Raw genomic sequence first — 57,671 nt, 5'->3', positions numbered from 1 at the left:
TGATCAGGGCATTGCAGTCAGAGAGCTTTTTGAGCGTTATGGTTTTTCAGAGATTAAAACAGTCCGGGATTATGGTGGAAATGAACGGGTCACTCTGGGGCAACATGTATAAGCCTGGATAGCTATGAAATGAACATGGCATAAAAGTGGATGATTAAAAGCGTGTAGGCCTGGTACAACCGGATAATCACAACAGTATAATTTTGTCCTGCGCCGGCTGAATTTCCCGGAATTTGCGATACAGCAGCATTTTACTGACTCAAAATTAATCATAGCGTTCCATTGTGGTGCGGTTTGGTCCCAGTAAAAGTCATCACAATCACCCAGCCCATGGATGGGATCTTTCCATCATATGACACCAGGCGATGCGATCAAGACTGAATATTGTCATGGACTGACTACAAGTAAATACTGCCTGATTCACCCTGACACAGGATAAGAAAAAACAAACTGGCATGGTTAATGCTTTATTGAATTCAAACTTGTATACAAGATGGAATTCATGACATGCAGTACCCAAACACAATAGGATGGACCATCAGCGACTGGCAAAAGGCCTATTCAGCACAAAAAATACAATTGCAACATCTGCACGAGCTGGTCCGCAGTTTTGATCCGGCAGACCCTGCATGGATTTCCATTGCAACCAAAGATATTCTGAATCAGCAGATTGAAGACTTAAAAACCCGCAGTGCCAATGCAGAAGACCTTTACCGACAATTTCCGTTATACGGTATCCCGTTTGCAGTAAAAGACAATATTGATGTGATGGGTTTTGCAACCACTGCGGCCTGTAAAGTCTTCATAGATATTGCCCAGTCTGATGCAACCGTGATTCAGTTGTTGAAACAGGCCGGGGCAGTGGTGGTTGCCAAGACCAATCTGGACCAGTTTGCCACAGGTTTAGTGGGAACACGCTCACCATTTGGTGCGGTAAGTAACAGTTTTAACCCTGAATATGTCAGTGGTGGTTCCAGTTCCGGTTCTGCCAGTGTGGTTGCCCGCGGATTGGTGCCATTTTCGCTGGGTACAGATACCGCCGGTTCCGGTCGGGTACCCGCAGCATTTAATAATATTGTCGGCTTAAAACCAACCCGGGGACGTTTTTCAATACAGGGGCTATTGCCTGCCTGCAAAAGCATTGACTGTATTTCAGTTTTTGCACTGACGGTTGCAGATGCTGAACAGGCTGCCAATCTCATGGAAAGCTATGACCTCAATGACGGATATTCCCGTAAAAACCCGCAGACAGCACCAGCACGGTTTTCCAGCGGATTAAATTTTGCCATTCCTGCCCGGCTGGAGTTCTTTGGAGATCGCCAGTCAGAACAGGCCTTTGCTCATACGCTGAAGATTCTGGCTTCCATGAATGCCACGGTGACCGAAATTGATTTCTCGGTATTTGAGCAGCTGGCAGCGCAGCTCTATCAGGGTCCATGGGTTGCAGAGCGTACCGTGGCAGTGGAGGAACTGCTGAATAGCCAGCCTGAGGCATTTGATCCAACCGTACTGGAAATTATCAGCAAAGGTAAAAACTATTCAGCGATGGATGCCTATAAGGCTGAATATATGAAACAGGCATTGGCAAGACAGATTCAGACCATACTGGCCGGCTTTGATGCATTAATTGTGCCTACGTCTCCCACCATACATACACTGGCAGAAATGGCGCAGTCCCCGATTGAATATAACTCTCAGTTTGGGACTTATACCAATTTTACCAATCTGGCTGATCTGAGTGCGCTTGCGATACCGGCCGCATTCAGGGAAGACGGTCTGCCATTTGGCATTTCACTGATTGCACCGGCCTGGCATGATACTGCACTGACACACTTTGGCAAGATCTGGCAAAGCTATCTGGGACTGCGGATCGGGGCGACAGATCGGCAATTACTGGTCGGCCCCTCTGCGGCCACTGTTTCAAAACACCATGTCCGTGTCGCAGTGGTCGGCGCGCATCTGACCGGCATGCCACTGAATTTTCAGTTGACGACCCGGGATGCCGTTCATATTGAAACCCTGAAAACTTCTGAAAATTATTCACTTTTTGCCCTGAATGGTACTGTTCCACCCAAACCGGGTCTGGCGCGAAATAGCCAGTCAGGTCAGCAGATCATTGTTGAATTGTGGGATGTTCCTACAGCCCGTTTCGGCGAATTTGTTGCTGAAATTCCGGCGCCGCTGGGCATGGGTAATGTCGAGCTGGAGGACGGCCGCTGGGTGAAAGGTTTTATCTGTGAACCCTATGGTCTGGCAGATGCTGAGGACATCAGTCATTTTGGTGGATGGCGCGCCTTTATTCAGCACCGCAATAGTCAAGCCACTCAAAATACTTAAAAATTCAGGGAAAAAGACTCATGTTCAAGACTGTATTAATAGCAAACCGTGGTGAAATTGCGGTCCGTGCAATCAAAAGCCTGAAAAAACTGGGCATTACCAGTGTGGCGGTATATTCAGACAGCGACCGTTATGCTCAGCATGTCCAGCACGCAGATCTGGCTGTTGCATTGCAGGGCGTGAAGCCTGCAGAGACTTATCTGAGCATCGACAAATTGATTCAGGCAGCAAAACAGACCGGTGCAGAAGCGATCTTTCCCGGTTATGGTTTTTTATCGGAAAGTGCAGAGTTTGCCCGGGCCTGCGAGGACAATAATATTGCCTTTATGGGACCGACAGCAGAACAGATTCTCGAATTTGGCCTGAAACACCGGGCCCGGGAACTGGCGGCCGCGGCAAATGTTCCCATGACACCAGGCACAGGCCTACTGAACAGTCTGGATGAAGCACTGGCCGCGGCAGAACGGATTGGTTATCCAATTATGCTCAAAAGTACCGCAGGTGGCGGTGGTATTGGTCTCACCCGGTGTGATTCTGCACAGGCTCTGCAGGATGCCTATGAAAGTGTCAAACGAATGGGGGAGCAGTTTTTTAAGGATTCCGGTGTATTCCTGGAACGCTTTATAGATAAAGCCCGCCATGTGGAAGTGCAGATTTTTGGGGATGGTCAGGGCCAGGTGATCGCACTCGGTGAACGTGACTGTTCCTTACAGCGCCGCAACCAGAAAGTGGTGGAAGAAACACCGGCAGCCAATCTGCCTGAAACCACCCGTCAGAAACTGCATCAGGCGGCGGTTGAACTGGGGCAATCGGTCAGATACCGCAGTGCCGGTACGATTGAGTTTATTTACGATGCAGCACGGGATGAGTTTTATTTTCTGGAGGTGAATACCCGCTTACAGGTTGAACATCCGGTCACTGAAATGGTCACCGGCCTGGACCTGATCGAATGCATGCTGAAAGTTGCTGCAGGTGATCCACTGGACTGGGCCGGTCTGAAAAACATTAAACCGCAGGGTGCTGCAATAGAAGTACGGATTTATGCAGAAGACCCGGTAAAAAACTTTCAGCCAAGTCCCGGTATCTTAACTGAAGTCTATTTCCCCGAAAATATCCGGGTAGACAGCTGGGTGGACACAGGAACAGAAATTTCCCCGTATTTTGATCCCATGATTGCCAAAATCATTGTACATGCAGAAAACCGTAACGCAGCCATTGCAAAACTACAGCAGGCATTGTCTGAAACACGACTGAATGGCATCAGCACTAACCTGGATTATGCACGGGCCGTCATTTCTGATCATCGTTTTAAAGCCATGCAAATATGGACCCGGATGCTGGATGATTTCCAGTATATTCCCGAAGTGATTGAAGTGATCCAGCCAGGGACGCTCAGCTCCATTCAGGACTACCCTGGTCGCATCGGTTACTGGGATATTGGCGTGCCTCCTTCGGGTCCAATGGATGATTATGCCTTTCAGCTGGCCAACCGGATTGTTGGTAACCCAAAGCAGGCGGCCGGTTTTGAGTTCACGCTACAGGGGCCGACTTTAAAATTTCATGCAGATACCGTCATTGCACTGACAGGCGCTCCCAGCCCGGCAACGCTGGATGATCAGCCGGTCAGTTTCTGGCAACCTGTACAGGTCCGTGCGGGTCAGGTGCTGAAACTGAGCCAGGTTCAATCCGGCTGCCGCAGCTATCTGGCGATACGACATGGACTGGACGTGCCTTTATATCTGGGCAGCCGTGCAACATTCGCACTCGGAAATTTTGGTGGACATGCCGGCAGAACCCTGCGTGCCGGAGATATGATCAAAATGGTCAATCCGTCGCTGGCAGTGGCTGATTTACCGGTTGCCACAGATGAACCACAGACAATGTCTGAGACACTGATTCCTGAATATGGCCAGGAATGGAAAATTGGGGTGTTATACGGACCGCATGGCGCCCCGGATTTTTTTCAGCCGGCTTATATTGAAGAATTCTTTAACGCCAGCTGGACTGTACACTTCAACTCAAACCGGCTGGGCGTACGGTTATCCGGCCCGACACCGAGCTGGGCGCGGGAAAATGGTGGAGAGGCCGGCTTACATCCGTCCAATGTACATGATTGTGAATATGCCATTGGTGCCATCAATTTTACCGGAGATTTCCCGGTCATTCTCGCCAAGGATGGTCCAAGCCTGGGCGGATTTGTCTGTCCGGTCACCATTGCCAAAGCCGAACTGTGGAAAGTGGGGCAACTGAAGGCCGATGACCGCATCAGCTTTTATCCATTGACCGTGGAACAGGCCAATGCACTGGAACAGCAACAGATTGAACAGTTGCAGAATTTTACCAGTACGGGCTCTGATTACATGCTGCCTGAAACGGAAAGGCTGGGACAGACCATACTGGCATCCAGTGAAGCCACGGCACTTGCGCCTAAAACCGTATACCGGCAGGCAGGGGACAATTATATTCTGCTTGAATATGGTGAAAATGTCCTGGACCTGGCGCTGCGGTTACGGGTGCATCGCCTGATGCAGATGATCCGGGAGGAAAATATTGCCGGGATACTCGAACTGTCACCCGGTGTGCGGTCACTACAGATCAAATACGATGGCCTGACCATTGCCCAGGCTGAACTGATCCGGCAGCTGCTGATGCTGGAACAGCAAATGGGCGACTTAAGCGAACTGAAAATTCCTTCACGGATTATTCATTTACCCATGGCTTTTGAAGACAGTGCCACACTGGGTGCTGTGGAGCGCTATCAGCAAAGTGTCTGCGCCAGAGCACCGTGGTTGCCCAATAATGTTGATTTCATACAACGCATCAACGGCCTGCAAAGCCGGGAACAGGTCAGGGAGATTATTTTCAGTGCCAGCTATCTGATTCTGGGACTGGGTGACGTTTACTTAACTGCTCCCTGTGCCGTACCTATAGATCCCCGGCATCGTCTGCTCAGCTCAAAATACAATCCGGCACGGACCTTTACTGCCGAAGGCACCGTCGGTATTGGCGGTATGTACATGTGCATTTACGGTATGGATTCACCGGGTGGTTATCAACTGATTGGACGAACCTTGCCAATATGGAATAAATTTAAGAAAAACAGTCAGTTTGGAGACAAACAATGGTTTCTCAGATTTTTTGATCAGATTCAGTATTTTCCTGTCTCTGAAGCCGAACTGGATCAGTGGCGGGCAGACTTTGAATATGGACAGGCTGAAATTAAAATCGAGGAAACCACATTTGATTATGCGGCCTATCGGCAGTTCCTGGACACTGAAAAAGACAGTATTGCAGCATTTAAGCAAACGCAGCAGGCTGCATTTACCGAAGAAGTCAGTCGCTGGAAAGAAGAGGCTGACATGCCGGTTGAGCTTCCTGTCGAAACGGAAGACCACACCGATTACAGCCATTTATCGGCATTGAATGCCTCGATGACCGGAAATATCTGGAAAATCCTTGTTGAACCGGGTCAGCGGGTCAAACAGGGCGAGACCGTGGCTATTATTGAAGCCATGAAAATGGAATTACCTGTACATGCCACAGAGGAGGGCGTAATCAAAGCTGTAGTCTGTCGTGCCGGACAAACCGTTCACAGCGGTGATGCATTGGTCTATATGGAATAAGCCCATGAATCGTGTTAAATCATTCACTCATAAAAGCTCAGACAACTTGTCTGAGCTGGTTTATCAGAAAATCAAAAATGATATTTTTGATTTTAAACTGATTCCAGGCGAGCGTTTTACCGAATCTGAAATTGCCCTGGCCTATGCAGTCAGCAGAACACCAATCCGGCAGGCATTATATCGCTTACAGCAGGAGGGTTATGTTGAAGTTTCCTTTCGCAGTGGATGGCAGGTCCGTCCACTGAATTTTCAGTATTATGAGGAACTGTATGATGTCCGTATTGTGATTGAACAATATGCTGTACAGCAATTGTGCCTAAAAGAAGCCTGGCTGATTCCAGAACTGATTCAATTAAAAAATATATGGTGTATTGAACCCGATCATTATCTGCGGGATTTAAAAACCCTGTCACAGCAGGATGAAGATTTTCATTGCACGCTGGTCAATGCACTGGGCAATAGGGAAATGAGTAAGATTCATCAGGAAATAAGCGAAAAAATTCGGATTATCCGCCGACTTGATTTCTCCAGGGATGACCGGGTGGATGCCACCTACACCGAACATCAGCAGATTCTGGAATTTATTTTTGCTCAGCATAGCCATGCCGCCTTGCAGGCCATTGAAACCCATATCCGCCACAGTCGTGATGAAGTCAAAAAGATCACCCTGCAGATGCTGCATCTGAATGCAGGTTTATAAGCTGGACGTGTTGCTCAGGTCAATCTGAAATGTAATATTTCAGTACATCAATCAGGTTCCAGATCAGCCCGTCTGTCTGAAAAGACAGCGTATAAAAGCCAGTCTGAAAAAGAGAAATTGATAAAATACTGATTAAAATAAATACACTGGTTTGAATGTGACTGTTTGTAACAAAATGTCTGTAAAGAATTATTACCATTAAAATTAAAATGTTGATGGATAAACCGGCAACTCTGTTTCTATAATGCAGACAATGCATTGAATAACAATTAATTTCTGCTAATGAATTTCATATTACAACACATCCACGCCAAAATGGACCGGCTCGGGCTGAGTGCCCGCAACCGCAGCCTGCACATCCAGTTCTCAGACCCGGGCCTGAACCTACAGCTGACCGCAGTCCACATCCAGCGCTGGCTGGCGGACGGCACCGTAAAGAAAGGCGTGACCAATGCCAGTGGGGAAACTGAAAAAATAAAAACATCAGGTCCGCAAAAAGCCAATGTACTGATGGATGATGAAGATCATCAGGGTTACCGGGTTTCAAAGATGAATGACAATGAATAACAAGGGTGGCTTATGAAAACCCCATATCAATTCCAGCTGTTTGCCGGTCAGTCCAGTAAAACCCCTCTGTCCGGTGTTGCATACAGCGTGTTGGCCAGGGGGCAGATACTGGTGCAGGGGAAAACAACGGCACAGGGTAAAACTGCAGTCTTTGAAGTGGATGTTTCCACTATGGTCAGGCTGCTGATCTTCAATCCGAAAATGAACAATGGCAAGGGCGGCTACCTGGTGCCATCCGTGCATGAATATGCTGATGCAGGTGCCATTTTACTGAATAATCCAACGGTGGATCAGCTCAGCCGTGTGGGCAGTACACCGCTGAACTTTGAATATGGGCTTCCCGGCAGTGCAGGTCAGCGGACGCAACAGAGCACGCCACTTGTTTTAAAATCTGCAGGAAACCGTCCGTCTGCATCATCTCAGCCGGTGACGCCGATGCTCAGTAAACCGCCACCGGTGAAGGTGGTCGCACTGCGGCTGAAATCTCATATTATGGTCGAGCTGAAAGACCATTTAAAACACAGCTATAAAACCCGGCTGAACTATGATGTACTGGACCGCAATGGAGTCATCCTCAGGGAAAATAACCGGGAGCTGAAACAACTCAGAACGCGGACAGCCGGGCTGACCGGGCAGCACTACAGTGAACAGCCGCTGAAATTCAGATTTTATGGCGGTGATCTGGGCAAGGTCCGGGTGGTGACCGAAGCGGTGCAGCCATTTTTTGAACATCAGGCGCTTTTTGTCAACCAGTATGTCAAAACAGTGCAGGCAATGACGGCACCGGATGAAAAAAATACCGTCTTACTGGCCGGTAAAAAGAATATACCGGTGATTGTTGATCCGGTCAGCAATGAAATCTACGTACTGAGTCCTGACGATTTCAGATCATTCAATGAGATTTCAACCAGCCTGTCGACGGTATTCAACCATCTGCACCAGAGCCGTGAAAGGCTGAATACCCTGATGGCGCTGGAGTCCAGAACCCCGGAGCAGATCAGGGAAGCTGAGAAAAACATGGGCATTGCCCAGGATGAAGCCATTCAGATGCTGAATCAGAAATTTAAAAACAAGGCTGATCTGAAGGAAGTACTGGCATTTGAGCTGTTTACGACTGCAGATGGGCAGCAGAAGCTGAATGCAGTGCGTAAATATACCAGTCAGAGTCAGCATCTGCAGAATAAAAATAACCGTCAGAATAAATTTGAATACCAGCTGAAATATCAGGTGCCCTGGAAAAACTCGCCGGATACCCCGAAGGCCGGCATCAGGGAAGGCACGGCCATGACCATTGACAGTGATCAGTTCAAAGAAAAATTCATGGAGACCATCCAGGATATTCACGTCGAAATTTATAAAACCAAGGGGGGGAAGTCGGCCACCTGGGTGCCTGACCCGAAAATATTCGGCATTACCTCTACAGAACTGGCGGAAAGCTATAAAACCAGTGAATCCTCCACGGTGGATGTGCAGGCGCAGTGGCTGCGTCTGGTTGCCGGCACCGGCTATGATGGTACGGTGAAATGGGGAACCAAAGGCTTTCAGGCGTCCGGTTCGGCCTATGCCCAGGCCAAAATGGTGCTGCTGGAAGGTAAGAAAAAGTGGTTATGGGCCTATCCGAGTCTGAACGGCTGGATTATGGAAGTGGATGACACCCCACTGGGGGCAATCCGTTTTATCTGCGGTGCGGAAATTTATGGTTTTGCCGGTGCAGTTTTTGCAGCCTCTGCGGCCTTTGCAGTGACTGCCGGCAATGAAGGCACCAGCCAGATGCTCTCCAGTGTGGCCCGGGACCCGAAGGCCACCATTGCAGACAGTGTCAGGAACGGACGGTCTGTTTTAAAACTGAAAAAAGGCCAGATGGACGACAAAATTTCCCCGGATAATCACTTCAATGCCGGTATTGACGCCTTTGCCGGCATGCAGGCCAGTATTACCCCCTTTGGCGGGCTGCAGTGGCTGGACCCGGAAAACCCGAAAGACTTTACCGACCTGGCCAGAATCTCCCCGACGCTGGGCTTAAGTGCCGGGATTGGCGGCAGTGCCGATTTTAAACTGTATTACAATGATGGAGCATTCCGTTTCCGGGCCAGTATTGCTGCCTGTTATGGGGTTGGAGGGAAGGGTTCACTGGAGTTTATGGTGGACTTTAAGAATATCAGCATGCTGATCCGGTTTATTGCCTACCAGCTGACCTATGCCTCCTTTAAGAAACTGGTGTATATGACTCATGAAACATTTATGGTACTGCATCAAGTCAGTATGATGCTGCCATTTGAAAATGAAAATATTTTCTCACAAGGTATTGCAGTAATTAACCGGCAATTTGATATTTTTACTTCAAGGATGCAGGTTGCAGAACAGCGGATCAGGATTGTCAGGAAAATAAACAGCGACGTATCACAATGGCTTAAATACCTGAGTCCGGAAAGTCGTGGCTGTTATTTATATCATATCACCCGGCATGGTCTGATCAGCCGCATGCTGGACCCTGCGGAAAGTGAGGGCTGGTGGCTGATGGCAAACCTGAAGGAACATGAACTGCCTGAACATAAACAGGCAGTAATTAACCTGTTTAAAAGTGTGACTGTGGTCAGTCACTGGACCAATACCCTGCAGCATATGAGTACAGAGGGTGAGAAATCCAGCAAAAGCATCGCCGAAAATGAGAAGGAGTTGCTGCAATTTTTAAACCTGGGACGCAACGGGGTATTGCCATTGGCCAACCTGCAGGAGATTATTGCCCTGATTAACCAGGACCATGCCTTTCCGGCCAATTATCGCTCGGGCAATACATATATCGATGAATATCTGAAAATGCGCGGCCAGCGGATTCTGGCTTATCCAAAAGATTATAAAATTGCCAGCTTTAATACCCAGGAGTTCCGCCAGGTGCAGATTGCCCAGCACTTACAAAAACCGGGAATGTTCCTGGCACAGGCACCAAAACCCATCGAAGCACTGAATGTTGCAGATTACAGACCGACCGATGACGACACCAGCTGGATGGCCTGAAGCTACTCCGCTGTTCTGAAGCTATGCTTTATGAGTCTGTAAAAGGCTGGGACGCATTGGAGGCACAGCGGGCTGAAAGAAAATCATTGGGATTAGCATATTCAGTATCTTCTTTATTAATTTGTGGACTGGGTTGCACTCCTTTTCTATAGATGGTGGTGACACTGCCGCCAATCTGTAAATCCAGTGCACCAGCGACCTGAAAGCTGCTGCGGACTGATTTCAGTTCACCTGTGGCCGGCCCCTGCGGATTATGTTCGGGTGAAGTTTTATAATAGGTGGGGTCAAACCAGTCAGACATCCATTCATAATTGTCAGTGGCCATATCATAAAAACCCAGTGGGGTTGGTGGGAAACGACCCAGGATAGAGACTTTCATACTTGTACCCAGCGGCCGGTTCACTTCACGGCGCTGTTCATCACTCCAGACATTACGGCCCAGCTCATATTCACCATTGTCGGTGGGGTAAATCACATACTGACCACGGTTCCTTGCGGCATATTCCCACTGGGCTTCGGTGGGCAGAGTCATGGGGATGCCGACCTGCTGGCCCAGCCACTGGCAGTAGTCCTGAGCCTGCTGCCAGCTGATTCCGGCGGGTGCGTTAGGTACACGGAGTTTTTTAGAAACTTTCTGCATACCGACTTTGGGCAGTCCGATGGCTTCGCTGTAAATATCAAAGTCCTCAAAGGTGGTCTTATAGGCATTCAGGCTGAAACTGTCGAGGCTGACCTTATGTACCGGCATGGCTGCATACAGACCGGTAATCGGCAGTTTGTCCTTACGGGTGATGGGTCCGAAATCGCCCATCATGAAGGAGCCGCCTTCGACAAAAATCATATTTTTTTTAGTTTTTTGTACCAGTTGCTGAATTTTCTGCTGCAGTTCGGAGGACGGTGTTTTCTGTGCGGTATCCGCAGTTCTGGCGCAGGCGGCCAGGGCGATGCCGGCTATCAGGATCAGGGCGATATTCTGTTTGATCATGTGAAAGTCTGATGCTCCTGTGCAGGGAATGCCGTTGTGATGACATATTTTTTTGATGTAAAAAGTCAGTTTAATTCAGCCATTCTAAACAACTGTGGCGGAGAGATAAAGCAGGATCTCCAGTCCATGCCGTATGTGAAGGGTGACTATATCATATTACCCGGCATGGCCTGCTCAGCCGCATGCTTGATCCTACAGAGAGTGAGGGCTGGTGGCTGATGGCAAACCTGAAGGAACATGAACTGCCTGAACATAAACAGGCGGTGATTAATCTATTTAAGAGTGTGACTGTGGTCAGTCACTGGACCAATACCCTGCAGCACATGAGCCCAGAGGGTGAGAAATCCAGCAAAAGCATCGCCGAAAATGAGAAGGAGTTGCTGCAATTTTTAAACCTGGGAAGCAACGGAGTATTGCCATTGGCCAACCTGCAGGAAATTATTGCCCTGATTAACCAGGACCATGCCTTTCCGGCCAATTATCGCTCGGGCAATAAATATATCGATGAATATCTGAAAATGCGTGGCCAGCGGATTCTGGCTTATCCAAAAGATTATAAAATTGCCAGCTTTAATACCCAGGAGTTCCGCCAGGTGCAGATTGCCCAGCACTTACAAAAACCGGAGCTGTTTATGGCACAGGCACCACGACCAATTGAGGAGCTGGATATGGAGAGTTATACATCTGCGTCTAAAGAGCAAACATGGATGGCATAATGCCATCCACAGATTTTATCTATTTGTTTAAAAAGGGCTGAGCTGCATTGGAAGCGCAACGCACGGAAGTTGAAAAATTCGGATTTATACTCCTAATAGCACTTTTATCTTCTGGGTCAAACTGTGGATTGGGTTGCATCCCCTTCCTGTAAATGGTGGTGACACTGCCGCCGATCTGTAAATCCAGTGCACCAGCGACCTGATAGCTGCTGCGGACTGATTTCAGTTCGCCACTGGCCGGGCCCTGTGGATTCTGTTCCGGGGAGGTTTTATAATAGATGGGGTCAAACCAGTCTGACATCCATTCATAGCTATCGGTGGCCATATCATAAAAACCCAGTGGGGTTGGCGGGAATTTACCCAGAACTGGGATTTTCATTCCATCAGCCTCTGGCACAGATTTACTGAATTCACGTCTCTGTTCATCACTCCAGACATTACGGCCCAGTTCATATTCACCATTGTCAGTGGGGTAAATCACATACTGACCACGGTTCCTTGCCGCATATTCCCACTGGGCTTCGGTGGGCAGATTCATGGGGATGCCGACCTGCTGGCCCAGCCACTGGCAGTAGTCATGGGCCTGCTGCCAGCTGATTCCAGCCGGGGCATTAGGTACACGTAATTTTATGGATGTTGTCTGCATACCGACTTTGGGCAGTCCGATGGCTTCGCTGTAAATATCAAAGTCCTCAAAGGTGGTTTTATAGGCATTCAGGCTGAAACTGTCCAGCCTGACTTTATGTACCGGCATGGCTGCATATAAACCGGTAATCGGCAGTTTGTCCTTGCGGGTGATGGGGCCGAAATCGCCCATCATGAAGGAGCCGCCTTCGACAAAAATCATATTTTTTTTAGTTTTTTGTACCAGTTGCTGAATTTTCTGCTGCAGTTCGGGGGACGGTGTTTTTTGTGCGGTATCCGCAGTTCTGGCGCAGGCGGCCAGGGCGACGCCGGCCAGCAGGATCAGGGCGATATGCTGTTTGATCATGTGAAAGTCTGATGCTCCTGTGCTGGGAATATCGTTGTGATGACATATTTTTTTTGATGTAAAAATTCAGTTGAATTAAGCCATTCTAAACGACTGTGCCGGAGAGATAAAGCGGGGGTCTCCAGTACATGCCGTATGTGAAGGGCGACTATACATATATTGACGCCTATTTGCAGATGCGCGGCCAGCGGATACTGGCCTACCCTAAGGATTATAAAATTGCCAGCTTTAATACCCAGGAGTTCCGCCAGGTGCAGATTGCCCAGCACTTACAAAAACCGGAGCTGTTTATGGCACAGGCTCCACAGCCGATTGAAGAACTTGATATAACAAGATATACCGAAACTGATACTAAAACATGGATCACCTAATGGCCATCCATGTTAAGTGAGGGCGATTTATTTTTGTTCGATAAATGGTTGAGAATGGTTTGAAGCACAACGTGCTGAAGTTGAGCCATTTATATTGATATATTGTGGATTCTCTTGATCATCTTTATCAAATTGTGGATTAGGTTCTTTACCACCTCGGTAGATTGTGGTGACACTTCCACCGATTTGCAGACTTTGGGCAGCACCAACTTGGAAGGTACTGCGAATAGATTTTAATGTGCTTGTTGCAGGGCCCTGTGGATTCTTTTCAAGTGAGTCTTTATAATAGTTTGGATCAAACCAGTCCGACATCCATTCATAGCTATCGGTGGCCATATCATAAAAACCCAGTGGGGTTGGCGGGAATTTACCCAGAACTGGGATTTTCATTCCATCAGCCTCTGGAACAGATTTACTAAATTCACGTCTTTGCTCATCACTCCAGACATTACGGCCCAGTTCGTACTCTCCATTATCAGTTGGGTAAATAATGTATTCACCACGATTCCGTGCTGCATATTCCCACTGGGCTTCGGTCGGAAGGTTCATCGGAATCTCCACTTGTTCACCTAACCATTGACAATAATCATGGGCCTGTTGCCAACTGATCCCAGCCGGTGCATTAGGAACACGTTTAATTTTAGAGATTTCTTGCATCCCGACTTTGGGTTGTCCTGTTGCTTCAGTATAAATATCAAAGTCTTCAAAGGTGGTTTTATAGGCATTCAGGCTGAAACTGTCCAGCGTAACTTTATGTACCGGCATGGCAGCATACAGACCGGTAATCGGCAGTTTATCCTTGCGGGTGATGGGCCCGAAATCGCCCATCATGAAGGAGCCGCCTTCGACAAAAATCATATTTTTTTTAGTTTTTTGCACCAGTTGCTGAATTTTTTGCTGCAGTTCGGGGGACGGTGTTTTTTGTGCGGTATCTGCCGTTCTGGCGCAGGCGGCCAGGGCGACGCCGGCCAGCAGAATCAGGGTAATATGTTGTTTGACCATGTTAAAGTCCAATGCTCCTGTGCTGGGAATATCGTTGTGATGACATATTTTTTTGATGTAAAAAGTCATTTTAATTAAGCCATTCTAAACGACTGTGGCGGGGAGATAAAGCGGGGTTTGGGATAGTCGCTATAACAAAAGTAAGTCATGTCTGCGTAAAGTCATTTGAAAGTGCAAAGGAGCATCCTTCACGAAAAAAACCACAGGACGCCTGAGCACCCTGTGGTTGATATTCTGTAACTCATATTCGTCGCTTAGAATTTATACTCATATCTGAGTCTTACGCCATTTTCATTATATTTTTCAGAGAATTGTCCTTCATAATTGACTGAAAAATCATGTGTGTTTGCAATTCCAACATGGAAACCAATATTGGTGATTGCGGCGTTTTTACTGTCCGGCACATCAACAGATCCTACTGCACCAGAGATCAAATCATTGTTTGATACAAAAGTCAGTCTGGAGCCATCACCTGTATGTTTAAGTGTGTTCTGCCATGCCAGTCCACCATTTAAACTTAATGTGGTGTTTTCACCGGCAACCCATTTTTTAGATACATCAAGTCCAACGATGGAAGAAAGACGGTCGAAATGTTTTTCTTCACCATCCAGTGAGTAAAAGCCATTACTTTGTGAAAAATCGTTGTTTTTCACATAATCATAACTAAGACCAAGCACGGGTTCGAAAGACAGGCTGCCATACTGAATAACGTAACCGATTTCTGCATTGGCCTGCCAGGTACGGCCATTATATTTTGCAGTAAACTGACCATCGTCTGCGTCATTAAATTTGGATTTAATCTCATTACGTCCCATCACGCCGCTTAAACGTAAGTTGATCTGGTCAATACTGACGCCTGTGTATAAGCCCAGTTGATAGTTATCAACTTTGGCAGAGGCCTCATTTTTATTATCGATATCCTTATAGTTCACTGAGCCCATGAGTCCCAGGGTCCAGTGATCTACTGTTGTATCGGCCCCGAAAGCAAAGCCGTGGGTCTGGACATCGTAGTTATGGACCAGAATATTGCTGAAAGCACCTGATTCATTTGAGCGGGATTTACCGTCTGAGTCGGTAAAGTCAATCCAGACGTTATTATTGTTCTCATTACGTTGAGCATGACGCAAACGTTGATTGATCAATCGTCGACTGCGATCCATGTCATGTAATTCTTCACTCAGAATATCACCATGAATTGAAGCGATTCGGGCTGCTTTTTCGGCTTTTGCCTGTTGCAGCAACATTGCTCTTTCTTCAGCAGCTTTTTGTTCTGCTGCAGCTGTCTCAATCGCAATTTTTTCTTCAGCAGTAGCTTTATCTTCGGCAGCTTTGTCTGCAGCGGCTTTATCCGCGGCAGCTTTATCGGCGGCGACTTTATCAGCAGCGGCTTTATCGGCGGCAGCTTTATCAGCAGCAGCCTTATCCGCGGCGGCTTTTTCTTCAGCAGCTTTGTCTGCGGCAACTTTATCAGCGGCAGCCTTATCAGCAGCAGCTTTATCGGCAGCGGCTTTTTCTTCAGCAGCTTTATCGGCGGCAACCTTATCAGCAGCGGCTTTTTCTTCAGCAACTTTATCAGCAGCAGCCTTATCCGCGGCAACTTTATCGGCAGCGGCTTTATCTGCGGCAGCTTTATCGGCAGCGGCTTTATCTGCGGCAGCTTTATCTGCGGCGACTTTATCAGCAGCAGCTTTGTCAGCAGCGGCTTTATCGACGGCGGCTTTATCTGCGGCAGCTTTATCGGCAGCGGCCTTATCCGCGGCAGCTTTTTCTTCAGCAACCTTATCAGCAGCGGCTTTGTCAGCGGCAGCCTTATCCGCGGCAACTTTATCAGCAGCAGCTTTATCCGCGGCAGCCTTATCGGCGGCAACTTTATCTGCAGCAGCTTTATCAGCAGCGGCTTTATCAGCAGCAGCTTTGTCAGCGGCGGCTTTGTCAGCGGCGGCTTTATCGGCGGCAGCCTTATCAGCAGCAGCTTTGTCAGCGGCAGCCTGGTCTGCAGCAGCTTTATCGGCGGCAGCCTTATCAGCAGCAGCTTTGTCAGCGGCGGCTTTTTCTTCGGCTAAGTCCTTAAATTGTAGTTTAAGTTTTTTGTCTTCTTCAGATTTCGCCAATTCAGGCTGTACATCTGCAGTGGCGATGGAGTTCAGGTAATTGCTGTTAAATATGCCATTAATTTTCTGCGCATCAATCAGGGTGTATTCATGCCCCTGGTAACGGCTGACATCATTTTTTTCCAGTAGTTTATCCGGTGTTTGTTCGTAGGTCTGGAAGTTGGCATCGTTGAGGAAAGCATTACCACGAACAACCAGTTTATCCACTTGTTCATTTTCATTTTTAATTTTGACAGAGTAGGTCGCATCCGGGCTGAATTTAATGTCACCATTAATAGTAAAGGTACTGAAACCGTTTTGATTATAGCGGGACGGGGTAAATTTCCCTCCGTTGATTTCAATATTGCCAGATTGGCCCTGACCGGAAAGTGTCCCGGCATTATTCACAATAATGTCAGAGGACACGGAACCTGTGATATCAATACCGCCTTCATTCAGTTGCGTATTGCCTTTGAAAGAATTGTTACCTGACAACTGCAGGGTACCATCACCTTGTTTAATCAGGCCACCACTACCTGAAATATCGTTTGACCAGGTGTCAAATGTACATTCTTTTGCATCGCAGCTTCGTTCCCGCGAGGTGCCTGTGTCATATTTTACACCTTCACCCATGTTGACATGGAAATCACCATTGCCAAATGTATCGGCCAGTTTATCCAGGTCATCCCCCAGATTTGTTTTAACATCATCGGTAAGCATGCTTTTTACATCTTCAGCTGAAGCGAACATTGCCGGACCTTTGATGCCATTTTCCAGGCTGATTTTGCCCCATCCAAAGTATTTATCAATTTTTTTAGGGCTTCCATCCGTCACCACGCCATTTTCATCCATGTCAACAGCTGTGGTTTTTAAGACAGATGTGACCTGGTCGGACGTCATATAGGGGAAGCGTTCCATCAGTACCGCCAGCGCACCTGTCGCATGCGGAGCCGCCATGGAAGTACCGGTCATATATTCGTAATTATCGGCCAGTTTGCCATCTTCAACTTTAAATGTAGAACTGTAAATTCCGGTTCCCGGGGCAGCTACACACCACAAAGCGGTATAACCACATTGTGATGAACCTGTAAACAGGGTTTCTTTTGTAGCCCCGTCATTGACCAGAATCTGAGTTGATCTCATCTGTGTACCGGACCTTTCCCATAGATAGTCTTCCTGTCCAGGGGCGAGGTTGGTCTGACGTAAGTATTTTTTCCCCTGGAAGTCGACCTCCATAAACTCAATGCCACTTGCTGTTTTGATAATTTTAGTGCCATCTGGAATTTTCAGTTCTTCACTGCGGACCAGGGTCAGATTGCTCACTGTCAGGTAGTTAGGCAGCAGTTCCGGATAGACTATAGGCAAGCCCTGAAAAGTCCCGGGTTCATTGTAATAATTGAAATTACCTGCCGAAAAGACATTGACCACACCCTGTTTCGCTGCATCCTTAATGGCCCTGATCTGATTGATCCCACCATTTTTATTGGATTTGTCCGAGCCGACATTATAGCGGATACCATTACGGACAACGATGCCATCCACTGCATCAACAGCTTCCTTAACAGTAATCTTTGATGTGGGGGACAGCAGTGAATTCAGAGTTTCGGTCGGTGTATTTTTATTGGTGAGATTTTTAAAATCAGGTCTGGAGCTGACGCTGGTTCCATCTATACCCACCAGGTCTTTGTACACAGGATTTTCCGGGTCAATGCCGTAGTCTCTTTCACCCTCCCGGCCCCAGCTGTTATTGATGACCCGGACCGGAGTGCTGTCCAGAAACGAGTAAATATTGTTATTTTTGTTTTGTGCATAAATGTCGGCATTATAGGCAACGCCATGCATTCCCTGATCGTCTTTTTTCGCCGCAATGATCCCGCTGACGTGAGCACCATGATTATAATTTTCAGCGTTGAATCCTGCTGAGACACTGTTACCAATGCTCAGGTTCTGAGTATGTTCTGTTCCACCGGCAGTGGGGGTGACATATGTGACTTTATCAACCAGCTCGTGAATGCCATCGGGAAAATCACCGTCGTTGACGCCAACAGCAACACCTTTACCTGTATAACCTTTGTCATAGGCAGCTTGTGCACCAATGATGCTTAGTCCCCAATTGGCTTTAAACTCGTCACTTTCCCCTGGCGGCTCTGCAGCAAAAGCATGCGGGGTAATAAAAACCGGAGAGCCCAGTAGAATACTGCGCATTAAAATACTTAAGGTTTTTTCTTTAAACGACCGTCTCATTTAAACTCCTTAGTTTTAATTAATTAAATATTTGTCCATGTAGATCGCATTGAGGCGAAAAAAGGTGTTCGGGTAAACACTCTATTGATAAAATTAACAGATTAAAATATATCAGCTTTAATACTATTTCTGTTGGTGTACCCGGGGCGATAGTATACGTGTATTTATCTGAAAAATGGTAGATGTCCATTCCCCGTAAATGTGAATATCAGTGTCCGGATGAACAGATCTGCTGTAATTGAATGTCGGGGGGCCTGGTCACCGACTGCTGTTTTTTTATATGAAGAGGTCCGGTATTTCCCTGGCACTATTATTGAAAAGTAATGTATTTTTGAAAAATCAGTACTGAGAATCCATATGGGAAGTCTCAGCTGACTTTGCACTGGTAAGACTATGATGACGTTATATTTGTCAGGATATGACCCTGGAAAAAAAATTTAACATTTTGTTTCAGACGATAAAAAACCGGATTAATCCGCTCACTTTGCCATAAAAGGGCGTTGTCCACCCGAAAGGGCAGACCGACTTCAGTCGTGAAAGAGTGGTACAACCGGCTACCGGGCTGGATGCAAGGTCTCTGAGTGTTTTATACAGGACCGCTGTTGCAGCTATTTATATTTTGTATCAGTATTCTTCATAAAATCTTAACATTTAGGCGCAAAACTCAGTGTTTTAGGCTATGATTTCGTTTCACAATTAAAAGGAACAGTTTAAGATGCTTATTACAACATTAAAACATCAGATGAGAACCGGTTTAGTCGCATTGGCTGCCTGTATGACTTTAAGTACTGCTTCAACACTGAGTATTGCACAAACACAATCGGGTTATGTCATGAGTAATGCAAAACCATTAATTGTAGCGCATCGCGGCGGAACAGCCGATGCACCTGAAAATACGCTTTATGCCATTGATCAGGCCCTGAAAAATAAAGCAGATATTATCTGGGTCACTGTCCAGCTCAGCAGCGACAATATACCTGTACTGTATCGTCCGACTAACTTAAATGCACTGACTGATGGACAGGGTGCAGTCTCACAATATAGCGTGGCGCAGTTAAAAAGACTGGATGCCGGATGGAATATTGCAAGAACATCCAGTTCCGGTCAGACCACTTATCCGTGGCGGGGACAGGGTATTGGCATTCCAACATTAAAGGAAACCCTGCAACGTTATCCACGCACAACATTTTATCTGGACATCAAGTCTCCGGATGCCAGTCCGACAGGTATTGCAAATGCCATTAAATCCGTACTGACAGATACCGGTAGTCTGGGGCGTGTCAAAGTGTATTCCACAGAGCGTAAATATACCGATGCCATACAGCAGACACAGCGGATTCCATACTTTGTGGCCAGGGATGACACCCGTGATATTCTCAGCCGGGTTGCATTGGGGCATGACTGTCAGGCCTCTTCTGAACCTGTTGGCTGGCATGGACTGGAATTGCGCCGCCAGGTTGAAGTGGTCGAAAGCTATACTTTGGGTGAAGGTCGGTCCAAAGCTTCTTTTGTCTGGGACAAGGAAATTATGCGCTGTTTCAGGTCCGAAGGTAAAAATCATGTAGTTCTATTTGGGGTAAATTCCGTGGAAGACTATCGTCTGGCCAGTCAGCTGGGTGCAGAAGCGGTCATGGTGGACTCACCGGCATTATTTCGTAATATAAAATAAGTCATGTATTTTTAAATGCCCCACATCAGGTTGGGGCATTTTTTATGTTTGATCAATTTTCAATGCCTGGCTTGACCTTGCCATGACTGGAATCTTTATGCTGAATATATAGAGTTGCCATGTAACAGATCAGAGGTGTTGAAATGGACATGCAGATGCAGAATCCGAAAACTTACAGCCATTCATTGTCCATAGAAGGCATGAGCTGTGCATCCTGTGTCGGCCGGGTTGAAAAAGCACTGCAAAAAGTGCCGGGTGTTGCATCTGTCAGTGTTAATCTGGCGACAGAAAAAGCGTTTGTTGAATCAAATATTTCAGTATCACGTGCTGATTTGGTTCAGGCTGTGGAAAAAGCAGGTTATCAGGTAATACAGCCACCGATTGAACTCAGTATTGAAGGCATGAGTTGTGCGTCCTGTGTGGGACGGGTGGAAAAAGCACTGAACAATGTTCCAGGGGTTCAATCTGCCCATGTCAATCTGGCCACGGAAAAAGCCGTGATTCAGGCGACTGCTGAGGTCGGTACGGAATTGCTGATTCAGGCTGTGGCCCGGGCAGGATATGCGGCCACACCAGTCCAGTTCAGCCAGACTTTATTACAGCAGGACAGAAAAGAGACAGAACTGACTGCATTAAAACGTGATCTGCTGATTGCAGCAGCAATGGCCATTCCGGTGTTTATGCTGGAAATGGGGTCACATCTCATTCCTGCCTTTCATCATTTTATTGCCACACAGATGGGCACCCTGAACAGCTGGTACGTCCAATGGGTACTGACCACCCTGATTCTGATTTTCCCTGGACGTCGTTTTTACCAGATCGGTATTCCTGCCTTATTCAGACTGGCCCCTGATATGAACTCACTGGTGGCGGTGGGCACATTTGCAGCCTATGTCTATTCTGTGGTGGCAACCTTCATGCCTCAGCTGTTACCGCCGGGAACCGTGAATGTGTATTTTGAAGCAGCAGCGGTAATTGTTGTACTGATTTTACTGGGCCGTTTTTTTGAAGCCAGGGCCAAAGGCCATACCTCTCAGGCCATTCAGCAACTGGTGCGTATGCAGCCTAAAACTGCGCGGGTAATCAGGGAGGGTCAGATCACTGAAATTGCAATTTCAGATGTACAGTCCGGCATGCAGGTGGAGGTCCGTCCGGGTGAGCGGATTGCTGTGGATGGTGAAGTACTTTCCGGTCAGAGCTTTGTGGATGAGTCCATGATGAGCGGAGAAGCTATACCGGTGGAAAAAACGCCGGGCGCAGCCGTGGTGGGTGGTACAGTCAATCAGACCGGTAATATTCAAATCAGGGTGACCACCGTGGGCAGTGCATCAGTACTGGCGCAGATCATTGGAATGGTGGAACAGGCACAGGGCGCTAAATTGCCGATTCAGGCCGTGGTGGATAAGCTGACCATGTGGTTTGTACCTGTGGTGATGTTACTGGCCATGCTGACATTTGCGGTGTGGCTGATTTATGGACCGGAACCTGCGCTGAGTTTTGGGTTGGTGAATGCCGTTGCTGTGCTGATTATTGCCTGTCCATGTGCGATGGGACTGGCCACACCGGCGGCCATTATGGTGGGTACCGGGCGTGCTGCAGAAATGGGCATCCTGTTCCGTAAGGGCGAGGCCTTACAAAACCTGAGCGAAGCACGGGTAATTGCACTGGATAAAACCGGTACCTTAACCGAAGGCCGACCACAAGTGACTGATTTTGAAGTGGTGGATGGCTTTGCTGAAGATGATGTACTGGCAAAAGTTGCTGCTGTGGAAAGCAAATCCGAGCATCCCATCGCACAGGCAATAGTCAGCTCAGCACAAAAACGTGGATTAAAACTGGAACAGCCGACAGGCTTTCATTCGGTGACCGGTTATGGAATTGAAGCAGGGCTTGCCGGACAGGAGATTCATATCGGAGCTGATCGCTTTATGCAACAGCTGGGGCTGGAGGTTGCAATATTCAGCCAGATGGCCACACGTCTGGGCAAAGAGGGCAAAACACCGCTGTATGTTGCCATTGATCATCAGCTTGCCGGGATCATGGCTGTAGCCGATCCAGTCAAACAGACAACATTTGCCGCCATTCGTGCACTGCATGCACAGGGTCTGAAGGTTGCCATGATCAGTGGAGATAATCGACATACAGCTCAGGCCATTGCGGATCAGCTGAATATTGATGAAGTGATTGCAGAAGTACTACCGGTGGGCAAGGTTGATGCAATTCGCCGGCTAAAACAGCAATATGGTCAGGTGGCCTACGTCGGAGATGGCATAAATGATGCGCCGGCACTGGCCGAAGCAGATGTCGGGCTGGCCATTGGCACCGGCACGGATATTGCCATTGAGGCGGCAGATGTCGTACTGATGTCAGGTAACCTGCAGGGCGTGCCTGATGCCATTGCCCTGAGTCAGGCAACTATTAAAAATATCCGGCAAAATCTGTTCTGGGCCTTTGTTTATAATGCTGCATTAATTCCCATTGCTGCCGGTGTGCTGTATCCGCATTTCGGTGTGTTACTTTCGCCGGTTTTTGCCGCGGGGGCAATGGCTTTGTCATCGGTATTTGTGCTGGGAAATGCCTTGCGTCTGAGAGTATTTAAGCCGAAATCTCCGGTTATGGGTTAAATATATAGCTTAAACAGATATGCTATGCTGAGCATAAAATATGCCGGATGATGGACCGGCGTGATTTTCAGCAATACGCTGACTGAGGTGGAAAATGAACATTGGACAGGCGGCCAGGCGGGCTGGAATTTCTTCAAAAATGATTCGTTATTATGAAGAGATTGGTTTAATTGGTCCTGCGCCCAGGTCAGATGCCGGCTATCGCATGTATACAGAGCGTGACTTAAAAACACTGAGTTTTATCCGCCATGCCCGTGAACTCGGCTTTTCTTCTGAACAGATGAAAGAACTGGTTTCATTATGGCAAAACACCGGTCGGCACAGTGCGGAAGTGAAGCAGCTGGCGCAGAAACATATGGATGAACTGAATCACAGGATTCGGACCATGCAGGACATGGTGAATGTTCTACAGCAGTCGGTTGCCTGCTGCGCCGGTGATCAAAACCCGGACTGTACTATTTTAAATCAGCTGGAAAAAGGCATGGAAGTCTCAGTTGTCCGTGATTCCAGTCAATAAACTCCGGGGCGCTGGACTGAGTCGGAAAATAATGCCATCAATCACTTGACCTTAACCATATGGCAGGGTTTAAAGTGATTACTGAACTTTAGCTAATTGTCCAAATCGGAAGAGGAGTCTGTAATGAAACTGACCATTGAAAATATGACCTGCGACGGTTGTGCCCGCATTGTCACTGCAAGCATTAAAGCGGTTGATCCTGCTGCCAGTGTTCATATTGATGTTGCATCAAAAACGGTTGAACTTGAAAGCTCAGAACCCGCCCGGCATATTTTACTGGCGCTGGAAGAAGATGGTTTTTCGGCAGTGGAACATGCTTAACCGGATGATTCAATCCATCCACTGCCGGGAATATAACAGTTGGCTTTTAGACGGTATAACGCTTACTTAAGCCCATATCTGCCAGTATTCTTCTATAGGTGGTGGATGAACGATCTGCTTCAAAATGAGCTTCCATGGTCAGATCCAGTGGCAGTTCTTCCGGATGCTGTGATTCGACAATATCCTGATCTTCACTGAAAATCTGAGCATTGAAATCATAAACGGCCTGCAAATCTCCGGTGGTATCAAAATTGCGGGTTAAAGGAACAAACAGACGGGTTTGGTTATGCGACACCGGACAGCAGGCATTTAAAATTTTTAAAATACCATTGTTGGGAAAATAAACGGTCAGTGTCGCTGAAAAGGGCGGGTAGACATCAAAAACCCGTTTCCAGATAAAACCTTCCGGTGCCAGATGCTGTAAACCATGTGGGTAATTACTGACATGACTTTCATATTCGGTATGTAAACCATAGTCTGTTTTGACCGTGGAATATCGGGGGACGACGGGTGCGTCCCGGTCTGCAAAACTCTGATGGTGAACCCAGGCAAAATGAGCCACATCAATAAAGCCTTCAAGCTGGCGACCACTGGAGCCGGCAATATCCACATAGGGGGGTAAAATGGATTGATGTTCTTCCATTTCCCAGCTGTCCAGTACTGGCAGACTGGCGCTGTCCGGATGACGGCTCTGAATACTGGTCCAGACCAGGCCATATTTTAAAACCACAGGAAAGCGGGTCAGACTGAAGCGATCTGAAATTTTAGTCAGGTCAGGCTGAGCAGGAATTCTGGTGCATTTTCCTTCGGTATTGAAATGCAGACCGTGATAGGGACAGATAATTTCTTCGCCTTCAACCCAGCCTTTGCTCAGGGGCACACCACGATGCGGACAGATATTTCTGACCAACTGGATTTTACCGCTTTCAGTGCGATAAATGGCCATTTTTACATCCAGCAAGATCACCTGTTGTGGAGTTGTGGACACATCTTCAATACGTGCAACCGGATACCAGTGCTGTGACAATATTTCCCAGTCGTTATGGTTAAATTGACTGTAACAAGGCTGGTTGACCAGATTTACCAATGGAATGGCATTCATTCAGTACCCCGTGTATCTCCATAAAACTGACCTGACAGGTTATGGCTGAAATATGGAATAAAATTTAATTGTTTAAATTGACCACATGACACATAAACCGCTTAAATACAGCATGGATATGGTTCAGACAAACAACTACAGGCTGCATTCAGTATTTAATTAATTGAACAATCTGTCCATTATAATAATTTGCAATTTATGTTCTAAAAAAAAGAATGGAAAAATAAAATATGATTTCAGCTTTATTTTTTTGAAAAGTGATTCAATCACAGTTGATTCATTGAAATTAAAATTGGTTTACATAAAAAGTACAGCGCAACATTTATTTTCACTTTCGTGATTCTTTAGATAAAGTTTCCATGTTAGTTTTATTTTGCAGTACAACTGCACAAAAACATCCCCAACAGAAGGAAAATGATCATGTCTATTCAATCTACAGCTAAATTCGGTAAGAAATTGATGAAAAACTCCCGTGAAGGTCAAAAAAGTATTCATTATCGTGATGATACAGTGATTATTACTACGAGCGATCCTAGTGGTGGTGGTTGCTACAATTGTTCTTCAACATCTCAGAACAGCAGGGTCTGCTGTCCTGACTAAATTCTGATAAAGCCTCAGTGATTAAATATACCATTTTGAAAATGGTATATTTAATTTATTGATATTTAAAATTAAAAACATATTAAAGATCATATATATGAAATACAGCATTGTTCCGTTTGAAACCAGCCTGGACCGCCAGTCACAGAGCTTACTGGTGCATACAATGAATGGTATATTCCTGGTTGAAGACAGGATAATGATTGACTTCATTGATAAAATTAAAGATTTTAACTTTATTGACAACAATATTCTTCAGGATTTTTTTAATGATGATTATGAAGATGCTTTACAGTATGTCGGTCATGAACTGGGGATTATTCATTCGATCAAATCAGATTCGGCTGCTTTTGATGAAGTCATTTTTTCTGTTTACAGTCAGCGGGACAGGAAAATATTTGAATATTTTTTTGGTCAGAAACACTTAATCACTGATCACTTTAAACCACAGCAAAAAAGCATCCAGGTGGTTGTGAATAGCAATGGCATTAAAAGAAAGTTTATTTCAGACATTATAAAAGAAGCAGATGATGACCAGCTGATTATATTCATGTTGCAGATGATGGATTATCTGGTGATTACGCCGGCCTATTCCAGGCAAAGTATTTTACCCTGTCCGGTATGCAGTTATGATTTTCTCAGTGGTGAGATTTATAATGATTCAACAGAAAAAATCAACAGTTTATCTGAAATTTATAATTATATTGATGAAGCAACCAGCTTTCCCAGTTTACCTTTCAATAAACTGGACCTCAGCTATAGCATTAAATATCTGAGTCAGTATCTGGGACTGTTCACCGGTGATGGAAGATCGCTGCAATCCCGGCTGGTTCCGGAAAAAGCAATCTTAATTAACCCGAATACCTTATCGCATCATTCAGTCGATATACCCTTTTCCGGAATGTGTAATTGCTCTTCCGAATATTTTTTCAGGAAAAAAAATGCAGGATTCAAAAATATTTCAGATTAATGAAGCAGTCGATGCTGATATTTTAAAACAAATACAGATTTTTCATACCAAGACCTGTAATCGACTGTTATTTAATAAAATTGCTTTCAGTAGAAAATTAACCAATTTAAATTTTTATGATTTGCAATCACTGCCGAAAACCGAGCAGCGGATGGGGGGGCATTTGGTGGATACCGGCACTCAGCCACAGCAAGTGGATCATGGCAGAAAAAGCTCAGCATCGGTTTTTCACCGACATGATCCACTGGCACGGGATCAACTGATGCATATATTAAATCTGGCATTTGGTGTGGATCAGGATAACACCATGCCGTATCCCAGCGGTGGGGCTTTATATAGTGCACAGGTCTTTGTTTATCTGAATAATATTACAGAACTTGATGCAGGAGCATATCATTATCTGCCTTTTTCACATCAGCTGGAAAAAGTAGATTGTCTGGATCAGGAGCAAGTGAACCAGTCACTGTTTATTGAATCTTCAGAAGAGTTTGAACCCTACGATTTTTTTATTTTTTATAGCCTGCTTGCAGCAAAAAGCGCCAGTAAATACCGTTTTCGTGGTTACCGCATGGGATTGATGGAAGTTGGTTCGATGTATCGGAATCTGGAAATCCTTGCAGGAAAGGCGGCGCTGAAAAGCAGGGTCTGGGGAGGTTTTCATGATGAAAGGCTTGCAGTATCACTGGGTATGGACCCAGGGGTTTTTCTGCCCGTGATATGTCAGCTGGTCGGGAGAAGCAGATGATCGGTCCAAATTTTTTACCACCTGTGGTTGATGCCAGTCCCAATCTGTCCTTACCGCGACTGGGCCGGATTAAAATTGAAGGTGGCATGTTCAGTTGCTCAATGGGCTATGACAATCAGGTGGTGCTTCGTTCAGCTGGTGAGGCCATAGAACGCCACCTGGCATTTTGTGATCCTGATTTTTATGATGAAAAGGGCACACTTGCCATGCTTGAACCAGACATAAAACAATGGGTTGAGAATATCATTCCCATTGAACTGGAAGCGTCTGTATTGCAGGAACATCAATATCAGCTGGTTTCTGCCCGCAGAAATAACCACGATGTATTGGTTCCCGGAGTGTTATTCAGCCTGGGCAAATGTGCAGATGATGACTTCTTTGGTCTACGGGACAGTTCCGGTGCTGCATTACATGTAGATTATGAGCAGGCGATGCAGACGTCACAGGCTGAATACAGTGAAAGGCAGGCACTGGTCAGTTTTTGGTACTACGGACATTTTCTGAAATATAAAAAAATGGAAAGCAGGGATATGCAGCAATATCCATATCCGCTCAGGGGATTGTTTGATTTCCTGTTGAATGCCGGTCATGTCTATCTTATTGATATTTCCCTGGTGCAACCATTTTATACAGTTCTTGCCATTTTTATTGATGATTCCGGGAAAGTACATTATGCCGCAGGAGCATCCAGCAATACAGACTTTGATCAGGCCATTACAAAATCGGTGCTGGAGTTATATCAGACCTATATCCTGATGTTTCAGCTGACTGAGCTTTCTGAAAATAATGAATACTATAAAAATCCTGACCTGTTGTTAAGAGGATATCACTCATTTAATGACAGTACGATCAGACAAAAATTTGCATTTATGCTGGAAACGCCCGCTGTCAGGGAATTTGTACCTGAGCAGCGTTTTCTGAATCAGATTACTGACCATGATCTGATTCAGTTTGAAAAAGAGATTGTGTTTTTCAACAGGAAAAAAATCTTCTATATCGTCACGAAAAGTCTGCATGGATTTCCAAGAATGACGTTATCTGAAAGGGATCTAACGACGTTAAAACATGTTGAAAAATTCTATGGATTCACCCATTCCATCAATAACGGGCCAATACCTTTTGCATGAAGAAATATATCTACCGATTTATATGGGAAAACTGGCGCAGCAGTAATGGTTTAACCCGTATATTGTTCCTGGTGTCTTTTGGTCTTTTTTTATTGTCAACGATGTTAAGAATCATGACACCGATCGTATTTGCTTATCTGGTGACCATTATCAATCCGGTCGAGCATTGGACGATTATTGTCTGTATGAGCTATGCCACCATTTTTTTTCTTTTAAGATTCAATGAGGAGCTCAGGCTTTCCTGCTATGTGGTTTTTGAACAGTTTTTGCAGCGTAATCTGTATGCAATGGTTCAGGAAAGCTACTTTTCACTGCCTTTTCATGAGGTCAGAAAAAAAATGCCCAGTGAATATTCCGTGATTATTGACAGGGGAATGGGCGGGATCCGGAGTACATTATATAACGGTGTGTTTGCACTGTTTCCGATCAGTATTGAGGCTATTTTACTGGTTGTGATCTGTGGCATGAAAGCAGGATTGCCACTGGCAATATTTATTTTTTTGCTGTTGAGCATATTTATCATCATTACAGTCAACCTGTCTAAAAAAGTGGATGAATTAAACCAGAAATGGTATCAGTCTGCATCCAGCAATTATAAGGTCATGGCAGAGCATATCCGTTCATTTGAGCTCATCAGATCCTTTAATAAAAAATCCTGGGCAAAACAAAGATATGATCAGGCGCTGCTGGTTTTTATCCGCCAGGTCCGGGACTCGCTGAAACCCAATCTGCTGCTGGGCTTGATTCAGGGCGTGCTGTTATTTTTACTGATTGCAATTGCCACCTTTCAGGTCATTCATTTAAATATTGAAAATAAAATAGCCATGCTGGTCTTGGTCAATGGTTTGATTATACAAATTACGCTGCCTTTGTTGCAGTTTTCTGTTAACTATAAAATGCTGATTAACGGAATTTCGAGCTCCAGACAATTATTTGATTTCTTATCAATTCCGAAGGCAGATAATAAAATTTCCCACACCACTGATTTAACAGCACAGGGCTTTAAAACTGAGAACCTGAGTATTCATTATGATGAGCAGGTGATTCGTTATAAAAACCTGCATCTGCCATCATCTGCCATTTCACTGATTGAAGGGGTTTCCGGTTCCGGAAAAACAAGCCTGGCCAAAGCACTGGCCGGGTTAATTGCCTATCAGGGCTCCATTCTGACCGAACAGCGCATGGAAGACATTTATTATTTGAGCCAACAGGTGGATATTTTTGATTTATCGCTGGATGAAAATGTCAGTATGCAGGCGCAATATGATCCTGCCTTACTTGCAGATAGCCTGAAACTGGCCGGTTTTACAGACAGTGAATGCCAGTCTCTTTCCAATAGAACACTGGGCGAACAGGGGGTTGGCATATCAGGTGGGCAGGCGCAGCGTATTGGTATTGCCCGGATGATTTATCATGGTGCCCGGGTGATGATTTTTGACGAACCAACCACCGGATTGGACAGTCAGGCGGCAATGACCGTCATTTCATCACTGCAAAACGCGGCCCAGGGCAAAACCTGTGTGGTCATCAGTCATGATCCCCGAGTACGTGAAATAGCAGATCATATCATCACGCTATAATCTGTATCTATCCTTTGCACTGCCGACCCGCAGACTGTTCTGTTCAGGACTGTAAAAAATGATATGGCATTGTTTATGCATGTTATGAATGCTTGCCCCGGCTTCTGGAATTTAAATTGCTTTCAACATTCAACAAAAATAAGAAACCCCGGCATACATACCATTCTTTTCAGCTTAAACAGGTTCCTATGACCATGCCTTTTTCCCGCTTTGCAGCGTATTTCCTGGAAGTTGCCCGAACCGGAAGTTTAAGAAAAGCCGCAGATCATCTGTATATTTCTGTCTCTGCAATACACCGTCAGATCAGCCTGGCTGAAGAGGAACTGGGGGTGCCGTTGTTTGAGCGTTTTCCCAACGGTCTGAAACTGACACTGGCCGGGGAAATGCTGTATGCCGATCTACTGAAATGGAATAGGGAATTTCAGCAGACCCGTATTAAATTTGATGAGATTCAGGGCCTGAAGAGAGGAACCATAGAGTTTGGTCTGATTACAGCACTCAGTGAGGGCTTTGTGATTGATGCCATTCAGCAGATTCATGAAAAATATCCGTGGATTAATTTCAGGATCGATATGGACAGCAGTGAAGCTGTGGCACAAAAAATTATGGCAACCGAACTGGATTTTGGCCTGCTGCTGGATCCGGTGGAAAATAGCCACCTGGATGTCAGAACCTTTGTGGAAATTCCGCTCGGTTTTGCCATGAGCCCGGCACATGCACTTGCACAGAATGTCCGGCTGAACCTGTCAGACACCGTGGACAGTCGGCATATGCTCGCCGATGCGCCATTAATGATTCACGACAGGGTGATGACCATTTATAAGAAACATCAGTTCATGCCGGCTCAGACCACCACCAGTAACCATATTCAGATGATGATTTCCATGCTGAAACAGAATATGGGCATTGCCATACTCAGTTATCTGGACGTATTGCCCCATCTTGAGAAAAAAGAGCTGATTTTTATTCCATTACAGGAAAAAGGTATCAGGCCGCTGACGGTGGCTTTATGTGTGGATCCGCGCAGACAGCTTTCCCGTGCATCTACTGTACTGATGGATCAGATGATCCAGCGGATGGAGGATCTAAAACACGATCTGGTCGCGATGTACGGATGACCTGTTGCAGAATTGGTTCGGTCTGTATGTGACTCAGACTGGCACATTTATCGCTTACTGATTTAAGAGAATGGTCTTCATACAGGAATTTCAATGGTGTCATCAAAGTACCTAACTGGTCAGAATTTAATTGATTCCATCCGGAAAACGCCTTATTCACGGGATCTGCTGGGCTATCATGGTCAGCCGCCACAAGCCGGCTGGCCGGATCAGGCCCGTATTGCCGTGCAATTTGTGCTGAATTATGAAGAAGGTGCAGAAAATCATGTGGAACATGGCGATGCCGGGTCGGAACAATTTCTGTCCGAGATTGTCGGTGCTGCCAGTTTTCCGGATAAGCACATGTCGATGGATTCAATGTATGAATATGGTTCACGGGCGGGTTTCTGGCGGATTCATGACGAATTCCAGAAGCGTCATCTGCCCATGACCATTTTTGGTGTCGGTATGGCACTGGCACGCAATCCCTATATTGTTGAAGCGATCCGGACCAGTCATTACGACGTGGTTTCACATGGCCAGCGCTGGCTGCACTATCAAAACATGGACATTGAACAGGAAAAGCAGCATATGCATCAGGCCATCAGTGTACTGGAAGCACTGTTTGGTGAAGCACCGCTTGGGTGGTATACCGGTCGGGACAGTCCAAATACCCGTCAGTTGCTGGCAGAGTTCCCGCAGATCAGCTATGACTGTGATTATTATGGTGATGATCTGCCTTTCTGGACCACACTCACCAGCCGCAGTGGGGTCAGCCGTCCGCATCTGATTATCCCCTATACCCTGGACAGCAATGATATGAAGTTCTGTTCTGCCGGAGGCTTCAGCCATGGTGAGCAGTTTTATCAGTATTTAAGGGATGCCTTTGATGTGTTGTATGCAGAAGGTGAAACTGCACCGAAAATGCTGTCCATTGGCATGCATTGCCGCATTCTGGGGCGTCCGGGACGCTTTAAAATGTTGCAGAAATTTCTGGATTATATCCAGTCCCATGACAGGGTATGGATCTGCCGACGCGGTGATATTTCCGCTCACTGGTATCAACAGCATAGTGTCAAAGCCAGATCGACGGGTTGAATCCGTATAGCTGGCATTGTTATTGCTATTTATTCAGGGTCTAAATGTTCAATTGATCAGGCGATGACTGTGCAACTTGCAGAATTTAATCAGGCAACTGTTTCCGATATTCATGATTTACTCAGAAATTGCGTCAATATTGAGCACTGGGTCAGGGCAATTCAGCAGCAGCGGCCATTTGCATCCCTGGCAGAGCTGATGGACTTTGCAAAACTGCAGGCACAGGGCTGGCACTGGTCTGACATTGACGTAGCACTGAGTAACCATCCACGGATTGGTGAAAAAAAGGCGTCATCATCACTCAGTTCAAAGGAACAGATCTTTTCTGCACAGGAACAGGCTGCAATCAGTCAGGACCAGAATACCCGACAGGCCATTGAGCAGGGCAACCTGGTCTATGAGCGTAAATTTGGTTTTATTTTCCTGATCCGGGCTGCAGGTTTAAATGCCAATGATATTTTAACCACGCTGCATTATCGCCTAAACAATGACCCGGAAACAGAGCGGCAGATTGTTCATCAGCAGCTGATGGACATCGCCCTGTTCAGACTGGCACAGGAGATTCAGCCATGATCAGCACCCATATTCTGGATACTCATCTGGGGCAACCTGCCGCTGGTGTAACAGTCAGACTGTATACGGCAGATGGTCAGTTACTTGCTGAGACACAGACCAATACCGATGGACGTATTGCAGATTTTAACCATGCTGAGTTTCAGGCCGGGGCCTATCGGCTTGAGTTTCTGACTGAAGCCTGGTTTCAGTCCATGCAGCTGAAGACCTTTTTTCCAAAGGTCAGTATTGATTTTTTCATTACGGACAGTCAGCAACATTATCATGTGCCATTGCTGATCAGTCCCTTTGCCTATTCGACCTATAGAGGCAGTTAAAAAAGTGTTTAACGTGTAAAAGAAATATATAAATAGCAGCTGTAAAAAGCCGTGTACAGAAACAGCAGTCAGACCATGTAAACAGATTCAGCTGAACAGATTGGGTCAACCAAAACAGGAAGCGTCGACCATGTGGAACCAGAGCAATATACAGAACCCGGATAATACGCACAATCAGAGTAATGGACCATCGCCAGAACATGAATACCTGGGACTGGGCAAAAGTGTGGCTTATGGGCTGCAGCATGTGCTGACCATGTACGGCGGTATTATCGCACCGCCCCTGATTATTGGTAACGCAGCAGGGCTGTCATCTGCCGGAATAGGTGTGCTGGTTGCAGCAGCACTGTTTGTGGGTGGACTGGCCACGCTGTTACAGACCCTTGGCATTCGACATGTCGGCGCACAATTGCCTCTGGTCCAGGGCGTTTCCTTTGCCGGTGTGGCCACAACGGTTGCCATTGTCACCACCAGTGGTGGCTTACAGGCTGTTTATGGCGCAGTAATTGTAGCCGCATTGATCGGTTTTCTGCTTGCCCCTTATTTTTCAAAAATCATCCGCTTTTTCCCTCCGGTGGTGACCGGGTCGGTGATTACCATGATTGGATTATCACTCCTGCCTGTCGCTGTCCGCTGGATGATGGGCGGAAACAGCCAGTCACCCGAATGGGGAAGCACAGCCAATATTTCCCTGGCGGCCATGACACTGGGTATCGTCATATTATTGAATCTGACCCGGAATGCTGCCATTCGTCGCCTGGCCATTTTAATGGCGATTGTTTCGGGTTCAATCCTGGCTTATTTACTCGGATTCGGTGATTTTTCGACAATTACTGAGGGTGCGTGGATTCAGACCCCCGGTCTGTTTGCCTTTGGTCTGCCGGTATTTGAAGCAACCGCCATTCTTTCCATGCTGATTGTGACGCTGGTGATTATGACGGAAACCACCGCAGATGTTATTGCGGTGGGCGAAATAGTCGGTACTGAGGTGGATTCAAAACGTATTGCCGCAGGTTTACGTGCGGATATGCTGTCCAGTGCGATAGCACCGGTTTTCTCCTCCTTTATGCAAAGTGCTTTTGCCCAGAATGTCGGGCTGGTGGCCATTACAGGAGTGAAAAGTCGTTTTGTAGTGGCAGCCGGTGGGGTGATACTGGTGATTCTTGGTGTATTGCCTGTCATGGGTCGGCTGATTGCTGCCATTCCGGTGCCGGTATTGGGCGGTGCAGGCCTGGTGTTATTTGGTACCGTCGCCGCCAGTGGCATTCGCACCCTGGCAAAAATTGATTATGATGAACAAAAGAATCTGATTATTGTTGCCACCTCCATTGCTGTCGGTATGATCCCGATTATTGATCATGATTTTTATGCGCATTTCCCCGGATGGGTGCAGAGCTTATTTCATTCCGGCATCAGTTCAACCTGTTTAATGGCGATATTCCTGAATGTGTTGTTTAATCATTTACGCTTCTTTAAAACAACCACAAAAACCATAACCCGTCCAGAACGGATGCCAGACACACAGCATTAAACCGTTGCAGTCTCAGCGCACCTGCCTGTGCGCTTTTGATGGATGAGTAGGTCTATGGAAGTACAATCTGAAGCGGGGCAAAGCTGAACACATCGCAGTTGTGCCCGGGTCCAATCCGGTCAATCACGGCAAAATCACTGGGTGCTTCAAGTGTCAGCAATGGATGATGCCATGTTCCGATGCGATAATTCACTCCCTGGGAACCATTGCTGATAAAAACCTGTAACCGGCTAATGTCAGGCCGGTCAGCATCCAGGGCTGGAGCAACCACAATCAGGAAAACCTGCCCCTGCATGGGAATGAACGTCTGTGAACCCAGGGGGTGCCGTTCCAGCATGTTCACCTGAAATGGTATGGCGGTGGATTTCAGGTTTCTGAACAGGCTCACTGCAATATGCGCATCACCTTCGGCAACGGCCTGACTCAGCGCATGATAGCGTTCGGTTTCAGCATGATTGATATGAAAGAAATCATGGCCTTCGCTACTGATGACTTCACCAAAGGCAGCAAAGGATTCCGCACAGAGCGGCTGAATGACAATCTCAGTCTGAGCCTTAGACTGCGCATGTAATTGAGCGTTAAGCTGAGACATATTGCTTACTCATCTGTTGTATTTTTTCCCCATAAGCGAACACGGCTGATGCCGCCATCCGGAATCATGTTGATGCGGATATGGGAAATTCGTTGATGTACGATAATTTCATCAAGAAAATGATGAATATGATCCATCTGCATGGGTTGGGCATTCAGCAGAAATGGCCAGAACATGCTTTGCGGAATCAGCTGGGCATCTGTGGCATCTTCAAGAAAAATGGCCTGAATGGATACCTCAGCCGGATAATTGCCCTTAAAGTGTGCAGTATCAATGTCGATTTTTTCAATATGACCGGCACTGCCCAGGGCTAAAATGCACCAGTCAAATCCCGGGACACGGCGACGGCGGGTTTCCCAGCCATCTCCCATATTGATGCCACGACCAGGGTTAATCAGATTACGAGGATGGCCATAGTGTGCGTCACTGAAGGCAATCACTCGTCCGCCATGTTCAAGCGCGAGCAGATCCCGAACCTGAGCATGATCCGTTTGTGGAATATGGACCTGACCATAGACACGCAACCTGGCAATACCGCCATCAGGAAAGATATTCAGGCGGATGTGTGAAAAAACCTGTTCAGTATCAATACTCAGAATGTGGTGTTGATCCGGCCCCAGTACATGGTTAGCCAGAATATTTTGCCACTGTGCAGTGCTCAGATCATGATCCGGGGCATAGCATGCTTCAACCGATGCAGACGCCGGGTAATTGCCGCTGAAAAAAGTCGTATCAATATCCAGTGCGGTGATTTTCCCGCTGACACCGAGTCTGATAATGGCCCAGTCATAACCGGCATGGCGTTTGCGGCGGGTTTCCCATCCGTCCATCCATTTTCCATGATCATCAAATTTATCTTCAATGAACACTGGTGCTTCAAATTGCAGCATACGTTTTGCTTCTGCAAAAAAATCATCTGAACACTCGATAATTTCTGCACCAATTCTGGCATCGGCCAGGTTAGTCAGCTGTTGCAGCTGTGCAGGGACTTCAAAAACAGGGGCAAATAGTGTAGCCATTCTTTATCTTCCACGGGATTTAAAATCTGTTTCGCAGGCTGGTCTGAAATCTGCACCATAAGGGTTCAGTCAATGATTCAGACAGGCAATTACCTTTTGATGAATGCATGGCTTATGCCAGCTTTAAAAGAAAGTTCATGCATTTGGGTGGAAATGGCACGTTTTTAGCTTTTCAGGAACAGAATATCTGAAAAACAGCAGGAGTCATGGATGAAAATCGTCATTATTGGTGCAGGCATTGGTGGCCTAACCACAGCAATTGCACTCCAGAAATTTGGACATGAAGTGACCATCTATGAACAGGCTCAGCAGATCCTTGCTGTTGGTGCTGCAATTTCCCTGTGGCCAAATGGTGTTAAGTGTCTGAACTATCTTGGTTTAAACCGAAAACTGGCCAGACTGGGCGGTCAGATGGACTACCTGGCCTATCTGGATGGCCTGACCGGTGACACCATGACCCAGTTCAGCTTATCGCCCCTGATTGAAGAGGCCGGGCAGCGGCCTTATCCGGTTTCCCGTGCAGAATTGCAGAGCATGCTGATGGATGAATTTGGGCGTGAGAATATTCATCTGGCGAAAAAAATGGTTTCACTGTCAGAAACTGCGCAGCAGGTCAGCATCAGATTTGCAGATGGAGAAACAGCAGATGCTGAGCTGGTGGTCGGGGCAGATGGCACCCATTCCATTACCCGCAGCTATGTACTGGGCGAACAGGTCGAGCGCCGTTATGCCGGTTATGTTAACTGGAACGGCCTGGTGGAGATTTCAGAACAGCTTGCACCACCGGACCAGTGGACCACCTTTGTTGCTGAAGGCAAACGGGTTTCACTGATGCCGGTTGCAGGACAGCGCTTTTATTTCTTTTTTGATGTCCCATTGCCGGCCGGGCTTGAAAATGACCGTAACCAATACAAAACCCGGCTAAAGCACTATTTCAGAGGTTGGTGTCCGCAGGTGCAGCATCTGATTGACCGGCTGGATGAACAGACAACCAATCGGGTGGAAATTCATGATATTGAGCCATTCAGTCAGTTTTATAAAGGGCGGGTGGTTATTGTCGGAGATGCCGCCCACAGCACCACACCGGATATTGGTCAGGGCGGTTGTCAGGCCATGGAGGATGCCATTTATCTGGCCCGGGTATTGCAAATTAATACGCTGGGGGTTGAAGACGCACTGAAACGCTATCAGAACAAGCGCAATGCCCGGGCCAATGAACTGGTATTAAGGGCAAGAAAACGCTGTGATATCACCCATATGAAGGATGAACAAATGACCCGGCAATGGTATGCCGAATTACGTCAGGAAGAAGGTGGGCATATTATGAAAGGGATTTTAAGCAATATCACGGGCAATCCACTGGATTAATGCCGGTATTACTGGCGCCAAGGTCAGGCTGAAAACAGCCAGAGCAGTCATGAGCCCCGTTCAGACATTTGTGCAGATGACTGTAAAATGCATGGAAAAAGCTTAAATCAGAGATTTTGCAATACAGTGATTGTTTATACAAAGTGAACAGGATATGATCAAAAACATCATAAATCATCTTTATGATCACGAATAAGATATAGCAATATATGACTTTATCTCAGGCTGCATTCACGGGTATTCATGCTCTATGAGCCAACATTCCCCAGTTTCATCTGCCGCCACTCCGCCTGGTTCCATACGTGGTTATCAATCGCCGACAGAACTTGCAGGCTGTGAAGAGTGCGATACGGTATACCGGAAAATACAGCTTGCTCCGGGAGAGCGGGCATATTGTGTATGCTGTGGTGCTGAACTTTATCGACAGAGCAAACCCCTCAGCATATTACTGGCGCTGGTGGTGACTGCGCTGATTGTATTTATAATTGCCAATAGCTTTCCCATCGTAGAGGTTGAGTTACAGGGCAACACTTCACAGACCACGCTGCTGGGTGCTGCATGGGCAATGTTTCATACAGATCGGGCGCTGGTTGGGATATTAATTCTGATCACTACGTTTATTGCACCACTCATGGACCTGTTGCTGTTACTTTATGTGCTCTCATCGGTCAGTCTGTTGAAGATCCGTCCCATATATTCAGTTGGTGCTTTGCGTCTGATTTCGCTGTTCAGAACCTGGAGCATGATTGAGGTTTTTTTAATTGGTGTGCTGGTAACACTGGTAAAACTGGTGGGGATGGTTGTGGTGATTCCGGGGGTGGCATTGTGGTCACTTGCGGTACTGAGCCTATTGATGGTTTATATTACATCAGTCCGGGTCAAAGACCTATGGAATCAGATTGACAGGTGTCTGCCATGAAAACAGCCGATAATACAGCAGTGCAACCTGATCTGAAGAAACATGCCAATTTAAAAAAACATGGCATCGACCCTGCTGATATGCGGCAACGGTATTTAAGGGCGGCTGATTTGTCACTGGTGTTGTGCCACAGTTGTGGGTTACTGAATCCAGTAGCATCCGAGGGGACGACAGACAGCAAAAAAGTTTCACGCTGTTCAAGGTGTCACAGCGTATTGCATCGGCGTAAGCCCAGTAGCCTGGATCGAACGCTGGCATTGGTGATTGCAGCCATTATTTTATACATTCCGGCCAATGTGCTTCCAATGACTGTGACCGATTCTCTTATGGGTCAGCAGCAGGACACCATCATGAGTGGCGTCATCTATTTCTGGCAAAGTGGTGATTATCTGGTCGCAACGGTTATTTTTATGGCCAGTATTTTTATTCCCATGCTGAAACTGCTGATTCTGTGCTTCTTACTGATTGCCACGAATATGCAGGCCTCTGCACGATGGCATTTTTTACCGGAACACTGCAGCATGCTGTATCGTATTGTTGAATTTGTCGGGCGCTGGTCCATGATTGACGTATTCGTGGTGGCATTACTGACCGCACTGATCCAGATTGAGTCACTTGCCACCATAGTGGCCGGGCCAGGGGCTGTGGCTTTTGGGGCAGTGGTGGTGTTAACCATGTTTGCATCGCTCAGTTTTGATCCACGCATCATCTGGGATAACTATTATTCAACCCGGTATTCAGCCCGGGCCGGCGGCCCGCCATCACTTTCTGAGGAAAGTGCAACTGTTATTCAGACAGCACGTCCACCGCTGAATAATGATTTTTCCAATTCCAGCCAATAAAAGAACAATGAGTATGTCTGAAAATCAAGTGACCAGCACCAATCAGGATCATGAACCGGATAAGGTACAGGAGAATCGTCAGGATCTTCCCGAACCTGAGAAAAAGACAGGGCGATGGAGGCCATCACTGATCTGGCTGATTCCATTTGTTGCGCTGTTAATTGCCCTGTCACTGGCGGTCAAAGCTGTGCTGGATACCGGACCGACCATTTATGTTTCATTCAGGACGGCCGAAGGCCTGGTGGCCGGTAAAACCACTGTCCGGTTTAAACAGGTGGATATTGGACTGGTGCGTCAGATTGATCTTTCAGATGATCACTCGCATGTGATTGCCCAGATTGAACTGCGTAAGGATGCCAGTAATTTTGCGACAAAGGACTCCCGCTTCTGGGTGGTGCGTCCACGGATTGGTGCCCGGGGAGTTTCCGGTATTGATACCTTATTGTCCGGTGCCTATATTGAAGTCGATGGCGGCAAGGCAAAAGAACGGGAAGACCATTTTGTCGGCCTGGAAGTCCCACCTGTGGTGACATCTGATGTTCCCGGGAAAGTCTTTTTCTTAAAAGCCAATGATCTGGGCTCGCTGGATATAGGTTCTCCAATCTATTTCCGTCGGATTAATGTTGGTCAGATAACGGCCTACAAACTGGCAACCGATGGTAAAAGCGTTGAATTACAGACATTTATTCAGGATCCCTATGATAAATTTGTCACCACTGATGCACGTTTTTGGCAGGCCAGTGGTGTGGATGTCAGTTTAAATGCCTCCGGTTTTAACCTGAATACACAATCACTGGCCAGTATTATTGCAGGGGGGATTGCATTTGGTTATCCGGAAAACTCGGACGCTGCCATAGCCACGGGCAATAGTCATTTTAACTTATGGGATACACGGGCCCAGGCACTGAAGGAACCTGACGGGAAAGCACACCGCTTTGTAATGTATTTTGATCAGTCCTTACGTGGTTTATCCGCAGGCGCACCCATTGATTTTATGGGCATTGGAATTGGCAATGTCACATCAATCAATGTGGAATTCAATGCAGACTATACACAGCTGCGTATGCGCGTTGAAGCAGATATTTATCCGTCCCGGCTGGCAGAGGGGAAAGAACTGGATCCTGATTATGCCGTTCTGAAACGGTTTATTCAGCGGGGATTGCGCGCTCAGATGCGTTCGGGGAATCTATTGACCGGTCAGAATTATATTGCTTTTGATCGGTTCCCTAAAGCGAAGCCTGCCACATTGAAAATCCGGACAGATGGCCGTGTTGAAGTCCCGACCACACCAACAGAGCTGAGTGGATTACAGGCACAGGTTTCACAGCTTGCAGATAAACTCAGCCGATTCCCACTGGAAGAAATTGGCCAGGACGTACGCAAGACATTGAAAAATATGAATACCACAATGGAGTCCACAGACAAACTGGTCAAACAGCTGGACGGCAAAGTGGCACCCGGCATGCAGGCAACCCTGGATGATATACGTAAAACCATGCGATCCACCGAATCCATTTTGTCGAGTGATGCGCCAATGCAACAGGATGTGCGCCGTGCCTTACAGCAAATGACCCGTGCTGCTGCATCCCTGCAGCTGATGGCGGATTATATTGAACAACACCCTGAATCACTGATTCGTGGAAAAAAATCAGAGACCGATCATGATCAATAAAAAAAACCGTATATCTGACCTGCCGATTGTTTCAGTGCAGCGCCTGAGACGCTGTGCGCTGCTCCTGGCACTGGCTGGACTGGGCGCCTGTTCCAGCTCAACCACGCCCAGCTATTATACCCTGACACCCAGGGTAACTGCTTTGCCGGGGTCCGGGGTCCGGGTGATTGAAGTGATGCCAGTCGGTTTGCCGGACCGACTGAACCGTACACCGCTGGTGTTGCAGGACAGCCGCGGTCAATCCACTGTACTGGATAATGCACGCTGGACGTCCACACTGGCGGCTGAGCTGCGGGATGGCCTGTCTGCCGGTTTGCAGCAGAAGTTAGGGGCAGTGGACCGTTATAACAGCGGAATGACCGGAGGCAGGGTGTCCTATCGGATAGCCACTGATTTTTCCCGTTTCGATATTGTGACAGGTTCAGGCCATGGAACAGATCGTAATATTGAAGTTGCAGTCAGCTGGATGATTAAACGGGATGATCCGAATCAGCCACTGACTCAGCCTGCAACGGCTCAGCAGGCTGTACAAAACCGCCGCCAGTTCAGTTGCCGGATGGCTTTCAGTGACAGTGTCCGTACAACCGGTGGCAATAAAATAGCAGACATTGTCAGCACTTCCCGTCTGTCGCTCAGTCGGGTGGTGGATGCAATTGCTGCCTCCGTGGTTGCGGTGGAGACCGGAACAATACAGGTGATCGAACATACAGCCTGTGCCTGATGCTTTGAGTGTTCAATGTTAAATGTGAAATATCGTTTTACCAGAACTGCTGTAACCGGATGCATGCACGTTCCAGGAAAGACCCTCTGTTATGGGCATAAATCATACTGTAAAAATTCCATATTAAAATTATTTTTTAATTAGTTTCAATATTTTATTTTTAATAAATGAGTTGTGTTTTTAATATTTCAAGATATTCCATCTGATCATCGTGTATGTTATGTTGGATTGAGTACACGATACTTTAACGTCATCAATCTCTTTCTTTGATGACACTTCAAAACTATGAATTTTAATTTACGAAAGTTATTTTTTATGAAAAACCTATTGATGATATTTCCATTATTCATTTTATTATCAGCTTGTAGCACTAGTGAGCCGCTTTCAGAAACAAATATTGATCCAACGTACATATTACAAAATGATCCTGTAAAAGACTGGAAACAATGGGAAATAGATCAAAAGCAGAAGAAATCAATGCAGAAAGAGATAGATAGATAGATAATTTTTAGAATTTTATTGAACGTTTATACAATTCATTGTGGATCAATATTCCTGGAATATCTCCCTCAATGAATCATAGTAAAACTCATGATTTGTATTTTTTAATTTTTTCTTAATGCAATAGAACAAAAAACTTACATATGATATTGGCTTTGTTGCACAAACATTTAAAAGGTATATTTCTCCTAAGCCTACCAAATTCAAGACACAACCTGGGTGTCAGACCTGCCTGATTCGGTAAGTTTATTCAATACAGCTATACGCGCATGAATTTCATTGACCTGGCTTTCAAAGTTTCCTCTGAACTTCTCAGGTGATCGCCTGACCATTTTTTCCATATCGTTCTACCTAAACGTTTTAATGTATGGTCCTGGACCGCCTGTAGGACAAAAGCGGTTGTTCAGCCGCTAAGGTGCCTGGTAAAACGCCAGCAAAATACTGACAAAACCCTGATCCATTGACAGATGATCCGTTCAGTTCCCTAAAAAAATCAGAAAACACTGTTTGAGTACAATCCTGCCCGGGCGTGGCCGGATTGAAAAGTTTATTGGCTATTTTGTCCGATGTTATATGTATGCACTTTGCATATGATAATTATTCCCATTTGGTTTAATTGCATCATTGCAGTTTATCAAGTCGCAGTGATGCTTATGCCCGGGAAAGGGATCCAGTCTGAACATTATTCTTTCGCATAGACCAAGGAGCATTCATGAACCCTCAAGATACCCCGACAGATAAAAAGCGTCCTGGTCCAGTCAGTCAGATTCTGAGACCGATCCGAGGTCGGCTGATCATTGCATCTGTACTTGCGGGCCTGGGTACAATGCTGACGCTTGTACCTTTAGCCGGAATTGCACATATTGCAGGTATTGCCCTGGGCAATCAGGACATCAGCGCATTAACGGCGATCAGCCAGGCACAGCAGGATGTCTGGCAAACGGTTATTTTCAGTATCGTCAGTTTATTTATCGGATTGGCCATGCTGACTGCCGGCGAAGTGATTGCTCATCTGGCTGATAACCATATTACCCATCATCTGCGGTTGGCCGCAACGCAGCGCCTGTCCCAGGTCCCATTGGGCTGGTTTACCTCCAGGGCATCCGGTGAGGTCAAACAGGCCATGCAGGATGATATTGGTACCCTGCACGAATTAACAGCACACTTTTTTACGACCCTCGGTCGGGCAATAGGTGCAATTTTAATTTCAGTGGTCTATCTGTTTTTTATGGACTGGCGACTGGCCATTGTTTCAATTCTCCCGTTTCCAATTTTCTTTATGGTGATCAATCAGGCCATGAAAGCCAGTGAAACCAATATGGGAGCATTCATTGGCGGTCTGACCCGGATCAACAATGCCGTTGTTGAATTTGTGAATGGCATTCCGGTTGTCAAAGCCTTTGGTGCCACAGGAAAGGCACATAAAAGCTATACCGATGCAGTACAGTCCTTTGCCACAACGTTTCAGAATTTTACCAGACCGCTGGTCAAGTCCACATCAAAAGCCAATGCCATTGTTGCGCCGGTGTCGGTACTGGGGATTGTGCTGGTGGCAGGAACCCTGTTTGTTCAACTGGGCTGGATGACACCGGTTGAAGTACTGCCATTTGCCCTGGTCGCACCGGGTATTTCAGGGCCATTGCTGCTGCTGAGTTTTATTACGCACGGCCTCCGTAATGCGACCGGTTCTGCTGAGCGGGTACAGTCTTTATTGCAGACACCGGTCCTGCCTCAGGTGGAACAATCCGGATCCAGGCATAAAATTTCAGCATTGCCGGAAATCAGCATTGAAAATGTCAGTTATGCATACAATGCGGAAAATACGGTGCTTTCCAATATCAATCTGAAGCTGAAACCCGGCACAGTGACCGCCGTTGTGGGTTCTTCCGGTTCAGGTAAATCCACACTGGCCAGGCTATTACTGCGCTTTTTTGATCCATCTGAAGGACGGATTTGCCTGGATGGCACGGATCTGCGTCAGATCCCGACCAATGAGCTGTATCAGCATATCGGTTTTGTCCTACAGGAAGTACGTCTGATTCATGCAAGCGTCCGGGACAATATTGCACTGGGGCGGTCTGGAGCTTCTGTCCGGGAAATTGAAGATGCGGCACGGGCAGCCAATATTCATGAGCGTATTCTGCAGTTGCCGCGTGGTTATGATTCAGTAATCGGCGAAGATGCTCAGCTCTCGGGTGGTGAACAACAGCGGGTCAGTATTGCCCGGGCAATTTTACTTGATCCACCAATTCTGGTACTGGATGAAGCAACTGCTGCGGCAGATGCGGAAAATGAAGTGGCCATTCAGGAGGCACTCTCCGCTTTTGCCAGAGGACGTACGCTGCTGGTGATTGCTCATCGTCTGGATACCATCATGCATGCAGACAACATTGTGGTGATTGAAAAAGGCGTGATTGAAGAACAGGGCAGCCATGAGGAACTACTGGCCGGAAATGGCCGTTATGCACATCTCTGGGCATTGGGTGGTTATTCTGAAATGAATGAAGAGAAGGTGGTGGAATCATGATCAGAACATTTATTCGATTACTGGGCGATGATGCACCAATCTTTCATCGCTATGCATTGATGACGGCTTTTTATGGTGTGATCAGTGGTCTGACCATTGTGACACTGGTACCCATCGTCAGCCATTTATTGAACAATGATGTCAATGCTGCGTCAACATGGCTGGTGGCATTATTTGTCGGTGTCGTGGCCAGTTGGATACTGCGTAAGCAGGTTGAAAATGCAGGGATTGAAGTCGGGTATGCTTTGCTGTCCACAGCCCGTCAGCGTATTGGTGACCATGTGTCGACTCTTCAGGTTGGCTGGTTTAACCCGGAGAATACTTCAAGGCTCAGCCATGTGGTTTCCCAGGGCATGATGGAAATTGCCCAGTTGCCGGCACATTTATTTACACCGGTGATCAGTGGTGCCGTCGCTCCGTTGGTCATGACCATTGCCTTATTGTTCCTGAATCTGGAAATGGGCCTGATTGCCCTGGTTGCACTGCCGATTATTGCGGTTGTTTTCTACATTGCTTCCCGGTTGGGTACACATGCAGATGAGGCATATCATCATGCTTCCGGTCTGACCAGTCAGCGGATGGTGGAGTTTGCCCAGGCCCAGTCCGTACTCAGAGCGTTCAATGGTGAGGGCGGTGGAACACGCTTTCTGGAACAGGCCATTGATAAACAGAAAAAATCTGCGACCAGACTGATCTATATTTCCACGGCGTCAGTGGTTCTCAATGCATGGGTGGTCCAGATTGTATTTTCTGCGTTGTTGGTTGTGGCCGCACTGGGAATCAACCAGTTACTGGGCTCTGCCTTAAACCCTGGTGAGATTATTGCACTGGTGGTTGCTCTGATGCTGGTCAATCGCTTTGTTGATCCCTTACTGGACGTTGCCGGCTATGGTGAGGCTTTAAGAGGCGCACGCAGTCAGCTGAATGCTGTTCAGGAAATTCTTGAGATTCAGCCACTGGCAGAACCGATGAATCCACAGACACCCCGTTCAAATGCCATTGAACTAAAAAATGTTTCATTCCGCTATTCAGCCAATGAGGCAGATGTAATTAAAAATGTCAGTCTGCGTATTGAACCCGGCAGTATGACTGCGCTGGTTGGTGCATCCGGTTCAGGAAAATCGACACTGGCGAACTTAATTGCAAGATTTTTTGATGTCACACAGGGTGCTGTAATGATTGGCGATGTTGACATCCGTCAGTTAAGCAGTTCACAGCTGTCCAGTCAGATCAGTCAGATCTTCCAGAAGACCTATTTGTTTGAAGGAAGCATTGCAGATAATATCCGTATTGGTAAACCTGATGCCAGTGAACAGGAAATCATGGAAGCAGCAAGACTGGCCGGCGTATCAGAAATTATTGAACGTTTGCCGGAAGGACTGAATACAACGGTCGGTGAGGGCGGTACCCGGTTGTCCGGTGGTGAGCGTCAGCGTATTTCCATTGCCCGTGCGCTCATTAAAAATGCGCCGATTCTATTGGTCGATGAAGCAACGGCGGCGCTGGATGCCGAAAATCAGCTGGCCATTGCAGAAACCCTGGCCAGATTAAGAGGAAAACATACCCTGATTGTGATTGCTCACCAGCTGTCCACCGTCAGTATGGCTGATCAGATTGTGGTGATGAACCAGGGGACTGTTGTTGAACATGGTTCACATGAACAGCTGACTGCAAAAGCCGGACGCTATGCACATTTCCTTGCTCAGCGTAGACAGGCCAAAGGATGGCGAATCGCCTGATCAACAGATTGAAAAACACATAACGGGAGAGTTATACATAGCTCTTCCGTTTTTTTACAGTTTCGATAGTTGTGTCATGAATAAATATCGATCCATTTACAATACACAACGCAGACAGGGTTCCAATTATTGTCGATCTTCGATAATTTATCAGTCAGCATCAGCGGAAAACAGGTGTGGCATGGGGCTGAATCGGGTCTGGATTTTTGATGATGCCTGATGCATTGCCAGCCAATCCTAACTGTTACTGATTATCCACAGAATTAAATTTTATGCAATTTGTCTCATTCTGATCTGAGCATCCTTCCGGTATTTAACTGACTTTATAAAAAACATGATGATATTTTTAGACAGGTTTCAACCCCGGACATACAGGATGGATCATTACCATGATCATCCGATTATCTAAAACCATACTGGTGGGGGCCATCGCCCTGCTGACATCATTGGTTGCATTTGGAAACATGACAGATTATGGGACAAATCTTGAGTTTGTCCGGCATGTACTGTTAATGGATACCATTTTTCCGAATGCAGGCATTCACTATCGGGCAATCAAACCCGAGTTGCTGCATCATGCGGCTTATATCTTTATTATTTTTATGGAATTACTGACAGCAATCATTTGCTGGAGTGGTTGTATTGTACTTTTCTCCAATATCAGACAGCCTGCAGGGGTGTTTAATCGGAAAAAGTCAGTTGCCATCACTGGACTCACACTTGGTTTTCTAATCTGGCAGACTGGTTTTATGTCCATTGGCGGTGAATGGTTTGGCATGTGGATGTCCACGCAATGGAATGGTGTGGGTAATGCATTTCAATTTTCTGCAATCATCATTTTAGTGATGATTTATCTGGTCCAGACAGATGTTGATGATCAACCCCTGTCATAAAACATCATCATCCATTGAACAATGAGGTAAATCCATATGGATAACAATCGTAGACAGTTACTGAAAATGATGGGGGCTGCAATGGTCATCCCATTGACCGCCACCACGGTGGCAGCCAGGCCACTCAGATCAGCATCACTGCCCGAAACTGAAATGAAAAAACATGAAAGTTATATGAAAGAGGCGATAAAAGAAGCTGCAAAAAATCCTTATTATCCTTTTGGTGCCGTGATTGTGCATAGAAAAACCGGAGAAATACTGGCCAGGGGAGTCAATGCCAGTGGAGACAACCCAATTCTGCATGGTGAAATTCAGGCGATTAATGACTATGTTGCCAGAAATGGCAGTAAGGGATGGGAAGATGTTACTTTATACACAACAGGTGAACCCTGTTCAATGTGTATGAGTGCAATGGTCTGGGCCGGCATCAGGGAAGTGATCTGGGCTTCATCCATAGATGGCATCCGCAATGCAGGCATTGAACAGATTGATATTTCAGCACAGGAAGTCGCCTCCAGATCATCAGCACTGTACCAGCCGATTGCATTAATTGGTGGCGTGTTGTCCCGGGAAACAGATCAGATGTTCATGAACAGGAAAAGAAGCGGGGCCTGACACCCGACCGATTCATTGGCTTTCCGGATGTGCGGCAGTAAATGCCACAGGTCCGGTCTGGCCAGTCAGCCGGATATCTACCAACAGCAAACTGACTGGAAGATTTGAATAATCAAACCAGTAAAGCTATAATTGATAATTATTTTCATATAGCAATTATTCCCATCATGTCAGATTCCGTCGAATATCTGTATAAGAATCATCATGCCTGGTTATATGGCTGGTTAAGGAATAGACTCAAACAGGATGCATTGGCTGCTGATCTTGCACATGATACCTTTATCAAAATTATTCAGCATCATGAACGCTACAGTTATGAGCAACCACGTGCCTTACTGACCACCATTGCCAGGAATCTGGCCAATAAATGGTGGCAACGCAAACAGATTGAACAGGCCTACCAGGACAGTCTACTCCTGCAGGAAACAGAATATTATCCTTCTCCGGAACAGGAAGTTATTGTGATTCAGGCTTTACTGGAGCTTTCCAGTATTATGAGGGGGCTAAAGGACAGGGAAAAACAAGTCTTTATTCTGTGGCAAATTGAAGGGCTGAATTATGCCAGGATTGCAGAACAGCTGGATGTCTCATTAATTACGGTCAAACGTGATATGAAAAAAATTATGCTGTGCTGTTTAAGTGTTATGGATGTGGAATAAAGCGGATTGCCTGCTGAGTCAACAAGAGTCTGGGTAAAAAGGTTTGTCAGTGAAAAAAATGCAACAGGATGAAGCCACCATTTTAGAACAAGCCGCAGACTGGTTGTTGTTGATGGAGGAAAATCCACTGGATGAGGCACAGCAGGCAGCCTTTGAGCAATGGAAAAACAGCAGTGCCCAGCACCAGCGAGTCTGGAAACGGGCTGAAAAAATACGCCAGAAACTACAGCAGCATAGCCGACAGGTCCCGCCTTCAATGGCTCGGAATATTCTGAGCCAGCCATCATTATTCAATCCATTTGCGGGCAATCTGGTTATTGTACTGGCATGCGGCACTGTTGTGGCTGCAATGACAGCGTATATTGTGCACCAGCAGGCATGGCTGGCGGATTATCGAACGCCTTACGGCCAGCAAAAAAATATTGAGCTGGAAGACGGCACACACATCAGCCTGAACAGTAAGACGGCCATCGACGTTCAGTACACAGCGACACAGCGTAATATTATTTTACGGTCTGGTGAAATCTATATTGAAACAGGAAAAGATCACCGGCATCGCCCGTTCAGAGTGCTCAGTCAGGATGGCAGTATGCTGGCATTGGGTACTGCGTTCAATGTGCAGCAACAACAGGGGCATACCATTGTGACCGTAACTGAACATGCTGTTCAGGTCACGACCGCTCAGACACAGCAACAGCAAATGCTTCAGGCCGGTGACATGCTGATGTTCACCCCCCGCCATTTCCACCCTGTACAGAAAATGCAATTTGAACAACTGCTCTGGCGTAAGGGCATGGTCACGGTCAATCGGATGAGTATTGCCGAATTTGCCAGGATAATTGAACGGAATTATGGTGTCCAGGTCAAAATTGATCCTCAGTTCAAACCGTCAGCGCTGGATCAGATTGAAATTTCAGGGACTTATCCAATTAATCATCTGGATCGGATGATTAACTTACTGGAAGACACCTATCCCATCAGAATTAAAAAAACGTTCTTTAATAACTTATTGATTGAAAATAATATTTAAAATAAAAGCAAAAAAGCATTAAAAAAATGATACTCCAGCCTCCTTCAGGGATTAACACCTATAAGAGCAATATATTTTTATGTTGATCCTGCGATTGAATCAATAATGAAAGGAGTTAAGAGAATGGCGCACTTCTTTGCACGCCCACTGGCGGTTGCAATACATCAGGCTGTTGTTTCAGCCATGTTGGTCACAGGCAGTTTAACTGCGCCACAGACTGCAATTGCTCAGAACACCTCTAAAACATATGCCTATGATATTCCGGCCATGTCGCTGGACCGGGCCTTAACGCTTTTCAGTGCGCAATCAGAAATGGCATTTGCCTTTAATCCAAAGCAGGTCCTGCATCTGCAAAGTCGGGGCTTAAAAGGAAGCTATGGGGTAGATGATGGTTTTAAAGCATTACTGGCACCACATGGTCTGCAGGCGCAGAAAACCGATAAGGGCTATGTCATTGTCCGTATGGCAAAATCATCCGTGATAAAACGGGCGTCTGGCAATGCAGAGCAGGCAGGCAGAATCAAAGTCAATCAGCCGTCACAGGCAAATGAAAACCCAGTGACGATGACGCCCATTAAAGTCACTGCACAGGGCGCGACACCATCGAGCATTCATATTTCCAGGGAAGAGATGGACCGTTATGGCAATATTTCTACGGGAGATGTACTGAAGGGCGTTCCTGGCGTTCAGGTCGGTGACAGTCGTAATGGCGGTGGGGTGGATGTCAATATTCGCGGAGTTCAGGGGCAAGAGCGTATTGTCATTACAGTGGATGGTGCCAGACAGGGCATGGACGCTTACCGGGGTTATGCCGGGACACAGCAACGCAGTTATTTTGATCCGGATCTGATCAGCAGAATTAACATCACCAAAGGTCCGAATAATGCAGGCGCACCAGCCGGTGGTATTGGCGGTACAGTTGCCATGTCAACGCTGATGCCGGCAGATATTCTGTTGCCGGGAAAAAAAAGTGGTTTTCGGGTCACCGGGGAGCTTATGGACAACAGCGTCAAACCGGCACCACGCGGCACTGACCCTATTCCAGATGAAAGTAAACTGCTAGCCATCTCCCGTAAAGGAAAAGGTGATTTTCTGGATAATAGTGCCAAAGCAGGTACAGCAGCCTATGCATGGCAAAGTGACAAAATAGACCTGGTCGCTGCTTATGCACGTCGTAAACAGGGCAACTATTTTGCCGGGAAACACGGTTATGAGCGTTATCGTATTTTTGATGAGGGAATTGAAAATCGTCTCTCCACCGCAACTTCTTATGCAGCAGATACCGAAGTGCTCAACAGTTCATCTGAAACAGAGTCCTGGTTGCTGAAAAGCATCATTCGTCCCGCCGATGGTCATAAGTTGCAACTGGGTTATCGGCGTTTTGAAGGTAAGTTCGGTGAGATCATGCCTTCGGATATCTTCCGTCGGTCCAATGGCGGGATTTATCAATATCCACCGGGGGAAATAAAAATTGATACGGTAACCGCCCGCTATGCATATGAACCCGCTGATCAGGACCTGATTCACCTGAACGGGAATTTATGGTGGACACATACCAAAAGTGAACAACTGAACGGTTCATTTGCAGCGCCGCCTTCACAGATATATTTTACAGATCGTGCCTGGATGCGGTTGGACAATCAGCGGGTAGGTGGGGATTTGTCCAATCGTTTTGATTTTTCCACCCGATATGGCCTGTTCAGTCTGAATCTGGGCAGTTCATTTCAGTATGAGGATATCCGTCCACAAAAAAGTGTCGAGATTTCCATACATGACAGGCATATGAATCAGATCGTTCGGGATGCTTATCGTTCAGCATTTGATCTGAATGCACAACTGGATTTCCATCCGACTGATCAGCTTCATTTGTGGGCCGGTGGCCGGTTCTCTTCTTTTCATACCCAGGACCGTAATCAAAATTATACGACGATTTATCAGGAGCGAAACACCCGTTATGTCCGGGCATATCGAAAAGAAGGAGAATGGGGCGATTTCATGAGATGGTTCCCTGATGAAAATGGTAACTTTACAGATGCGACGGATCCCCGGCTGCATAATGCCCTTGTGTTCAAGGATAGTAATAATCCGTTTGCAGGCATTCCCTATGACGAATATGGGGCTGTCGGTACACAAGTTTACGACGCGAAAGTGATCCAGAGCGTGACAGGTTTTGAACCGGATGAGCGGTTATCAGCCAATGATCATGGCTTTGCTCCGGCTTTTGGTCTCAACTATGAGATTCTGCCGCAAACCAGCCTGTATGCCAGTTATACCAACGCTGTCCGCATGCCTTCGCTGTTTGATACAACCATGGGGACACAGCAGATCAAAGCGAGGACCGGACTGAAACCGGAACGTATGCGAGCCTGGGAAATCGGAGCAAATACCCAGCTGGACAATCTGCTGACCGATGGAGATTCCGCCTCATTTAAACTGGCTTATTTCAACACAAACATTAAAAATTATATTACCCGATATTATGATCCCAACACGATGGGGGTCATGACCATGAGCAATACTGACAATTACCGGATTGATGGGCTCGAATTTCAGTCAAATTATGACAATGGTGGTTTTTTTACTGATTTGTCTGCAACCTATTACTTTGCGACCGAGACCTGTGATCACAAATTTGCAGCCTATCTACGCTCTGTTCCTACACGATATCAGCAAACTCAGGACACACCCGATTGTACACCCGGCAGTTATATGGGTTCTTATACCAACACTCAGAATCCACCAAAGTTTGCAGCCAGGTTGTCCCTGGGCCAGCGATTGCTGGATAAACGTCTGACGGTTGGTGGTCGGATCAGCTATACATCCGGACCAACAACCGTGGTTGATAAACCGTGGCAGATGGGAGTAACGACACCACAGCTTGAGTATCATCCTGTTACCTTACTGGATGCCTTTATGAATTATCAGTTGAAGGAGGGCATTACCCTGAATGCTTCGCTGCAAAATATCACCAATCGTTACTATCTGGACGCGCTGGCACAGAGCTATATGCCCAGTCCCGGACGTACCTTCCGGGCAGGTCTGACCATGAAGTTCTAAAAGAGACTCCATAAAAATTTATTCAGACACACAGTCAATCGTTGTTTAATTTTTTCATAAGGACCATCGTATGAATACCGGAACCCATCTGAACACTGCGCCAGGTTTATCCCAGCGTCTGAAAACCGAAACCGTGCATGAACATGACCGAATGGAACAGCTGATGGACCAGGCCCATGTCTTTGACAGCAAAGCCAGTTATGCCCAATTCACTTTATCCCAGTACTATTTTCAGCGTGATGTTGAACATTTGTACCAATATCCGGAAATTGCCAGCATTATTCCGGACGTAGACATGCGGGGGCGCTCACAGCTGGCGTTACAGGATCTGGCAGATCTGGGCGTGGCTCCCCGAAATACTGAAATTGCAACGGAACAGGTTGATTGTTTACAAGCGCTGGGCTGGATTTACGTTTCAGAAGGCTCAACCCTGGGCGCAGCTTTTCTGTTTAAGGAAGCCCAGAGCAGACTTGGACTCTCGGCAGAGTCCGGTGCAAGAAACCTGGCGGCTTATCCGGAAGGTCGTATGCGGGTATGGAAGCGTTTTAAACAGGCACTGGATGACGCCGGCTTCAACCAGCAACAGCAGGACCAGGTGCTTGAAGGCGCCATGCAGGGTTTTGCCAGGTTTGGGCAGTTACTTGAAAATCTGGAACAACTGCAATAGTCAATCACATCGATACAGAGGGATCAACATGGACAAAGCCCGGCCTGAGAATCAGTCTCAGTCAGACGAACTGGTGGCAGAAATTGAACATCAGCTTTCAAAATCAATGCTCATCAGAGGGTTGTGTATCGTCATGGCCTGGCTGTGTATTGGTCTGGGTATACTTGGTATATTCATCCCGGGCTTGCCGACAGTGGACTTTATGATACTGGCGGTATTTTTTGCAGCACGGGGATCGATCAGATTACATACATGGCTGATGAATAATCGTTATATTGGCCCGTTGATCCGGGAATGGAAGCAGCATCGCCGTATACCGAAAAAAGTAAAGTATCTGTCCACTGTCAGTATGAGTGTTGCAACGCTCATCATGATTTTCACCATTCCACACCCGTGGTTTGTTTATCCAGCCATCATCTGCATGGCAGGTGTGTTATGGTGGATGTGGCGGATTGAAACTGCCTGAAAAACCGTGCTGAATACTGTCGTTGCGCCAGTCCGGATTTTTAATGGAATGGATGCTGTGTTATTAATTGGTCGTCAGTGCACCCTTAATCACCTTGCAGGCAGGGGAGGTCAAGCGCCGACTGGTATAAAACAAATAAAATAGTGGCACGGAAATAGTGTAGTCATCCAGTAATGAGACCCGCTGTTGCTCCTGGATGGCCGCATTCACCAGTGCCTCCGGCAAATAAGCAAGCCCATAATCAATTCAGCACGGCCTGTAAAATCTGATCAATACTGATTAAAACCAACAGCCCCTGTCCCTTAAACTGAATGGTTTTGCCATTTTCAATAAAATTCCATGACAGTAATGAATGATCCATCAATAACCGGACATATATACAAGAGATGTTCTTTCAGGTCGTCTATACGCTGAGGTTTTATGTGTTTCTGGAGATAACCTGGAGATGCAACCAGGCGCATTATTTTCAGGAATTTTATGTTGGTTTAACTGACTTATTTGATCAAAAATGATGTAACCCGCTTTCTACTTTTCATTCTTAATTCATACAACATAACTTCCATACATGAATTTCTCTCATCTTTACGTTAGATAAAATCATTTTTATTCATGTAGCGATTCAGGTATAAATCACACTATACAGAAATTAGGGTGTCAGATCACAATGAGCCAAGCGTTTAGATTTACGATTAAGAGTATTTGTTTCGATGAGAACTATCATCCCTCAGACAATACGCGCATCACCACCAATTTTGCGAATCTGGCCAGAGGCGAGAGTCGCCAGGAGAACCTGCGCAACACTTTAAAGATGATTGACAATCGTTTCAATGACCTGGCGCATTGGGATAATCCTAAAGCAGATCGCTATAAGCTCGAACTTGAAATCATTTCTGTTGAGATGAATATTGATGCTGAAAGCAATGCAAATGCGTTGCCTTTAATTGAAATCCTGAAAACCAATATTGTTGATAAAAAAACCAATGCACGTATTGAAGGCATTGTTGGCAACAATTTTTCTTCTTATGTACGTGATTATGATTTCAGCGTGCTCTTGCTGGATCATAATAAAAATCAGTCTGGATTCAGTACACCAGATAACTTTGGTGACTTGCATGGTAATTTATTTAAGAGTTTCATTCATTCAGATACTTACAAAACAAACTTTAAAAAACCACCCGTGATTTGCCTCAGTGTTTCAAGTAGTAAGGTCTATCAGCGTACTGAAAATCAGCATCCTGTATTAGGGGCCGAATACCAGCAGGATGAATATTCTTTAACCGATGAATATTTCCATAAAATGGGGTTGAAAGTTCGTTATTTCATGCCGCCGAATAGTGTTGCGCCTTTGGCTTTCTATTTTTCCGGCGATTTGCTCAGTGATTACACCAATCTTGAGCTGATCAGCACCATCAGCACCATGGAAACCTTCCAGAAGATTTACCGACCTGAGATTTACAATGCCAATTCTGCAGCAGGAAAATCTTATCAACCAAGTTTGAAGCACCAGGATTACTCACTGACCCGCATTGTTTATGACCGGGAAGAACGCAGCCGGTTGGCGATTGAGCAGGGGAAATTTGTTGAAGAACAATTTATCAAACCCTACCAGGCGACTCTTGAACAGTGGTCTGCGAGCTGCTCTGTTTAAAGTACCGTGCTCATCAATTTATCCAGAATATAAGGCCATTGATTATGAAAAAATTATTACCCACTTCAACTGCTGGCAGTTTACCGAAACCGTCCTGGCTTGCAGAGCCTGAAAAACTCTGGTCACCCTGGAAATTACAGGATCAGGGATTGATTGAAGGTAAACAGGATGCTTTACGATTGTCACTGCAGGAACAACAACTCGCAGGGATTGATATTGTCAGCGATGGTGAACAAACCCGTCAGCATTTTGTCACCACATTTATTGAACACCTGAGCGGCGTTGATTTTGAGAAGCGTGAGACAGTTAAAATCCGTAATCGTTATGATGCCAGTGTACCAACCGTGGTGGGTGCTGTGTCTCGCCCAAAGCCGGTTTTTGTTGAAGATGCCAGATTTTTACGTCAGCAAACTGATCAACCGATTAAATGGGCGCTGCCAGGTCCCATGACCATGATTGATACGCTGTATGATGCGCATTATAAAAGCCGAGAAAAACTGGCCTGGGAATTTGCCAAAATCCTCAATGAAGAAGCCAGGGAGTTGGAAGCTGCCGGCGTAGACATTATCCAGTTTGATGAACCGGCATTTAATGTGTTTTTTGATGAAGTGAATGACTGGGGCGTTGCCACCCTGGAAAGAGCAATTGAAGGGCTTAAATGTGAAACGGCCGTACATATTTGCTATGGTTATGGCATCAAAGCCAACACCGACTGGAAAAAAACACTGGGCTCAGAGTGGCGCCAATACGAAGAAGCTTTTCCAAAGCTACAGCAATCAAAAATCGATATCGTCTCACTGGAATGTCACAACTCCCATGTGCCAATGGAGCTGATTGAACTGATTCGAGGTAAAAAAGTAATGGTCGGGGCCATTGATGTGGCAAGCAATGCCATTGAGACGCCAGAGGAAGTCGCCAATACCCTGCGAAAAGCACTTCAGTTTGTCGATGCCGACAAGCTCTATCCTTGTACCAACTGTGGTATGGCACCTTTAGCTCGTGAGATTGCAAGAGGCAAGCTCAACGCTTTAAGCGCAGGTGCTGAAATCGTCCGAAAAGAACTCTCGGCCAGGTAATCGGTTTGGTGACGTGCAAAGGGTGAGCTGTTTGGGTTAACTGGACTGGATCTTCCAGATCAGACATAACCCTCAGCTCGATTAAGAGACAGTGCCAGTTCTACTCAGAATTCATGCAGATGATGTACCTGGGTAATGAACTCGTGTGCTATGGCCGATATAAAACTACGGTTCAATTCTGGAACAAAGTAATGATTGAAGTAACAGACTTTAAAAATGCGATGTCTTTGTTAACCAGCGCGGTCAATGTGGTTACCACGTCAGGGAAGTCCGGTCGTCATGGATTTACTGCATCGGCCGTATGTAGTGTCACCGATGCGCCTCCGACATTATTGGTCTGTATGAACAAAGCTTCGAGGTCACATACACATTTTATCGAGAATAAAATTTTAACAGTAAATGTTCTAAGCGCAGATCATCAGCATATTTCCAGAGTATTTTCATCCAGAATGAGCCCGGAAGAACGATTTGAACATGGAATCTGGACAGAACTGAAAACTGGCGCACCAGTTCTGGAAGGTGCTCTGGTGAGTTTTGATTGTCAGATTGAACAAATTCAGAAAGTCGGAACACATACGATTTTTATTTGTCATATTGTCGCTATTCAACAGAGTCAGCATAATCAGGGTCTGATTTATTTTAATCGTGCTTATCATCATGTGGGGCAAGCGGAAATTGCTTAATGATAGTGAGAGAAGTTATTAGTGAAACCATCGAATGCCTGGAACCAATGTCTTATGAAATTATTTATATTCAAATACTTAAAATAAAACATTTCGTATAATGTATATTATGTTAAATGACTTATAAACTGTCACAGCACACCGCTAACGCTCTTACAATCGCAATGACAGCCATTGACAGCTTAAACTGAAACGCTGTCAACGGTAATTCAAGTAACATAATATAGAGTTATGCGGAAATCCTAGCGCCTATAATAAGAATTGCTAACCGTTAAATTATTTATAAATCTTTGTATTTTAATATCTTTTTGTATAGCCCAAACCATAAGTTTTACATCAGTAATATCTTGATCATCGGCACTGCTCTGTTGAAGCATTTCAAGATATTTTTCAAGCATGTCAATTAATTTATAAGTGTTCATGTAACATTTTGCCAATCAATCTTCATTTGCTTTAATAACTAAT

The 57,671-nt window shown here is 46.3% G+C and carries 48 protein-coding genes and 1 pseudogene (1 of these 49 only partly in view); 39 read left to right on the top strand and 10 right to left on the bottom strand.

Annotation, left to right across the window (positions count from 1 at the left end; all coding sequences use genetic code 11):
* From prmC to ACT6PV_RS07150, 6 genes are all read left to right on the top strand, one after another.
* A protein-coding gene (gene prmC, locus ACT6PV_RS07175) for a peptide chain release factor N(5)-glutamine methyltransferase (RefSeq protein ID WP_445115725.1) crosses the window boundary here: on the top strand, positions 1 to 112 show its end. The gene continues 704 nt to the left of window position 1, outside the view; the window shows 112 of its 816 coding nt (coding positions 705-816); its start codon lies off the left edge, out of view; it ends in the stop codon at positions 110 to 112.
* Between the two features lie 395 nt (positions 113 to 507).
* Entirely contained in the window at positions 508 to 2,337 is a 1,830-nt protein-coding gene (gene atzF / locus ACT6PV_RS07170; protein WP_445115724.1) for an allophanate hydrolase, read from the top strand.
* A gap of 20 nt (positions 2,338 to 2,357) precedes the next feature.
* Positions 2,358 to 5,960, top strand: coding sequence for an urea carboxylase (gene uca / locus ACT6PV_RS07165; protein ID WP_445115723.1), 3,603 nt, complete (start codon positions 2,358 to 2,360; stop codon positions 5,958 to 5,960).
* A 4-nt stretch (positions 5,961 to 5,964) separates the two neighbouring features.
* Positions 5,965 to 6,660: a GntR family transcriptional regulator gene (locus ACT6PV_RS07160; protein ID WP_445115722.1), complete on the top strand. Its 696-nt coding sequence runs from the start codon at positions 5,965 to 5,967 to the stop codon at positions 6,658 to 6,660.
* 282 nt (positions 6,661 to 6,942) lie between these two features.
* On the top strand, positions 6,943 to 7,227 hold the full coding sequence (locus tag ACT6PV_RS07155; RefSeq protein WP_445115721.1) for a hypothetical protein: 285 nt from the start codon (positions 6,943 to 6,945) through the stop codon (positions 7,225 to 7,227).
* A gap of 12 nt (positions 7,228 to 7,239) precedes the next feature.
* The gene (locus ACT6PV_RS07150) at positions 7,240 to 10,242 is read left to right on the top strand and encodes a hypothetical protein (protein WP_445115720.1); all 3,003 of its coding nucleotides are present in this window, start codon (positions 7,240 to 7,242) and stop codon (positions 10,240 to 10,242) included.
* A 28-nt stretch (positions 10,243 to 10,270) separates the two neighbouring features.
* On the opposite strand, the gene ACT6PV_RS07145 is transcribed toward ACT6PV_RS07150, so the two are convergent.
* A complete protein-coding gene (locus ACT6PV_RS07145) occupies positions 10,271 to 11,227 on the bottom strand; it encodes a formylglycine-generating enzyme family protein (protein WP_445115719.1) in 957 nt (318 codons plus the stop codon).
* Between the two features lie 182 nt (positions 11,228 to 11,409).
* On the opposite strand from ACT6PV_RS07145, the gene ACT6PV_RS07140 reads away from it, so the two are divergent.
* Complete coding sequence (locus tag ACT6PV_RS07140) at positions 11,410 to 11,943, top strand: hypothetical protein (RefSeq protein ID WP_445115718.1); 534 nt, start codon at positions 11,410 to 11,412, stop codon at positions 11,941 to 11,943.
* A 19-nt stretch (positions 11,944 to 11,962) separates the two neighbouring features.
* Here ACT6PV_RS07140 and ACT6PV_RS07135 read toward each other — a convergent pair whose 3' ends face one another.
* Positions 11,963 to 12,934: a formylglycine-generating enzyme family protein gene (locus ACT6PV_RS07135; protein ID WP_445115717.1), complete on the bottom strand. Its 972-nt coding sequence runs from the start codon at positions 12,932 to 12,934 to the stop codon at positions 11,963 to 11,965.
* 128 nt (positions 12,935 to 13,062) lie between these two features.
* Between ACT6PV_RS07135 and ACT6PV_RS07130 the strand changes: the two genes are divergently transcribed.
* On the top strand, positions 13,063 to 13,305 hold the full coding sequence (locus ACT6PV_RS07130) for a hypothetical protein (protein WP_445114936.1): 243 nt from the start codon (positions 13,063 to 13,065) through the stop codon (positions 13,303 to 13,305).
* Positions 13,306 to 13,332: 27 nt separating this feature from the next.
* Here the strand turns inward: ACT6PV_RS07130 and ACT6PV_RS07125 are convergent, their stop codons facing one another.
* Both ACT6PV_RS07125 and ACT6PV_RS07120 read right to left on the bottom strand, forming a co-directional pair.
* Positions 13,333 to 14,307 carry a formylglycine-generating enzyme family protein gene (locus tag ACT6PV_RS07125; RefSeq protein ID WP_445115716.1) on the bottom strand — a complete coding sequence of 325 codons (975 nt, stop codon included), beginning with the start codon at positions 14,305 to 14,307 and terminating at the stop codon, positions 13,333 to 13,335.
* A gap of 254 nt (positions 14,308 to 14,561) precedes the next feature.
* Positions 14,562 to 18,641: a S8 family serine peptidase gene (locus ACT6PV_RS07120; RefSeq protein ID WP_445115715.1), complete on the bottom strand. Its 4,080-nt coding sequence runs from the start codon at positions 18,639 to 18,641 to the stop codon at positions 14,562 to 14,564.
* A 715-nt stretch (positions 18,642 to 19,356) separates the two neighbouring features.
* Between ACT6PV_RS07120 and ACT6PV_RS07115 the strand changes: the two genes are divergently transcribed.
* The 4 genes from ACT6PV_RS07115 (at position 19,357) to ACT6PV_RS07100 (ending at position 23,772) form a co-directional block, all read left to right on the top strand.
* On the top strand, positions 19,357 to 20,310 hold the full coding sequence (locus ACT6PV_RS07115) for a glycerophosphodiester phosphodiesterase family protein (protein WP_445115714.1): 954 nt from the start codon (positions 19,357 to 19,359) through the stop codon (positions 20,308 to 20,310).
* A gap of 143 nt (positions 20,311 to 20,453) precedes the next feature.
* Complete coding sequence (locus tag ACT6PV_RS07110) at positions 20,454 to 22,934, top strand: heavy metal translocating P-type ATPase (protein ID WP_445115713.1); 2,481 nt, start codon at positions 20,454 to 20,456, stop codon at positions 22,932 to 22,934.
* 94 nt (positions 22,935 to 23,028) lie between these two features.
* Positions 23,029 to 23,451 (top strand): Cu(I)-responsive transcriptional regulator, encoded by a 423-nt coding sequence (cueR, locus tag ACT6PV_RS07105; RefSeq protein ID WP_445115712.1) that lies wholly within the window; start codon positions 23,029 to 23,031, stop codon positions 23,449 to 23,451.
* A gap of 123 nt (positions 23,452 to 23,574) precedes the next feature.
* The gene (locus ACT6PV_RS07100) at positions 23,575 to 23,772 is read left to right on the top strand and encodes a heavy-metal-associated domain-containing protein (protein WP_445115711.1); all 198 of its coding nucleotides are present in this window, start codon (positions 23,575 to 23,577) and stop codon (positions 23,770 to 23,772) included.
* Between the two features lie 46 nt (positions 23,773 to 23,818).
* On the opposite strand, the gene ACT6PV_RS07095 is transcribed toward ACT6PV_RS07100, so the two are convergent.
* The gene (locus ACT6PV_RS07095; RefSeq protein WP_445115710.1) at positions 23,819 to 24,874 is read right to left on the bottom strand and encodes a Rieske 2Fe-2S domain-containing protein; all 1,056 of its coding nucleotides are present in this window, start codon (positions 24,872 to 24,874) and stop codon (positions 23,819 to 23,821) included.
* Between the two features lie 420 nt (positions 24,875 to 25,294).
* Here ACT6PV_RS07095 and ACT6PV_RS07090 point away from each other — a divergent pair, with 420 nt between their 5' ends.
* The 10 genes from ACT6PV_RS07090 to ACT6PV_RS07045 all read left to right on the top strand — a co-directional run bounded on the left by ACT6PV_RS07090 (position 25,295) and on the right by ACT6PV_RS07045 (position 34,512).
* Positions 25,295 to 25,474, top strand: coding sequence for a hypothetical protein (locus tag ACT6PV_RS07090; protein WP_445115709.1), 180 nt, complete (start codon positions 25,295 to 25,297; stop codon positions 25,472 to 25,474).
* Positions 25,475 to 25,571: 97 nt separating this feature from the next.
* Positions 25,572 to 26,444, top strand: coding sequence for a hypothetical protein (locus ACT6PV_RS07085; RefSeq protein WP_445115708.1), 873 nt, complete (start codon positions 25,572 to 25,574; stop codon positions 26,442 to 26,444).
* Complete coding sequence (locus ACT6PV_RS07080; protein WP_445115707.1) at positions 26,416 to 27,189, top strand: SagB/ThcOx family dehydrogenase; 774 nt, start codon at positions 26,416 to 26,418, stop codon at positions 27,187 to 27,189. The genes ACT6PV_RS07085 and ACT6PV_RS07080 overlap by 29 nt, the downstream gene beginning before the upstream one ends.
* On the top strand, positions 27,186 to 28,316 hold the full coding sequence (locus ACT6PV_RS07075; protein ID WP_445115706.1) for a YcaO-like family protein: 1,131 nt from the start codon (positions 27,186 to 27,188) through the stop codon (positions 28,314 to 28,316). Before ACT6PV_RS07080 ends, ACT6PV_RS07075 begins: the two co-directional genes overlap by 4 nt.
* On the top strand, positions 28,313 to 29,896 hold the full coding sequence (locus ACT6PV_RS07070) for an ATP-binding cassette domain-containing protein (protein ID WP_445115705.1): 1,584 nt from the start codon (positions 28,313 to 28,315) through the stop codon (positions 29,894 to 29,896). The genes ACT6PV_RS07075 and ACT6PV_RS07070 overlap by 4 nt, the downstream gene beginning before the upstream one ends.
* A gap of 188 nt (positions 29,897 to 30,084) precedes the next feature.
* Positions 30,085 to 31,014: a LysR family transcriptional regulator gene (locus ACT6PV_RS07065; protein ID WP_445115704.1), complete on the top strand. Its 930-nt coding sequence runs from the start codon at positions 30,085 to 30,087 to the stop codon at positions 31,012 to 31,014.
* Between the two features lie 93 nt (positions 31,015 to 31,107).
* Positions 31,108 to 32,091, top strand: a complete 984-nt coding sequence (gene puuE, locus ACT6PV_RS07060; protein ID WP_445115703.1) for an allantoinase PuuE — start codon at positions 31,108 to 31,110, stop codon at positions 32,089 to 32,091.
* Between the two features lie 69 nt (positions 32,092 to 32,160).
* On the top strand, positions 32,161 to 32,664 hold the full coding sequence (uraD, locus tag ACT6PV_RS07055) for a 2-oxo-4-hydroxy-4-carboxy-5-ureidoimidazoline decarboxylase (RefSeq protein WP_445115702.1): 504 nt from the start codon (positions 32,161 to 32,163) through the stop codon (positions 32,662 to 32,664).
* A complete protein-coding gene (gene uraH / locus ACT6PV_RS07050; protein ID WP_445115701.1) occupies positions 32,661 to 32,981 on the top strand; it encodes a hydroxyisourate hydrolase in 321 nt (106 codons plus the stop codon). Before uraD ends, uraH begins: the two co-directional genes overlap by 4 nt.
* 130 nt (positions 32,982 to 33,111) lie before the next feature.
* On the top strand, positions 33,112 to 34,512 hold the full coding sequence (locus tag ACT6PV_RS07045) for a nucleobase:cation symporter-2 family protein (RefSeq protein ID WP_445117056.1): 1,401 nt from the start codon (positions 33,112 to 33,114) through the stop codon (positions 34,510 to 34,512).
* A 52-nt stretch (positions 34,513 to 34,564) separates the two neighbouring features.
* On the opposite strand, the gene ACT6PV_RS07040 is transcribed toward ACT6PV_RS07045, so the two are convergent.
* Positions 34,565 to 35,104, bottom strand: a complete 540-nt coding sequence (locus tag ACT6PV_RS07040; protein ID WP_445115700.1) for an ureidoglycolate lyase — start codon at positions 35,102 to 35,104, stop codon at positions 34,565 to 34,567.
* A gap of 5 nt (positions 35,105 to 35,109) precedes the next feature.
* Positions 35,110 to 36,123 carry an allantoicase gene (gene alc, locus ACT6PV_RS07035; protein WP_445115699.1) on the bottom strand — a complete coding sequence of 338 codons (1,014 nt, stop codon included), beginning with the start codon at positions 36,121 to 36,123 and terminating at the stop codon, positions 35,110 to 35,112.
* 210 nt (positions 36,124 to 36,333) lie between these two features.
* Between alc and hpxO the strand changes: the two genes are divergently transcribed.
* The 5 genes from hpxO to ACT6PV_RS07010 all read left to right on the top strand — a co-directional run bounded on the left by hpxO (position 36,334) and on the right by ACT6PV_RS07010 (position 41,645).
* Positions 36,334 to 37,491: an FAD-dependent urate hydroxylase HpxO gene (hpxO, locus tag ACT6PV_RS07030; RefSeq protein WP_445115698.1), complete on the top strand. Its 1,158-nt coding sequence runs from the start codon at positions 36,334 to 36,336 to the stop codon at positions 37,489 to 37,491.
* A gap of 250 nt (positions 37,492 to 37,741) precedes the next feature.
* Positions 37,742 to 38,410 (top strand): paraquat-inducible protein A, encoded by a 669-nt coding sequence (locus ACT6PV_RS07025; protein ID WP_445115697.1) that lies wholly within the window; start codon positions 37,742 to 37,744, stop codon positions 38,408 to 38,410.
* A gap of 80 nt (positions 38,411 to 38,490) precedes the next feature.
* Complete coding sequence (locus tag ACT6PV_RS07020; protein WP_445117055.1) at positions 38,491 to 39,252, top strand: paraquat-inducible protein A; 762 nt, start codon at positions 38,491 to 38,493, stop codon at positions 39,250 to 39,252.
* A 7-nt stretch (positions 39,253 to 39,259) separates the two neighbouring features.
* The gene (locus ACT6PV_RS07015; RefSeq protein ID WP_445115696.1) at positions 39,260 to 40,924 is read left to right on the top strand and encodes a PqiB family protein; all 1,665 of its coding nucleotides are present in this window, start codon (positions 39,260 to 39,262) and stop codon (positions 40,922 to 40,924) included.
* Positions 40,914 to 41,645, top strand: a complete 732-nt coding sequence (locus ACT6PV_RS07010) for a PqiC family protein (protein WP_445115695.1) — start codon at positions 40,914 to 40,916, stop codon at positions 41,643 to 41,645. Before ACT6PV_RS07015 ends, ACT6PV_RS07010 begins: the two co-directional genes overlap by 11 nt.
* Positions 41,646 to 42,349: 704 nt before the next feature.
* Here ACT6PV_RS07010 and ACT6PV_RS07005 read toward each other — a convergent pair.
* Positions 42,350 to 42,513, bottom strand: a pseudogene (locus ACT6PV_RS07005) (IS5/IS1182 family transposase); the annotation flags it as partial.
* 345 nt (positions 42,514 to 42,858) lie between these two features.
* On the opposite strand from ACT6PV_RS07005, the gene ACT6PV_RS07000 reads away from it, so the two are divergent.
* From ACT6PV_RS07000 to ACT6PV_RS06960, 9 genes are all read left to right on the top strand, one after another.
* Positions 42,859 to 44,673: an ABC transporter ATP-binding protein gene (locus ACT6PV_RS07000; protein ID WP_445115694.1), complete on the top strand. Its 1,815-nt coding sequence runs from the start codon at positions 42,859 to 42,861 to the stop codon at positions 44,671 to 44,673.
* On the top strand, positions 44,670 to 46,412 hold the full coding sequence (locus ACT6PV_RS06995; RefSeq protein ID WP_445115693.1) for an ABC transporter ATP-binding protein: 1,743 nt from the start codon (positions 44,670 to 44,672) through the stop codon (positions 46,410 to 46,412). Before ACT6PV_RS07000 ends, ACT6PV_RS06995 begins: the two co-directional genes overlap by 4 nt.
* Positions 46,413 to 46,801: 389 nt before the next feature.
* Positions 46,802 to 47,305 (top strand): DUF2165 family protein, encoded by a 504-nt coding sequence (locus tag ACT6PV_RS06990; RefSeq protein ID WP_445115692.1) that lies wholly within the window; start codon positions 46,802 to 46,804, stop codon positions 47,303 to 47,305.
* Positions 47,306 to 47,341: 36 nt separating this feature from the next.
* A complete protein-coding gene (locus ACT6PV_RS06985) occupies positions 47,342 to 47,920 on the top strand; it encodes a nucleoside deaminase (RefSeq protein WP_445115691.1) in 579 nt (192 codons plus the stop codon).
* A 167-nt stretch (positions 47,921 to 48,087) separates the two neighbouring features.
* A complete protein-coding gene (locus ACT6PV_RS06980; protein WP_445115690.1) occupies positions 48,088 to 48,579 on the top strand; it encodes a sigma-70 family RNA polymerase sigma factor in 492 nt (163 codons plus the stop codon).
* A gap of 58 nt (positions 48,580 to 48,637) precedes the next feature.
* A complete protein-coding gene (locus tag ACT6PV_RS06975) occupies positions 48,638 to 49,609 on the top strand; it encodes a FecR family protein (RefSeq protein ID WP_445117054.1) in 972 nt (323 codons plus the stop codon).
* Between the two features lie 123 nt (positions 49,610 to 49,732).
* Entirely contained in the window at positions 49,733 to 52,666 is a 2,934-nt protein-coding gene (locus tag ACT6PV_RS06970; protein ID WP_445115689.1) for a TonB-dependent receptor domain-containing protein, read from the top strand.
* A gap of 70 nt (positions 52,667 to 52,736) precedes the next feature.
* On the top strand, positions 52,737 to 53,333 hold the full coding sequence (locus tag ACT6PV_RS06965) for a biliverdin-producing heme oxygenase (protein WP_445115688.1): 597 nt from the start codon (positions 52,737 to 52,739) through the stop codon (positions 53,331 to 53,333).
* A gap of 28 nt (positions 53,334 to 53,361) precedes the next feature.
* Positions 53,362 to 53,799, top strand: a complete 438-nt coding sequence (locus tag ACT6PV_RS06960; protein ID WP_445115687.1) for a YbaN family protein — start codon at positions 53,362 to 53,364, stop codon at positions 53,797 to 53,799.
* A 63-nt stretch (positions 53,800 to 53,862) separates the two neighbouring features.
* On the opposite strand, the gene ACT6PV_RS06955 is transcribed toward ACT6PV_RS06960, so the two are convergent.
* Complete coding sequence (locus tag ACT6PV_RS06955; protein WP_445115686.1) at positions 53,863 to 54,009, bottom strand: hypothetical protein; 147 nt, start codon at positions 54,007 to 54,009, stop codon at positions 53,863 to 53,865.
* Between the two features lie 454 nt (positions 54,010 to 54,463).
* Between ACT6PV_RS06955 and ACT6PV_RS06950 the strand changes: the two genes are divergently transcribed.
* From ACT6PV_RS06950 to ACT6PV_RS06940, 3 genes are all read left to right on the top strand, one after another.
* Positions 54,464 to 55,447 (top strand): DUF1852 domain-containing protein, encoded by a 984-nt coding sequence (locus ACT6PV_RS06950; RefSeq protein ID WP_445115685.1) that lies wholly within the window; start codon positions 54,464 to 54,466, stop codon positions 55,445 to 55,447.
* A 44-nt stretch (positions 55,448 to 55,491) separates the two neighbouring features.
* Complete coding sequence (locus tag ACT6PV_RS06945; RefSeq protein ID WP_445115684.1) at positions 55,492 to 56,523, top strand: methionine synthase; 1,032 nt, start codon at positions 55,492 to 55,494, stop codon at positions 56,521 to 56,523.
* 191 nt (positions 56,524 to 56,714) lie between these two features.
* Positions 56,715 to 57,206 carry a flavin reductase gene (locus ACT6PV_RS06940; protein ID WP_445115683.1) on the top strand — a complete coding sequence of 164 codons (492 nt, stop codon included), beginning with the start codon at positions 56,715 to 56,717 and terminating at the stop codon, positions 57,204 to 57,206.
* 242 nt (positions 57,207 to 57,448) lie between these two features.
* On the opposite strand, the gene ACT6PV_RS06935 is transcribed toward ACT6PV_RS06940, so the two are convergent.
* Complete coding sequence (locus ACT6PV_RS06935; protein WP_445115682.1) at positions 57,449 to 57,628, bottom strand: hypothetical protein; 180 nt, start codon at positions 57,626 to 57,628, stop codon at positions 57,449 to 57,451.
* Positions 57,629 to 57,671 lie beyond the last annotated feature (43 nt).

It is taken from the genome of Acinetobacter sp. WZC-1, assembly GCF_052544965.1.
This window is presented reverse-complemented; position numbering and strand designations above follow the sequence as displayed.

Coding starts and splice junctions, on each gene's coding strand:
- ACT6PV_RS06950 (WP_445115685.1), top strand. CDS start 54,464: ATGAGCCAAGCGTTTAGATTTACGATTAAGAGTATTTGTTTCGATGAG.
- ACT6PV_RS07155 (WP_445115721.1), top strand. CDS start 6,943: ATGAATTTCATATTACAACACATCCACGCCAAAATGGACCGGCTCGGG.
- ACT6PV_RS07010 (WP_445115695.1), top strand. CDS start 40,914: ATGATCAATAAAAAAAACCGTATATCTGACCTGCCGATTGTTTCAGTG.
- puuE (WP_445115703.1), top strand. CDS start 31,108: ATGGTGTCATCAAAGTACCTAACTGGTCAGAATTTAATTGATTCCATC.
- ACT6PV_RS06975 (WP_445117054.1), top strand. CDS start 48,638: ATGCAACAGGATGAAGCCACCATTTTAGAACAAGCCGCAGACTGGTTG.
- ACT6PV_RS06940 (WP_445115683.1), top strand. CDS start 56,715: ATGATTGAAGTAACAGACTTTAAAAATGCGATGTCTTTGTTAACCAGC.
- ACT6PV_RS07025 (WP_445115697.1), top strand. CDS start 37,742: ATGAGCCAACATTCCCCAGTTTCATCTGCCGCCACTCCGCCTGGTTCC.
- ACT6PV_RS07110 (WP_445115713.1), top strand. CDS start 20,454: ATGGACATGCAGATGCAGAATCCGAAAACTTACAGCCATTCATTGTCC.
- ACT6PV_RS07125 (WP_445115716.1), bottom strand. CDS start 14,307: ATGGTCAAACAACATATTACCCTGATTCTGCTGGCCGGCGTCGCCCTG.
- ACT6PV_RS06965 (WP_445115688.1), top strand. CDS start 52,737: ATGAATACCGGAACCCATCTGAACACTGCGCCAGGTTTATCCCAGCGT.
- hpxO (WP_445115698.1), top strand. CDS start 36,334: ATGAAAATCGTCATTATTGGTGCAGGCATTGGTGGCCTAACCACAGCA.
- ACT6PV_RS07120 (WP_445115715.1), bottom strand. CDS start 18,641: ATGAGACGGTCGTTTAAAGAAAAAACCTTAAGTATTTTAATGCGCAGT.
- ACT6PV_RS06935 (WP_445115682.1), bottom strand. CDS start 57,628: ATGAACACTTATAAATTAATTGACATGCTTGAAAAATATCTTGAAATG.
- ACT6PV_RS06990 (WP_445115692.1), top strand. CDS start 46,802: ATGATCATCCGATTATCTAAAACCATACTGGTGGGGGCCATCGCCCTG.
- alc (WP_445115699.1), bottom strand. CDS start 36,123: ATGGCTACACTATTTGCCCCTGTTTTTGAAGTCCCTGCACAGCTGCAA.
- uraH (WP_445115701.1), top strand. CDS start 32,661: ATGATCAGCACCCATATTCTGGATACTCATCTGGGGCAACCTGCCGCT.
- ACT6PV_RS07085 (WP_445115708.1), top strand. CDS start 25,572: ATGAAATACAGCATTGTTCCGTTTGAAACCAGCCTGGACCGCCAGTCA.
- ACT6PV_RS07115 (WP_445115714.1), top strand. CDS start 19,357: ATGCTTATTACAACATTAAAACATCAGATGAGAACCGGTTTAGTCGCA.
- ACT6PV_RS07000 (WP_445115694.1), top strand. CDS start 42,859: ATGAACCCTCAAGATACCCCGACAGATAAAAAGCGTCCTGGTCCAGTC.
- uca (WP_445115723.1), top strand. CDS start 2,358: ATGTTCAAGACTGTATTAATAGCAAACCGTGGTGAAATTGCGGTCCGT.
- cueR (WP_445115712.1), top strand. CDS start 23,029: ATGAACATTGGACAGGCGGCCAGGCGGGCTGGAATTTCTTCAAAAATG.
- ACT6PV_RS07160 (WP_445115722.1), top strand. CDS start 5,965: ATGAATCGTGTTAAATCATTCACTCATAAAAGCTCAGACAACTTGTCT.
- ACT6PV_RS06970 (WP_445115689.1), top strand. CDS start 49,733: ATGGCGCACTTCTTTGCACGCCCACTGGCGGTTGCAATACATCAGGCT.
- ACT6PV_RS07040 (WP_445115700.1), bottom strand. CDS start 35,104: ATGTCTCAGCTTAACGCTCAATTACATGCGCAGTCTAAGGCTCAGACT.
- ACT6PV_RS07015 (WP_445115696.1), top strand. CDS start 39,260: ATGAGTATGTCTGAAAATCAAGTGACCAGCACCAATCAGGATCATGAA.
- ACT6PV_RS07090 (WP_445115709.1), top strand. CDS start 25,295: ATGTCTATTCAATCTACAGCTAAATTCGGTAAGAAATTGATGAAAAAC.
- ACT6PV_RS07150 (WP_445115720.1), top strand. CDS start 7,240: ATGAAAACCCCATATCAATTCCAGCTGTTTGCCGGTCAGTCCAGTAAA.
- ACT6PV_RS07135 (WP_445115717.1), bottom strand. CDS start 12,934: ATGATCAAACAGCATATCGCCCTGATCCTGCTGGCCGGCGTCGCCCTG.
- ACT6PV_RS07140 (WP_445115718.1), top strand. CDS start 11,410: ATGCTTGATCCTACAGAGAGTGAGGGCTGGTGGCTGATGGCAAACCTG.
- ACT6PV_RS07075 (WP_445115706.1), top strand. CDS start 27,186: ATGATCGGTCCAAATTTTTTACCACCTGTGGTTGATGCCAGTCCCAAT.
- ACT6PV_RS06960 (WP_445115687.1), top strand. CDS start 53,362: ATGGACAAAGCCCGGCCTGAGAATCAGTCTCAGTCAGACGAACTGGTG.
- ACT6PV_RS07145 (WP_445115719.1), bottom strand. CDS start 11,227: ATGATCAAACAGAATATCGCCCTGATCCTGATAGCCGGCATCGCCCTG.
- ACT6PV_RS06985 (WP_445115691.1), top strand. CDS start 47,342: ATGGATAACAATCGTAGACAGTTACTGAAAATGATGGGGGCTGCAATG.
- ACT6PV_RS06945 (WP_445115684.1), top strand. CDS start 55,492: ATGAAAAAATTATTACCCACTTCAACTGCTGGCAGTTTACCGAAACCG.
- ACT6PV_RS07070 (WP_445115705.1), top strand. CDS start 28,313: ATGAAGAAATATATCTACCGATTTATATGGGAAAACTGGCGCAGCAGT.
- ACT6PV_RS06995 (WP_445115693.1), top strand. CDS start 44,670: ATGATCAGAACATTTATTCGATTACTGGGCGATGATGCACCAATCTTT.
- ACT6PV_RS07045 (WP_445117056.1), top strand. CDS start 33,112: ATGTGGAACCAGAGCAATATACAGAACCCGGATAATACGCACAATCAG.
- ACT6PV_RS07065 (WP_445115704.1), top strand. CDS start 30,085: ATGACCATGCCTTTTTCCCGCTTTGCAGCGTATTTCCTGGAAGTTGCC.
- ACT6PV_RS07100 (WP_445115711.1), top strand. CDS start 23,575: ATGAAACTGACCATTGAAAATATGACCTGCGACGGTTGTGCCCGCATT.
- ACT6PV_RS07130 (WP_445114936.1), top strand. CDS start 13,063: ATGCCGTATGTGAAGGGCGACTATACATATATTGACGCCTATTTGCAG.
- ACT6PV_RS07080 (WP_445115707.1), top strand. CDS start 26,416: ATGCAGGATTCAAAAATATTTCAGATTAATGAAGCAGTCGATGCTGAT.
- ACT6PV_RS07095 (WP_445115710.1), bottom strand. CDS start 24,874: ATGAATGCCATTCCATTGGTAAATCTGGTCAACCAGCCTTGTTACAGT.
- atzF (WP_445115724.1), top strand. CDS start 508: ATGCAGTACCCAAACACAATAGGATGGACCATCAGCGACTGGCAAAAG.
- ACT6PV_RS07020 (WP_445117055.1), top strand. CDS start 38,491: ATGCGGCAACGGTATTTAAGGGCGGCTGATTTGTCACTGGTGTTGTGC.
- ACT6PV_RS06980 (WP_445115690.1), top strand. CDS start 48,088: ATGTCAGATTCCGTCGAATATCTGTATAAGAATCATCATGCCTGGTTA.